The following is a 54,805-nucleotide window of genomic DNA, read 5'->3' on the forward strand; positions in this document are numbered from 1 at the left end:
TCACCAATATGGAGGATTAGCTCAGCTGGGAGAGCACCTGCCTTACAAGCAGGGGGTCGGCGGTTCGATCCCGTCATCCTCCACCATTTTTATTTATTCCATCAAACCTATATATATGCCGGTGTAGCTCAGTTGGTAGAGCATCTGACTTGTAATCAGAGGGTCGAGGGTTCGAATCCTTTCGCCGGCACTCCTCGGGGGGGTAGCGAAGTGGCTAAACGCGGCGGACTGTAAATCCGCTCCTTCGGGTTCGGCGGTTCGAATCCGCCCCCCCCCACCAGGTTTGAGCCATTAGCTCAGTTGGTAGAGCATCTGACTTTTAATCAGAGGGTCGCAGGTTCGAGCCCTGCATGGCTCACCATTTTTTTGCGGAAGTAGTTCAGTGGTAGAATACGACCTTGCCAAGGTCGGGGTCGCGGGTTCGAATCCCGTCTTCCGCTCCATATTTTCTTCCCTTTAAGGGGCCTTAGCTCAGCTGGGAGAGCGCCTGCCTTGCACGCAGGAGGTCAGCGGTTCGATCCCGCTAGGCTCCACCATATGTTTGTTTCTTAAGTTAGTGATGACTTAAGTTTTTTTTTGCCTAAAACCATGAACCATTCAAATGAGAGTACAGAGAAAGGCAGCCTGCCACCATTCAGGCTGCCTTTTTGTATGTTTATTCATTGCGATGCCGAGTTGAACCAAGTGAATGATAGCGTTTACAATTTAGGTATCAAGTGCTTAAAGGGGGAATGGCAATGCAATGGTCATATATTCATGTGCCGCTACGATACGGTCAAGGAAAACTCGGGGTCGACCAAGGTCCGGCGAAATTAAACGAATTAGGAATGGAAAAACTCCTTCCGACTGAAACGGTCAAACATACAATTCGTGTATTACCAGAATCAGAGATTCGTGAAAATGAAGAACATTTAAAGCGAGTCGATGGTGTCTTACACACTGTCACCGAGTTAGCGGAAGTCGTGCATCGCGAAATCACCGCAAATCGGTTCCCGTTGATCGTTGGGGGCGATCATAGTATGGCAATCGGTACACTTGCTGGACTGGCGCAAACGGGACCATACGGCGTCATTTGGGTAGATGCACATGCCGATTTAAATACTGGAGAAACTTCGCCGTCAGGCAACATTCATGGGATGCCACTTGCTGCAGCAATGGGGATGGGCGATGTTCGTCTGACAGAGGTAGGTGGACGTGAGCCGAAATTATCGCCAGAGCATTTAGTGTATATTGCGCTTCGTGATATCGATGAGGGCGAAATGAATGAAATCAATCGTCTTGGGATTAAAGTCATTACGGTAGAAGAAGTACGTACGCGTGGTGTCGACGTCATTATGCAAGAGGCGTTGAGCTATCTCCGTGAACGAGTCAATCGTTTTTACATTAGCTTCGATATGGATAGTTTAGATGCATCGCTTGTTCCAGGAACAGGGACACCAGTTGACGGTGGTTTGACTGAAGTCGAAGCCAAAGCCATTTTAACAGAAGCCATGAAGGCGGATGATCTAATTGCTGTTGAACTCGTTGAATTGAATCCATCATTAGATCGAGACAACATGACAGCAAATTTAGCATACCGTCTATGTGAAACGATTATAAAATCAAAAGAAAACCTGTTATTGGAAGGCGAGACAGTCTGATTTCCTTACAGTTTCCAAACCCGTTTGCTACAATGGGGGTGGAAACTTTTTTTTATTTTCATGAAACCATTTTATAAGTGAGACGTATATAGAAATGACCGCACGTGTAGCGGAGAGGGGAAGTGGATTGATGGAACGGCTGACCACCCGTTTGGTAGATGAATTGAGGGCGGGGAATCACGATTCGTTTGCCGAACTGGTAGAACTATACAAGGATGGCGTCTTTGCAATCGCCTATAAAATTTTGTATGATCGTGGCGAAGCGGAAGACGCTGCCCAGGAAGCGTTCATTCGTGCGTATACACGAATTGATACGTATGACGCACAATATAAGTTCAAAACATGGCTCTATCGAATCACAACGAACGTTGCCATTGATCGATTAAGGAAACGGAAACCGGAGTATTCAATGGATGCTGAAATTGCGGGTACGGACGGTTTGACCTATCAAGACCACTTAGCTGATGAAGCGCCCCAACCCGATGCCCAAGTGGTTCATCGCGAAATTCGAAGTGAGATGCATGAGGCAATCAAGCAACTTCCGGACAAATACCGCATTCCCTTACTGTTAAAGTATGTGGATGATTTGTCACTTAAAGAAATCAGTGTGATGATCGACATGCCGGTCGCAACGGTTAAGACAAGGATCTTCCGGGGAAGAGAAATGTTAAAAACAATCTTTCAAAATAGGGAGGGGTTCAATTGACTCCTGAAGAAAAAGTACAACAATATTTGGAAGATGGCGTTTTGCCCGAAGAATCTGACGAATTGCGTCAGTTGTTAGAGGACGATGAATTATATGAGTCGTATCTACAATATGAACGAATCGACGCAGAACTGAAAGCATTGCCTCGTCCAAAGTTATCAGCAGATTTTACGGCTCGTGTAATGGCGGCCTTGCCTGAAACACCTGCACAAAAAGCACCTGATGCGGTCATTCCGTTATCAAAACCGGTCCGAAAAGAACGAAAACCGCTCTCGAAGCAAATGGTCTGGTTACAACGACATCCAGGTTTGATTGCAGCAGTCCTATTCTTTAGTTTGATGTCTAGTGCGACCCTTGGACTATGGAACAGTGCATCTGAGACGATGACGTATACAAAAGTACCGGGTGTTGTCGTATCAGAGAACGAAGTCATTGTGCCGGCCGGTGTAACGGTCGAGAAAGATATCACGGTCCAAGGTGGCGATTTACGAATCGAAGGAACGGTCAAAGGTGACGCGACCGCTGTAAATGGTCGTGCGTATTTGGCCAGTGCCGGTCAAGTGACAGGTGAGCTTGAACAGATTGACCAAATGTTCGAATGGATTTGGTATTCGATCAAACAGCTTTTCTAAAGACGCTTTTGGCGTCTTTTTTTCGTTTCAATCTGGTTTCGTTTTGATGTGACGCAATGCGAATATACAGAATTGATGATATAATGGAAATTGCACGATTTAGCTAGGTAGTTAAGGAGGGGAGCATTTGCCGCTACTTGAACAAGTATCATTTTTCTCATTTTTAAATCTTTCAGAAAACGTACATTGGTACGATTATTTGAATGATGTTTTAGATATCGTCGTCGTCACGTACGTCATTTATAAATTAATGATGATTGTGCGTGGGACAAAAGCAGTTCAGTTAATTAAAGGGATCTCGATCATCCTGGTCAGTTGGTTCTTGAGCGGTTTCTTCGGGTTGAAGACGCTCCAGTTCTTGCTAAATCAGGTGATTACGTATGGTCTTCTTGGAATCATCATCATCTTTCAACCTGAGTTGAGACGTGGTCTTGAGCATCTCGGGCGCACGAGCAATTTGTTCGGTCGTACGGGAACAAGTGACGAAGAGCAACAACGACAAATGATTGAAGCAATCGTCAGTTCTGCGCAGTACATGTCAAAACGGCGAATCGGTGCATTGATTGCCATCGAGCGCGATACGGGACTCAATGAATATGTGGAGACAGGTATTCGGATGGATTCTCATATTACGTCTCAGTTGATTATTAACTTATTCATTCCAAACACGCCACTTCATGATGGTGCGATGATTATTCAGGATGGAAAGATTGCAGCGGCAGCTTGTTATTTACCGCTCTCAGAAAGTCCACACATCGATAAAGCACTCGGGACGCGTCACCGTGCAGCTATTGGAGTCAGTGAAGTGACAGATAGTGTGACCCTCACCGTTTCAGAAGAAACAGGAGCGGTCTCTCTTGCGATTGCAGGACGTCTGTATCGAGAGTTGGATGAGGAAGCGCTACGCAACAAATTAATTCAAGAACTCGTCATCGAAGAAAAAGAGACGACCCTCTCGTTCTTCGGTAAAAAAGGAGGGGATAAGTAAGTGATTGATCAGTGGTTACAACATAAATGGTTTCTCCGCTTCATCGCACTTGCTTTAGCCGTCCTTTTATACTTAATGGTCGCAGAGACCAGTTCTTCGAACAATGCGTCGAGCGCGCTGCCAATCGTCGGGCAAAGTTCCATGACGCTCGATGTGCCGGTCGAAGTGTTTTTTGATGAGGTGCAGTATGTCGCATATAATGTACCTGAAGAGATGGGTGTTGAGCTCCAAGGTCCGTCAAGTAGTTTGACGATGACCAAATTGGTGAAAGATTATCAAGTATTCGTCGACTTGACGAACCTCGGGACTGGCTTTCACCGTGTCCCTGTGGAAGCACGAGGGTTCGGTGGCGACGTCAACGTCAAGCTAGACCGAGAAACCGTCGAAATCTACATTGACCGGAAGCAAACGATTGAAGTGCCGGTGTCTGTGAATTTATTAAATAAAGATCAGTTACCGGATGGAAAAGTGGCGGGTGATGTTGAGATCGAGCCATCTACTGTGAAAGTCACAGGAGGCGCAAGTCGGATTCAGAACGTCAAAGAAATCACATTGAATGTCGATGTCGCAAGTCAAAGTCAGACGTTTACACGAGAAATTCCCCCGACCATTTTAGATGCGAACGGGAATCCGTTGAACGTGTCGGTCGATCCAAATATCATCAATGTGACCGTACCAATTTATGATGAGAGTGCGATGATTCCAATCGAGGTCGTCACGAGCGGAGAAGTGGCCGATGACTTCCGATTAGTCGATACGTTGTTAGGTGAGACGGAAGTCCGTGTCTTTGCACCAAAAGAGGTGCTCGACGCACTCGAAAAAGTCGAGACGGAACCGATTGAACTGGATGACTTAACGAAGTCGGAGAAGGTATCTGCTACTTTACGCCTTCCGGAAGGCGCCACATCACTTGGTAAAAAAGAAGTGGAAGTCCAAGTGCTCATTCGTCCGAACGATGAATCGAAAGATGACACGGGCGAGTTGACAGAACGGATTCGATTGACGGTCCCGGTCAATGTTCGCGGATATGACCGGACGAATTATACAGTTCAAACACAAGAAGTCGTCAGCGTGACACTTTCAGGGAAACGATCTCTCCTAGAGAACATCTCTTCAAACAGTGTCAACGTGACACTGGATTTGACCGGTTTACCGAGTGGGACACACGCGGTAGATGTAGATTATGAAGTACCAAAAGGCGTGACTGTCGTCTCGCCAAAAACGATCGATGTTCAAGTGACGAGCGTCGATGAAGAAACAGAGACATCTTCCATTCAATAAAGATGTTCAATCATACAAAAGTGAGGATTTAATCTTATGGGTAAATATTTTGGAACAGATGGAGTTCGCGGTGTTGCGAACTCTGAGTTAACTGCGGAATTAGCATATCGTTTAGGTCGTGCGGGTGGCTATGTGCTCTCGAAACATTTGCCAGAAGGCGAACAGCCAAAAGTCTTGATTGGCCGTGACACACGCATCTCAGGACATATGTTAGAGGGTGCATTGATTGCGGGTCTTCTGTCAATCGGCGCAGAAGTGATGCGTCTCGGTGTCATTTCGACACCAGGAGTCGCTTACTTAACAAAGTCATTAGATGCGACAGCGGGAGTCATGATTTCCGCCTCGCATAACCCCGTCGCAGACAACGGCATCAAATTCTTCGGTAGCGATGGTTTCAAATTAGATGACGCGACTGAGCAAGAAATCGAAGACATTTTAGACGCAGCGGAAGATACACTTCCACGTCCGACTGGAAAAGACCTCGGTTTCGTTTCGGATTATTACGAGGGTGCACAAAAATACCTTCAAATGTTGAAACAGACTGTAGAAGAGGACTTCGATGGTCTTCACATCGCTCTTGATTGCGCACATGGCGCAACGAGCGGTCTTGCAGCGCGTCTCTTCGCTGACCTTGAGGCGAACGTATCGACAATCGGCAACTCACCGAACGGGTTGAACATCAATGAAGGTGTCGGCTCGACACACCCTGAGCACTTGGCTGAGTTCGTTCGTGAAAAGGGAGCGGACATGGGTCTTGCCTTTGATGGCGATGGAGACCGTTTGATTGCAATTGATGAGAACGGCGATATCGTGGACGGGGACAAAATCATGTATATTTGCGGGAAATACTTGAGTGAAAAAGGTCGTTTGAAAGACAACACGATTGTCGCAACGGTCATGAGTAACCTCGGTTTCCATAAAGCTGTGGAAGAAGCAGGCATGACGGCGCTTCAGACAGCGGTCGGCGATCGTTACGTTGTGGAAGAGATGAAGAAACATCAATACACACTCGGTGGCGAACAGTCGGGTCACTTGATCTTCCTCGATCACTCGACAACGGGTGACGGGATGTTGTCAGGCGTCCAGTTGGCGGAAATCGTCAAGTCGACGGGCCGTAAACTTTCTGAATTGGCGGCTGAGATGCCAGTTTATCCGCAAAAGCTCGTCAACATTCGTGTAACGAATAAGAACGATGCGATGAACGGCGAGCGTGTCCTCGCAACGATTCAAGAAGCAGAAGCTGAAATGGCTGGGAACGGTCGTATCCTCGTCCGTGCATCTGGAACAGAACCACTCGTCCGTGTCATGGCGGAAGCGCCGACAGCGGAAGAGTGCGACCTCTACGTTGAAAAAATTGCGCAAGTTGTTCGAGAAGATTACGGTGTTGAAGGATAAAAGTTTAAAAACAGGGAATAACACAAGGGAATCCAACGTCGGATTCCCTTTTTGTTTCCGGTTTGTCATTTAGAAGACAATGGATTTTCTTGACGAATGGGGGTGAGATTTGTACTATTAAGAGCGTGACCTTGGAAACGGAAGGACACAAGAGTACGAACAAGCGCCAGAACTCTGCGGAGTTGACGAGGTTGGAGGTTATCGAGATTTCGGCGGATGCCTCCTCGTCGCCTGTCACGACGAAAAGCACGCTTTTAAAACGCCCGGGTGACCGGACGGACAAAGAAGTGTGTGTTGACAGCTCTTAGAAAAAGCCCGTTTCCTTTTTCGAGAAATCGAAGAATAGAGGAGATTTGTTTATGTGTGGAATTGTAGGAATGATTGGGAATACCGGAGCGAAGGAAGTCCTTCTCAAAGGTCTTGAAAAACTCGAGTACCGTGGTTATGACTCGGCAGGTCTTGCGTTGATGCATGAAAATGTCAACGTTCACAAAGAAGTCGGTCGCATCGCTGCGCTACGCGAAATCATCCCAGCAGAATTAGACGGCACGATTGGAATCGGCCACACACGTTGGGCGACACACGGGGTACCGAGCGTACCGAACGCCCACCCGCACCAAAGTACGACAGGACGCTTCACGCTCGTCCACAATGGTGTAATTGAGAATGATGAACAGTTAAAAGCGACACTCGATGTCCCGTTCCTTTCAGAGACGGACACGGAAGTCATCGTACAGCTCATGGAGAAGCACTTCGTCGAGCTCGGTGATGTCGAGGCGGCGTTCCGCAAGACGCTCTCGGACCTCCACGGTTCATACGCGATCGCGATGATCGACTCAGAGGACAAAGAGCGCCTCTATATCGGGAAGAACAAGTCACCACTCCTCGTCGGACTCGGTGACGGCACGTTCAACGTCGTCGCATCGGACGCAATGGCGATGCTCCAGGTGACAGACCAGTACCTCGAGCTCCACGACGGCGAGATCGTCATCCTCACACGTGAGTCGGCGACGATCAAGACGCTCGACGGTGAAGTGCTCGAGCGTGCACCGTACACGGCCGAGATCGATGCGTCAGACATCGAGAAAGGTACGTACGCGCACTACATGTTGAAGGAGATGGACGAGCAACCGGCCGTCATCCGCAACATCATCCAGCACTACCAGAACGAGAACGGCGACATCGAACTCACGGAAGGCGTGCGCGAGCTCGTCTCAGAAGCGGACCGCGTCTATATCGTTGCGTGTGGAACAAGTTACCACGCTGGTCTTGTTGGGAAACAATTGATCGAGCGCGTCGCAGGTGTACCGACTGAAGTACACGTCGCGTCAGAGTTCGGTTACAACATGCCACTTTTGACAGAAAAGCCACTCTTCCTCTTCATCTCACAATCAGGTGAGACAGCGGACAGCCGTGCCGTGCTCGTTGAAGTGAAAAAGCTTGGCCATAAAGCGCTCACGTTAACAAACGTAGCAGGATCGACATTGTCGCGTGAAGCGAACGAGACGATGCTCCTCCATGCCGGACCGGAGATCGCGGTTGCTTCGACGAAAGCGTACACGGCTCAGATTGCCGTCCTCGCGATTCTCGCATACGACATCGCTCGTGCGAACGGGAAGAAACTTCCGTTTGATTTGATGCAAGAGCTCGCACTCGTTGCGACAACGATGGATTCGATCATGGCACAAAAAGAAATCTTTGAAGAGCTTGCTGATAAGTTCTTGAAAGAATCACGTAACGCGTTCTTCCTCGGACGTGGATTGGATTCATATGTTGGTCTTGAAGGCGCATTGAAGCTAAAAGAGATCTCATATATCCAAGCGGAAGGCTACCCAGGCGGGGAGCTCAAACACGGTCCGATCGCGTTGATCGAAGATGGGACACCGGTTATCACGCTCGTGTCTCAACCGAACACACACCTCAACATTCGCGGAAACATCAAAGAAGTTGTGGCGCGTGGTGCAGTAGCATGTACGATTTCAATGGAAGGAATGGAACACGAAAACGACGCATTCGTTCTTCCACGTGTTGAACCACTTCTCACGCCACTCGTGACGGTTCTTCCACTTCAACTCATCTCGTACTATGCGGCACTTGCCCGTGACTGTGATGTCGACAAGCCACGTAACTTGGCGAAGTCTGTAACGGTTGAATAATGTTTAAGACCAAAATCTTTCGGGATTTTGGTCTTTTTTGTTGCAACGCGTTAACAAATCATCGGAATGCTCTCAAAAACGTCTGTCCATTCTTAGGAATGGGTACACTCAACGTGAGTATGAATAAAGGAGAGATTCGATGAAACAGAAAAAATGGATGACGGGTTTAGGTGTCATCGTACTTGCTACATCGTTAGCCGCATGTGGGGATACGGCAGATGATCCATCGATGGAGATGTCAGAAGAACAAAGCATGGACCATTCGGCAATGGATCACTCGGGATCTGGAGAAGTACCAGAAGGTTTGATGGAAGCAAGTGATCCGACGTATCCAGTCGGGTCAACCGCGATGATGACAGCGGATCACATGCCAGGGATGGAAGGTGTGGAGGCCACGATTGTCGGTGCGTATGATACAACCGTCTACGCAGTCAGTTATACACCGACAACAGGCGGTAATCCTGTAGAGAATCACAAATGGGTGATTCATGAAGAACTTGAGAATCCGGGTGACGCACCGTTGGCAGAAGACGAAAAAGTCGTATTGACAGCTGACCATATGGATGGGATGAACGGAGCGGAAGCGACAATCGATACGGCCATCGATGCGACCGTTTATATGGTTGATTACACGACGGAAGATGGAGAAGAGGTCACAAACCATAAATGGGTGACCGAGAGTGAACTAGAAGCGATGAAATAAGTGAAGTAGACCTCAAGAGATACTTGGGGTCTATTTTTTTCGATAAATATTTATTGATAAACGATAAAAAACGACGTATGATGTAGAAAATGAAATGATTGGGGTGTGTGACAAGTGAAACGAGAAACCGTCTTTTTAAAACTATCGGTGATTGTCTTAGCCCTCCCGATTCTTGCGGCATGTATCTTTTTATTGCCATTTCTTTGGCGAGAAGCGACAGAGAGTGGGGGATGGATTGCGAATTCGATGCGTCCGATTATTGGGGGTATGTATGTTGCGGCAATCCCTTACTTCATAGCGTTATTCAAAACGTTCAACTTATTGGGGTTGATTGACCGGAATGAGGCATTCTCTTATCGCGCGGTGAAGTCACTTCGCGTCATCAAATATTGTGCCCTTGTCATCACAATCATCTATATAGCGACGCTTCCATTCTTCTATTGGTTTGCCGAACGTGACGACTCCCCAGGATTTTTGGTCATCGGATTCGTGTTGGTGTTCGCCGCATTTGTCATTGCCGTCTTTGCTGAGCTGTTACAGAAATTATTGAAGCGGGCCATCGACATGAAGCAAGAAATTGATTTGACGGTCTGAGGTGAGAGAGATGACAATCATTGTGAATTTAGACGTGATGTTGGCGAAACGAAAAATGAGCGTGACGGAGCTGTCGGAACGGGTCGGGATCACCATGGCAAACTTGTCGATTTTGAAGAATGGCAAAGCGAAAGCGATTCGTTTCTCGACACTCGAAGCGATTTGTGAAGCACTCGACTGTCAGCCTGGGGACATATTAGAATATCGAGCGGATGAACGAGCAGAGTGAACCCTCTGCTTTTTTCATGAATTTGAAACGTATTCCATCCATGTTGCGTATATAAGGTAAATCATTCAAGGGGAGATTAGAAAATATGGTTCAAACATGGATAGAACGGACGCACGAAGCAATCAATGGGAAGCGGGGTCGACTGTTAGCCTGGTCGCTTCTCTGTGCCGTGATCTTAGAGTTTAGCGCATTGCTCGACCCGACATTGTATGGGGCGAAAGCCGATTCGTTTCAGGCGATTGTATTCCTTTTAGGTACAATCGTCGTATCCTTCATGCTATATCCCATCATCATCGGTTATCACTGGGTCATCCTTTCGATTATTCGTGGACAAGACGCGCAGTTTCGCGATGTGTTTCGACCGATGAAAGAACGATTTGGTAAGCATGTGACGGCTGTCATCCTACTAGCCATCTTCCAGACGTTATGGACACTATTGTTCATTGTTCCGGGAATCATGAAGTTTTTCTCCTACGCGTTCACGTACTTTATTTTGCTAGATGAGCCAGAGCTATCAGTAAGAGAATCAATCACGAAGTCACGCGCGTTGATGCATGGTCAGAAGTGGGAGGCATTCAAACTGATTTTGCCGTTCGTTCCGATTTATTTGATTGGCTTCACGTTATTTATGGTCGTGAATTCGGTTTTACTTGCCGCATTCTCCTTATCAATCGCGACGATTCTCATTCGCCCATTCGTCGTGGCACGTTTCGCTGTCATGTATGAAGACTCGCGTCGGACGTACGACGAACAATGGAAGAAACCAGCCTGAAGCATATCGAATAGAGGTTGAAAGGAAAGGGCATGCTACAATCTTCATGAAGAGAAAGGGGAATGCTGAATGAAGATTGGAATCATTGGGGCTGGTCTGAGCGGAATTATCGCAGCGCGTGAACTCGTACGTCGAGGTCATACCGTTGAATTGATCGAAAAGAGCCAAAGCGTCGGGGGACGTTTGGCGACACGTCGAATCGGTGACGGACAAGCAGATCACGGGGCCGTCTATTTCACTGTACGTGGGGAAGCGCTCGAACGAGAGGTACAGTCATGGATGAGTGCGGACTGGGTGCGTGTCTGGTATGCCGATCCTTATCCGCGATATGTTGCGACAGATGGGATGAACGGACTCGCCAAACATCTTGCTGAAGGGTTGACTGTCCATTTGAATGAATATGTGGAACACGTCCGCATGGAGAAGGATGGCGCCGTTATCGTGAAGACGGACGTGACAGAACGTTCATACGAAAGAATCGTCATGACGGTACCGCTTCCGCAATCATTCGAACGACTCGGAAGTTTGGTTGACCAGATCGAACACTCACTCCGGCGTCTCGTGTATGCGCCGACGTTCGTCGGTCTCTTTGAATGCACAGGTGATGTACAGATTGGGGCAGATGGGATTCTCGATCAAGACCTGACGCCAGGCGTATTGAAAGTAATCAATAATCGCCAAAAAGGAATCTCTGCGACCTCACTCATCAGCGTCTATATGGAAGAGACGTGGAGTGAGGAGTGGTATGAGCGACCGGAAGCGGAGACGCTTGCAGAGATTGAGCGGTTAGTGCGTGAGGAAGTCGGAGACCTCAGCATCGAATCACGGCAGTTGAAACGGTGGCGCTATGCGCAAGCGAAAGACGTGTGGCATGAACCGTTTTACCAGGTAAGCCACCATCCCATCTATTTGGCCGGCGATATTTTTCTTGAAGCGGATGATCCATCCGGACGTACACGATTTGAGAGTGCCTATTTGTCTGGATTACGTGTGGCAGAAGCCATTGAAAAGAATATAGGTCGATGAGGACACTCCTTATCGATCTTTTTATTTGACGTTATTTAGTTTAGGGCATAAACTATAACCATCTAGTTTAGGGGGTAAACTAAAAATGAAAGCATTGATGCGTGAAGCGGTGCAGTTGTTTGAAGAAGTGATGTTCCATGGGACGGAACATGTCATCGAAGCGATGGAAGGGGACGTATGGCGCGAGTATTCGCGCGAACAGCTCCAACTATTGAAGTTACTCGATCAATTTGGGCCCACTCCTGCTGGGCAACTTGCGCAAAAACAAGGCGTCCACAAAAGCGCGGTCTCGAATCGCCTGAAAAAGTTGGTCGAAAAAGGACTTGTCACGAGTCGGCGAGGACAAGACCAACGCGAACGATTGATTGAATTGACCCCGGAAGGAAAGCGGCTCGTCGAAGAAGTGGACGGTGCCGTCTATCGATATGTGGAATCTCTCATCGATGGAGAAGTAGACGAAATTGAAATTGAGCAGTTTGTTCGGACGTTCCGAAAAATAAAACAATTGCTCCGAATTGGGGAGGAATAACACGTGCATAAAATCATTCAATGGCGTTGGGGCATCTTCATTTCCCTCATCGTATTGACGGCAGCCCTGTTTGTCGCGGCGCCGAACTTAACGAAGCAAGCAGAAGAAGCAGGTAGTTTCCAACTTGCAGACGATATGGACTCACAGCGGGCACAAGCGATTTTAGATGAAGCCGGGAAGAGTGACAAAACCATTTCCCTCGTCTACGAGTTCGAGTCGATTGGCGAAGCAGAGCGAACCGATGTCGCTCGTGTCATCGAAGAGCTTAGACAGAGTGAAACGGTCGTGACCGATGTTCTCGATCCGTTTGAAAGTGAGGAGACAGAGGCTCAGCTCGTCTCAGAAGACGGACAGATTGTCCTCGTTCCGATCACGGTCGAAGGTACGACAGAAGAAATCAATGCGTTTGCCGATGACGTGCGGGAAAATGTGCTTCCTCAGGACGAAACGGTATATATCACAGGGGAAGAAATCATTAACAATGATGTGAACTTGAGTGCCCAAGAAGGATTGAAAAAGACGGAGATTATCACGGTCGTGTTGATCTTTGGGTTACTACTCCTCGTGTTCCGTTCAATTGTGACCCCATTCATCCCGCTCATTGCGGTCGGGTTTACGTATTTATTGAGTCAATCGTTCGTCGCGTTCTTCGTGGATTGGTTCGGATTCCCCGTATCGAATTATACACAAATATTCCTCGTGGCCATCTTGTTTGGGATTGGGACAGACTACTGTATCCTGCTTCTTAGCCGATATAAAGAAGAGCTGAGCGCGGGGCATTCGATTGAAGACGCAATCGTCAATACGTACAAGACGGCAGGACGGACGGTCCTCATCAGTGGGCTCGCCGTCTTCGTCGGATTTGCTGCCATCGGATTTGCTGACTTCCCGATCTTTAAATCGGCGGTCGCTGTCGCGGTCGGGATTGCGGTGTTGCTGTTGATTCTCTTCACAGTCGTTCCGTTCTTTATGGCGACACTCAAACAACGGCTGTTTTGGCCATCGAAAAAAGCGGGCGAGCATCATGACAGCAAGCTTTGGGCTGGATTGAGCCGATTGTCGGTTAATCGTCCGTTCGTCTCGATTTTAGTCGTCGGATTGATTACGGTGCCTGTCTTATTCACATATGACGATGCCCGTTCGTTCAATACGGTCGATGAGATTGGAGACGGGTACGATTCGGTACGTGGACTGAATTTGATTTCTGAAGGGTTCGGTCAAGGGGAATCCCTTCCGGTACAAGTCATTTTGAAACAAGATCAAGCCATTACAGAATCAGAAGTTCCATACATTGAAATGTTCGCAAGCGAGCTTGAAAAAGTAGATGGGGTGAGCGGGGTGCGTGCCCTCACACGTCCGACTGGCGAAGTCATCGATGATTTCTATGTAGACACGCAGCTCGGCGAACTCAGTGAAGGCTTGTCTGAAGCACAGACGGGTCTCGGTGATGTACAGGCCGGATTAGACGAAATCGAGCAGGGTCTGAACGCGGTCGTTGGACAGTTGCCAAGCGGTTCAACCAATGCCGGGGCACCGCTTGCAGAAGCAGCAGCGGGGCTAAATCAGTTAAATGGTCAACTTGGTTTGATTGGACAAGGATTGACAGCGACTCAAAACATTCCAGCTGCCGTCGGACAACTCGGTCAAGTATCGGCGGGTCTTACACAAATCGAATCGGGCATCAATGAAGCGGCGTCCGCATTAAATGCACAAGGTTCTCAAGTCGGTGAACTTGGTAACGGGTTATCACAACTCGCGACAGGTGTAGGTGAAGCGAACGATGGGCTAGGGCAAATCGAGTCCGGTCTTGGCGAGGCGGTTTCGTTCTTACAACAGCTGAGTGAAGCAGATTCACTTCGTGAGACGGGTGTCTATCTTCCGGAGGGGACGCTCACGTCAGATGCGTTCTCACCTGCCGTCGAACGCTACGTCTTTGATGAAGAGACAGCGACTCAGCTCGAAGTCGTACTCGAGATGGATCCTTATTCACCAGAAGCGATTGATGTCGTCGAGACAATTAAAGAGACGATGGATCGTGCTGTCACGGGGACGCCGTATGCAGATGCGACCATCGGGTATGCGGGTATCTCAAGCATCAACAGCGATTTGAATGAGACGTCAACGAACGATTTCAATCGAACGGTAGCCATCATGCTCGTGACGTTATTCATCGTCTTGACGGCATTGTTCCGCTCGATGATCATGCCACTTTATATGATTGCTTCGCTTCTCTTGACGTATTATACGTCGGCGGCGATTACGGAGCTGATTTTTGTAGAAGGACTTGGCTATGACGGAATTAGCTGGGCCGTTCCGTTCTTTGGATTTGTCATGTTGATCGCTCTTGGGATCGACTATTCGATTTTCCTTTTAGATCGATTCCGAGAAGAAACAATCAATGGGAAGACGGTACGTGATGCACTCATCTATTCGATGATGAAGATGGGTACCGTGATTATGACCGCCGCGGTCATCCTCGCCGGGACGTTCGGCGCCATGATTCCATCAGGCGTGCTCAGTCTCGTCCAGATTGCGACGATTGTCATCACTGGTTTACTATTGTACGGATTGATTGTGTTACCACTCTTGATTCCAGCCATTACGATTTCATTTGGCGATGGTGTCTGGTGGCCATTCCGACAAAAGAAAAAGTCTTAAGTAGAAGCGGATGTCTCGTATAATGAGATATCCGTTTTTTGGGATAGAATGTGGTGGATTCGGGAACAGAAAGGCAGGTCGATCATCTAAGGAGGAATACTGTATGGAAATCGTCATTACTGCAATCTTGAAAGCCCATCCCGGAAAAGAAGAGGCGTTACGTGATGCGTTGCATCGTGTGATTCCACCATCGAGAGCTGAAGAGGGATGTCTCGCTTACGTTCTTCACGAAGCAATCGATGCACCGGGAACGTTTGTTTTTTATGAGAAGTATAAAGACGAAGAGGCGCTCGATCACCACATCCATTCGTCGCACTATCAGGCATATCGTGATGAGGCCGGGGAGCTTCTTGCTGAGCGTGATGTCTATCGTTTGCATGAAGTCTGAAAGGAGACTTTCTCATGATTACGCAACCCGTGATTCCGTGTATTTGGTTTGAACAGGACGTTGAAGAGATTGCCGAGTGGTATGTATCCATCTTTCCAGATTCATTTGTCGACTATACGACAAGATTTTCAAGTTCACCCGCAGGCGAGACGACGATTGTGACGCTATCGCTCGCTGGACAATTCTTTCAGTTGCTTGGGGGAGGGACGACGAAAGAACGAAATCCGTCCATTTCCTACATGGTGTCGCTTCCGACGACGGAAGAAATCAATGCGTTGTGGGAACGATTATCTGACGGAGCGGATATCTTGATCCCATTAGACACGTACGACTTCAGTCAGCGTTATGGGTGGTTGCAGGACCGCTACGGGGTTTCTTGGCAAATCATGCATGATGGCGGGATGGACATTCAGCTCGTGACGCCATGCTTATTGTTTGTCAAAGAAGCGTTCGGTCGCGCTGAAGCGGCGATGAACGATTGGATTTCCATTTTCAAAGATTCATATGTACTGGACGGACACACCGTACGATACACGGAGGAAGACGGCGACGAGCTCGACGGGAAAATCAACTATGCCCGCTTCGTCTTGTCTGGTCGAGAATTTGTTGTGATGGATAGTAATGAAAATCATATGTTTTCATTTAACGAAACACAGTCGCTCATCGCTTTTTGTGAGACACAAGACGAAGTCGATGCGTATTGGGAACAGTTATCGGCTGTACCGGAAGCAGAGGAGTGTGGGTGGCTGAAAGATCGCTACGGAGTCTCGTGGCAAATCATTCCGTGGGAAATGGAAGAGATGATGACGGTCGGATCGCAAGAGCAGATTGAACAGGTCGTACAGGCATGTCTGCCCATGAAAAAGCTCGATATCGCAATATTGCGTCAAGCATACTAAACAAAGCTCCCGAGACAAATAGCTCGGGAGCTTGTTCATGGGTTCATTTGCGAGAGTGCGTCCTTCTCGATGATGGTATCTGAGAGACGGAGCTGGCTGGCCGCACGATCGATATATGGAGCGCATCGATCGAATGCGACCGGTTTTTCTGTCTCGACGGAGTAGCATGTGCCGCTACCAGAACGTTTGGTCAAGTCTGGTTCATAGTAATGGTCTTCGTATCGGAAAGCGCCCGTCCGAAATACGGTCAGATTCGGCGTATCATTCAAGAGGGAGTCGCCAAGCATATACGCCGGAGAGATCCCAAGTAAATCGAGAATCGTCGGCGCGATATCAATTTGTCCACCGCTTGCCTCAATGACTTCTCCTGTCGTTAATCCAGACGGTTTGATGAAGAGCGGGACAGCACGGTCGAGTTGAAACGCGTCAACCGTCGAATCTACTCCTTCGATGGTGGCCATTTCTTCTCCAGGTGCCGTCAGACCGCTATCGTGGTCACCATACATAACGAGAAGCGTCTCATCCCACAGCCCTTCTTCTTTCAATCGTTCGATGAACTGACCGACCGCCGCATCGACGAAATGGACGGTATGGTAATAGTTTTCGAGAAGCGGGTCGTCAATTTCTGACAGGTCCAATCGTTTCTCGTCCTCCGGAATGTCATACGGCGTATGACTCGTCAATGCGACTAAAAACGCATAGAACGGTTCATTCAACTCTTCCATAAATCCGATTGACGTATTCAAGAAATCTTGATCGTTGAGTGCCATCCCGATGATGCCTTGGTCGGGGTAGTCTTTGTCGCTAAAGAAATGATTGAATCCGATGTTGTCATAAAAATCATCTCGATTCCAAAAGTCTTTACGGAATGAGTGCATCGCTGCCGTATCGTAGCCCGCCTCGTTCAATGATTGAGAGAGCGCACTGAATTGATTTCCCGGGAAACGCGTGTAGACGGAACCGGATTTGACAGGATAGAGTGACGTGTTGACGATGAACTCCGCATCGGATGTCCGCCCCTCATGCGTCTGATGATACACGTTCGGGAAATAGAGCATGTCACGTCGCAATCGGTTCAAATTCGGAGTCAATTCCTGCCCGTTGATTTGTTGATCGATGACAGATGTTTGGAACGATTCGAGTTGTAAGACGATGACATTCGTATCCGGGCTCGGAGCACTTAATTCTTGGTAAGAGAGTGCTTGGATTTGAGAACGCTCCTCGTCGGTCAGTCCCTCGTCCCATCCCATGGCACGTTCAACGCCTCGGGCGACATCCATCGCGTGATAGCCCCAAAAACCGAGATGATAATATTCACGCATGTTGGAGATTGGGTCGTCTGCAATCCATTTTTCCCCGCGCTGATAACTGAGGGTGAGCGGAATCGTGAAAAGTAGAAATCCGAGTGTGAAGCCAACGACCGCCAATCGTCTTCCGTGCCGTTTCCTTTCACGGACAGGATGACGTTTCATATAACGTAAAATCAAACCGTAGATGATGAGATCGATGAAGAAGAAAGCGTCGATTGGACGAATGAGCGTCAAGAAGCCTCCACCGACATCTCCCATCTGTCCAATGTCGGACAGTAAGGCGACGGATAATAAGTCCTCGAAATAGCGATAGTACCAGACGTCCGAGACGAGCAAAGTACTATGTAAAAACAAAGAAACGTATAAAATCCATCGACGAATTGGGTAAGACACGGCGAGTGCCCAACTTGTCAGGAGCAAAATCGTCGCCAAATTGATGAGGAAAAACGAGAAGTCGAACGCCGTCGCGGTCAACCAGCTAAAGAAGAAGAGCTTTGCCAGAGAGAGTGACAAGTAGCTCCAATAATCGAGATATTTGATCATGAACAACACATCCTTTTCATACCCATTCCCGATGAGACGAGTGAGGGAAACGTGAAGATGTGTCCAACAAAAAAGAGGCACATCGGCCTCAGTTGATCAGAAACGTATCACGCAGTTCAATGATGGTTCCTTCAGGTGCTTTTAGTTTACTTAAATGTCCATCGACAACGAAATAGATGTTCCCACCGTGCTTCGGTAAGAACGTGACACCAAGTTGTTCGAGTCGTGCGACTTCCGCTTCGAGGTCATCCACATAGAGGGCGAAATGGACGGGACCGGCCGCGTGTTTCGAATAGTCTTGTAACGTTTCATCGGCTTTGGCGGTCTGGAGCTCGATATAAAAATCGCCGAGCTTGAGCCAACTGTTGAAGTCACGCGTATGGAAGTTTGGCGACTCTTGGACGAGTTCAAAACCGAGTGCTTCGTAAAATGACTTCGATGCGGCATAATCTGGGGTTTGGATACAGATATGGTGAATTTGTTTCATCAGGACTTTCCTTTCGTTTGGAGGTCGTTCACGCGGTCGCGGTGGAACGGGGAAGTCACATCTTCCGAGATGAGACTGATCGTATGTCCATCCGGGTCTCGTACGTCAAAGCAAGACATGCCTCCGAAATCGTGAAGCGGTGTCGCAATCAATCCTGCTTGTTCGAACGTTTGATACGCGAACTGAATGTCTTCACAAATGACGTTGAAATAGACATGGGCTTGTCCTGACGCATTTTTGAACGTTGCGGGTTGCGGTGACGAGGTCTGGATTAATCCGAGCTGAGTCGAACCGTCTGGTAGACACAAACCGATGCCTCCTTCCCAGCGACCAATTTCTTGAGCATCAAAATAAGTTGTATACCAGTGTAGGGACTGTTCTACATCTGATACGGGAATGAAGATACTTCCGATTCGAAACATATGATAACCTCCTTTTCTCTTATTAGTGTAGCGAATGCATGGTCTCGAAGATACGGGGGAAGAAACTTTTTATGGGAACTTGCGTATGGAAGAGAGAGAAAATCAATGAGGTGAATGTATGAAAGTAAATGAATTCACGATTCAATCGATTGATGCAGTCAATCGACAGGCGGTCATCGCCCTGACAGTGGACGAGAAACAATCCCGATTCATCGAGACAAATTCCGAGTCGCTTCAAGAGATGGTCGAGGATACGAAATATAATTGGAAGAGCTATGCATTTTATGAAGATGAGAGACCGGTTGGTTTCATGATGATCGGAGCAGAAAACCAGACAGAACGGTATGTGTGGCTCGATCGTTTCATGATGGATCAAAACGAACAGGGGAAAGGCGTCGGGACGAAGTGTCTACGCATCGCAGTGGAATTTATCCAGACAGAGTACGATGTGGATGATATCATCCTGAGCCTCCATCCAGAGAATGAAGCGGCGAAACGATTTTATGCGAAGAACGGCTTTGTCGACAGCGGCTTAATCGATGAATCGAACGGCGAAGCAATTTGGGTCTATCACACAAGAACCCGACCGTCATGAGTCGGTCGGGTTCTCGGATCAACAATTTGTTATTTGAGGACACTTGGTCGCAACTGTTTGACGCGCGACAAAACGAGCCAACCGAGAAGCGCTCCCGTCAAACTAGAAGCAAGGAACGCCGGCACGAAGAAGAAGGCGCCGAACGTTGAACCCATTAACAGTTTTGCGTACGGAACGGCAATCAACGAGGCGATGACACCAGTTCCGATGATTTCTCCGAGAGCGGCAGCATAGAGATGGTTCGTGCGAACGAAGAAGATGCCGGCAAGACACGCCCCAATCATGCCGCCAGGGAATGCGAGCAGTGACCCGGTCCCGGTCATGACGCGAATGAGTCCTGTGACGAAAGCGACGAGAACGGCTCCGATCGGACCGACGGTGACTGCTGCAATCACGTTCACCATGTGTTGAATCGGATAAGCGCGAGCGACACCTGTGGGAATCGAGATGAACATCGAGCCGACGACGGCGATGGCAACGAGCATTGCCATCCAAGTGAGTTGTTGAATACGCATGAATAGTCTCCTTTCAAAATAAAAACGCCACGTTTCCAGACGGAAAAATGGCGTGGATATACAGAGACGTATCCCAAGCCACTTCCCTACGCTGGTATGAGCCAGATCAGGTTCAAAGGGTCCGGCAAATGCCGTCTCAGCCCGAGGGCTCCCCTAGCGGTCGTTTATTGGTTTGAGTATAACATAGCTATCTGAAATCGGGAGGGTTCATGAAATTATCCTTCATTCTTGGCTAACAGGTTCTCATAGTCCTTCTCGTTCCAAAAGAGCGGTGAAATGGACTCAGGACCTTTTAAAATTTCTCCATCTTGGTCATATATGATGGCATACCCGCCTTCGACATCGAACACGAACAAGTCGGCAGTCACTTCGGTCACGCCATTGCCAGCGATAATCACATCGTCAATTGGTTCTCTTGAAAGTTCGACACCCGCTTCATCGAGTTCAACGAGGAGGGCTGACGTGTAGGCATGCCGGTCATAGACTGATTGAAATTCATCCTGTGTGAGGACGACATCGGTAGGTGGGGCACTTGTGCCGAATTTCCGATTCTCAATCTCTTCAACATATTGAAAGAAGGACTCTTCTTGCCAAAAGAGTGGAGCGACTGATTCGGAACCGTTGATTAATGTTCCATCCTGACTGTCGAATACCGTAGCGTACGTTCCGTCATCGAGTTTGAACGGATAAATATCCGCATATGTGTGTTCGAGACCGTTCCCGGCAATGATGACGCGTTCGAACGTCTCACGGAACGGTTTGATGCCTTGTTGCTCGAGCGCAGCAAGGAGCGGTTTTGTTTGTTCATATTGGTCATAGACGTCTTTAAAGTCTTCGCGTGTCCATTCGGTGATGGGTTCATCGGGTGATTCGATTGGGATCGGATTGTCTGCCACCGTATCCGTACAACCCGTGAGTAAAAGTGCACTTAATCCGAATATCGCCCATCGTCTCATGATTTCATCCCCTTAACTGACATTTTCCACCATTTTATCATTCATGATGAAAAAGCAGAACCTGTGCACATTCTCACTCGGGGTGAGGACGTGTCGCGTAGTGATCGAGTGTGCTCTTGAAGTGGAGCGCATCTTCTTCAGAAATCGTCACGCCTGAGGAGGTACCGTAGCGAACCGCATGATAAACGGACGGGTTCATCGGTAAATCGATGCGTTGGAACCACTCTTGCAGTGTCTCATGAGCACGCAATCGCTTAGCTGGTACGAGAGATTGATTGAATGTGATCAGTGCATCGCGAATCGGGATGTTTGTGAACGCTGTGAGCGTTGAGACGGACGAAGCATTCTCGTGTTGTAAAGATTCGATAAGCGGGTCTGCGTTTGAATCAGCATGATCTCGTGCGCGCGCCAAACGTTGCTTCCGTTTCCGATAGATATAAAAGGACAGGCAACAAAGCGCAAGCAAAGCGACGAATAACCCGAGATTTCGTCGTATGGATTCTCCAGCGCCTGTCAATCTATCGAGTGGTTTTATTTTTCCTTTTTGGGGGTCCAATTTAAACGGGTAATCTTCTTTAGATTCATCCATTAAAAGCTTACTGTCTTCATCTGATATGAAATCCGTCGGAGGACTGTTATTTTCCTCGACCGGTATCGTTTTCGGGTTATAGAGCCACTCGAATACACTCGTCGTGATCACCATCATTGTGAAGGTGATCAGAAGTGTGGTGGCAATCATGAGAAAAAACTTGTTCGTCCAACGCAAGAGGACACCTCCTTTTTGAATGTTCAGACTATTTGTTGTTTATCTTACCATAAAAAGGTAAAGTTTGATTAAGACAAAAAATGGAGGTCGTCATATGGGCATGGAGCAGGTCATCAAACAGTTGAACGAGGTGTATTTAGGAAAAGAGGATGTCGTACGGCTCTGTTGTACGGCGTTACTCGCGGAAGGACACATTTTGTTAGAGGATGTACCCGGTACGGGAAAAACGTTACTTGCCAAGACGATTGCAGCTAGCTTCGACGGAGCGTTTTCTCGGATTCAGTTCACGGCCGACTTGTTACCGTCTGACGTGATTGGCGCAGATTACTTCAACATGCAGACGCAGACGTTCGACCATCGACAAGGACCGATCTTTGCGAATATCGTCTTGATCGATGAAATCAACCGAGCGGTTCCACGGACGCAGTCCGCCTTGCTCGAGGCGATGGAAGAACGACAAGTCTCCATCGGGGGAGAGACGTATCCGATGCCGAAACCATTTTTCGTCATCGCGACGCAAAACCCGATCGAATCGGCCGGGACGTTCCCGCTACCGGATGCCCAGCTCGACCGCTTCTTGATTTCGATTCCAGTCGGTTACCCTGATGTCGCCGAAGAGCGAGAGCTGCTCTTACAAGTCATGCGTCAAACACGGAAAACCGTGGAGGCGGTCGCGACGTTAGAAGAGTTACGCCGCGCACAAGAAGAAGTGAAGCAAGTATCGATTCAAGATGACGTCCTCGATTATTTACTCGGGCTCGTTCATGCGACACGAGAACACCAATCTGTCGAGGTCGGTGTCAGTCCACGAGGAGCCATCGCGCTCATGCGGGCTTCTCAAAGTTACGCCTATCTCCACAATCGATTGTATGTCATTCCGGAAGATGTGAAAGCCGTGGCACCTTATGTATTAGCCCATCGTCTGACGTTGACGCTTGAAGGAGGAATCAAATCGACGAAACAGGATATCATCCGTTATATCTTAGAAACCGTCTCTGTGCCGGTCGAGGGTTGACGATGACGTTCTCGACACATAACGCCCTACAGAAGCAATGGATTCCGGTCTACGGATTTGCCGGAGTGATTCTCGTATTCGTCCCGTATATACAAATCGTCGGGTATGCCCTCTGTTTACTTGCAGGCATCGTCTGGTTCTTCGAACGGACACGGAAACAGTTGGAACAATCCCTTCGGCTTCACATACATAGCCATGAATCCCTTCTCTTCGTCGGGGATGAGACGGAAGTACAGGTGATGTTAGACGGAAGTGAAACCGTCGAGCGACTCGGGCTTCCGATTCGCGTTCGGCTGAAATCCAATACAGCGCTCAGCTTTCCAGACCATGACCGGTCCCCGAATAGTTTGGATTTGACGTTACGGACGGATCAGGCCCGTCACATGCTTCGTGTGCAGGCTGAATTCCGGGGACCGGCCTACATCGAAGAGTGCGTACTCGCTGTGCCGCTCCCATTTCATCTCGGGACGTATCTTCTTGAGTGTCCAATCGAGAAGCGGTGGACGGTGCTGCCTTCCCTCACGCTACACCCTCCGGTCGGCACGAAACGTTTAGCGCTCGGTGATCGCCCTTTGACCGCATCGCCTCTTCGGAACCCCCTGCAGGTTCTAGGGTCGAAGCCTTATGAAGGAGAACCGGTCAAGGAGATTGACTGGGTCGCGACGGCGAAGCTCGGACGTGTTCAGTCGAAAGTCTTTCAAAAGACATCGCTCGATACGTTCACGTTCGCAGTCGATTTGAGTGGACCGTCCGGCTATACGTTGCATCACGACTTCGAGTCGATCATCAGTCAAGTCGCGTACGTGACGACCCGACTCTTAAAAGAAGAGTGTAAAGTCGAGCTGTTCATCAATCGCTTCAATGGGGAAGGGAAGATGGAGCATATCTCCCTTCAGGAAGGGGAACGAGGATCACGCCTCATCCTCATGATGCTGGCCGATCTTCATCCCGGGAATCGTTTCATCTCGACAGACGCGTTCGTCCGCATGGTCGAACGGAAACGCCTGAAGCAAAGTCATCTCGTCTGGTTCAATCAGCATAACCTGTACGACTAACAAGGAACTTTTTTTCTTTTGGCGAACTGTACTATACAGAGATGACCAAAGGGGAGAGATCCATATGGCAAAACGAAAGTATGCGAACCGACGAGACTGGGAACGGATTTTAAAGAACCGCTATGCGCAAGAACGTGTTCAGACGGAACAATTTTCCGGCGTGGTCGCCTTATTCCAAATCGATGAGGTTCGGGCACCATTATATAAAAAGCATAAAGGGGAAGAATTCATTGTGGCGGATGCCGGATTTGCGTGGCTTCAATATTTCCCGGACAATGAACCGTTCGGTGTGACAGCGATGATCAATCCGGAAGGTGAGATCGTCCAATGGTATATCGATCTCGTCGACCGGATCGGCGAAGAAGAGGGTATCCCGTATATGGACGACTTATTGCTTGATATTCTCGTGTTCCCAAACGGGGATATCGTCAAAAAGGATGAAGATGAGTTCGAGGAGGCGACCGAAAGTGGGGAGCTGACGCCTGAACAGGTCGAGCGGGGATGGCGTGAGTTCGAAGCGACGCTCGAACGAATCGAACGCGGAGACTTCGTCTACTTTGATTTGGCAAAAGGACATTATGAACAGTTAAAACAAAAGTTATGAGTAGATCAACTCTCTCTGCTACAGTAAAAGCGTAGGAGGGAGAGTTTTATGAAACAAATTGAAATCGAGACGTGGGCACGACGTAAGCATTTTGAGTTTTTCAAATCGTTTGATGCGCCGCATTTTAACGTGACGGCTAACGTGGATGTCACAAACCTATATACATATGCCAAGGCGAGCGAGCAATCATTTTTCAAACTCTTTTTATACGGTGCGGTGCGAGCGGCGAACGCGATTCCTGAATTGCGGTATCGGATCCGTGGAGAAGCGGTCGTCGAACACGAGGTGGTCCATCCGTCGTTCACGGTCATGTTAGACGAGGATGTCTTTAACTTTTGTGCGGCTACGTTTAGTGAGGATTTACCAACGTTCTTACAGGAAGTGACGACGCGGATGGAACAAGCTGCCGATGAAGTCGTGGTCGGGGATGATGAGCCCGACGACTTACTGTATATCACGAGTGTACCGTGGGTCACGTTCACGAGTATCATGCACCCGACGCATCAGCAACAACATGACAGCGTACCGCGCATCGCCTGGGGCAAGTTTGAACGTCAAGGCGAGCGTCTGATCATGCCGTTATCCGTTCAAGCCCATCACGCACTCGTTGATGGAGTGCATATCGGCAAGTATTACGAAACACTACAAGCTTGGTTAGATGAAGATTTCGCGAAGAAGGTGACTGACGTGCCAGAAGATCATGACTTTGATCGAGCAGTCCGTCTCCGTGAAGAGGGACAACTCGATCAGGCGAAGCAACTGTTCCTGTCGCTCTTACGGAAAGATGAGAAGAATCCGAGGCTACATGCGTACTGTGCGTGGTGCTATGACTCGCTCGGTGAAGAACGTCAAGCGGTACCGCATTATGAACGGGCCATCCGACTCGGGTTGACCGGGGAAGAGTTGGCGGAATCATATCTCGGACTCGGCAGTACGTATCGGGCACTCGGACGATACGCGGAAGCGGAACAGTTATTTGCAGAAGCGATTGAACATTTTCCGAATCATGGGGCGCTCAAAGTGTTTCAGGCGATGACGCACTATAACGTCGGTCGTCATGAAGAAGCGACGGGCGCGTTACTTGAACTGCTCGCGAGCCCGAAACCGGACGAGAGCATCGCGCGATATCGGCGTGCCATCGCGTTCTATGCCAGGAATTTGGACGAAACATATGACTAAAGGAGAATGACATGATTTCATTACGACCAATCGATGCACAAAATTGGTATACATGCTGTCACTTATCATTGAGTGAACACCAGCAATCTTATATGGAGCCGAATGCGATTTCGTTGCTCCAAGCGATGTACGAACCGACGTTACACCCGCGCGCCATTTATGAGAACGAGACGATGGTCGGCTTCCTCATGTACAACACAGAGCCCGAAGAGTTAGATGCATGGTGGATTTACCGCATCATGGTCGATCATGACCATCAAGGTAAAGGGATCGGTCGACAAGCGACAGAGCTGATGCTTGAAGAAATCGGAGAAGGCAAGTCGATCGTTGTTGGCTATCATCCCGAAAACGAGGCGGCGCATCATCTATATGAAAGCCTAGGATTTGTTGATGAAGGCCATCGATTCGGTCGTGAAATGGCAGTGATTCGTCGGAGCGAATAAGGCGGGGGAATCCTGCCTTGTTTTTTTGAATCAAATCGATTGACGGCAAAATCGTCACGTGATATATTTATCTCGAATTAAAGATATTTGAATTTAAGTTAATGCTCTCTTGGACAAAGGAGGGAGACAGATGGAACCGTCTGATGCATTAAAAACGATTACCGTACTGTTGCGCGCCTCTCAGTCGCTTCAAGACCTGGTGAAACAGGAAGTGGCGTCTTACGGATTAAACGCGACCGAGTTTGCGGTACTCGAGTTTTTATATCATAAAGGGGATCAACCGATTCAAGTCATCGGAAAGAAAATCCTTCTCTCGAGCGGGAGCATGACGTACGTCGTGGACCGGTTAGAAGAGAAAGGGTATCTCGTCCGCAAGGCTTGTCCGAGCGATCGCCGCATCACATATGCCGCGTTAACGAATGACGGAGAACACCTGATGCAAGATATTTTTCCGAAGCATACGGAGCATATGAATGCATTGTTTGAAGGATTATCTTTGACAGAGACGATTGAACAGTTGAAACAAATTGGGAAGCGGGCAGAAGCCGCAAAAAAATTTAACCATGTATCTTGAAATCAAGATATAAAAGGAGAGAGAATGATGAATCACGTTAAAGGCATTCACCACGTCACGGCGATTACGAGTAGCGCCGAAAAAAACTATGACTTCTTCACCCATGTTCTAGGCATGCGCTTGGTGAAGAAAACGGTCAACCAGGACGACATTCAAACGTATCACTTATTCTTTGCGGACGATAAAGGAAACGCAGGGACAGACATGACCTTCTTCGATTTCCCGGGCATCCCGAAAGGTAAGCACGGAACAAATGAAATCGCGAAGACGTCATTCCGCGTACCGACAGATGAAGCGTTGACGTATTGGGTCCGTCGATTCGACCGTCTCGGTGTCGAGCACGAAGGGATTCAAGAACAGTTCGGGAAGAAGACGCTCTCGTTCATCGATTTTGACGAGCAGGCGTATCAACTCATCTCGGATGAGTTCAACGAAGGCATCGCGTCGGGCGAGCCATGGAAGAACGGTCCAATCCCGCTTGAGTACGCCATCACAGGACTCGGTCCAATCTTTATTCGGATTGCAGATATCACATATTTCAAACAAGTGATGGAGCAAGTGATGCTATTTAAAGAGATTGGGAGAGAGGGTGATGTTTATCTCTTTGAAGGAGGTGAAGGTGGAAACGGAGCGCAAGTGATCGTCATTCATGACGAGACATCTCCACAAGCGCGTCAAGGGTTCGGTACCGTGCACCATGTCGCATTCCGTGTCGAAGACCGTAGCGTCCTCGATGAATGGACAGCACGTCTCCAACAGTTCGGTTTACCGACTTCTGGCTATGTCGACCGCTTCTTCTTTGAATCGTCTTATGCACGTGTCGCGCCGCAAATCTTGTTTGAGTGGGCGACGGACGGACCTGGATTCATGGGAGATGAGCCGTATGAGACGGTCGGTGAGAAATTGTCACTCCCGCCGTTCCTAGAAGCGAAACGTTCGCAAATCGAGGCGATGGTACGACCAATCGATACGGTCAGAAGCACGAAAACATTTGAGAAAGAATATGAGGGCATGAAATGAGTTTCTTGAATCGTTTGTTTGGAAAATCAGATGCATCACAACATAACCAAGGAGGAACTACTATGTTAAACATCGGAATCGTACTCGGATCAACTCGTGAAGGTCGTGTCAGCCCACAAGTCGGAGAATGGGTGAAGGAGCTCGCCGACAAACGTGGCGATGCCAACTATGAAGTCATCGATATCGCAGACTACAATTTACCGCTCCTCGGTGAGGCTGGACAAGACGCATCAGGCGCAACGGCCTGGTCGGAGAAAATTGCGCAAATGGACGGATTCATCTTCATCGTCCAAGAATACAACCATTCCATCGCAGCATCTCTTAAAAACGCACTCGACTACTTACGTCTTGAGTGGACGAATAAAGCAGCTGGAATCGTCTCATACGGTTCTGTCGGTGGAGCACGGGCGACGGAACATTTACGTGGCATCTTGAGTGAATTGTCAATCGCTCACGTACGTGTCCATCCTGCACTCTCTCTATTCACGGACTTCGAGAACGGCACACATTTCACTCCGAAAGACGTTCAAGCACAATCGGTCAACGATATGCTCGACCAACTTCTTCCGTGGACGGAAGCGATGCAGTCAGTCCGTACGAAAGCCGGAGAAGTTGCAAACAATTAACAAATCGCGCAGCCAGCCTGGATTCAGGCTGGTTTTTGTGCGTTTTCAAGTTGATTGCGCTAAAGTGGAGGAGAATGGAAAAGAAAGGTGGGATTCGATGGTAACACGAAAAATCATCGCAGCTTCCTGGGCCTCACCACTCTATGCGTTTTTGTTAAGTATTGTTGAATTTACGAAACAGACACGTGTGGGAATTTCATTTTTAGAGAGCGTATCGGGATTCCTTTTATTATTTACGATTTATCTGGCATATAGTTTCCCTGTCATTTTGACATATGGCGTCGTGACATCGTGGTTGAGCGATTGGTTAGCGAAGCGATTCAGTTCGGATCGCGTGCAGTGGTTCATTTCGTTCGCTTTACATATTTTATTTGGACTCGTCTTGTCATGGCTGAGTCTTCTCGCAGCCATTCTGTTTTTCTTCATCGATCGTCGACTGATCAATCGGATGGACGTGACGAAACGAGCTGCGATCAGAAGTGTTTTTATCCCAATCGGGTGTCTATTCGTTGCGATGGGAAGTGTATATCTAGTTGGAGTCATTCAAGATCTTTTCGTTCGATTCAGCGCATTTTAGGGAAACGAACAAGGACAAACTGAACTAGGGAGGTTTCAAGATGAAATGGATGATTTACGGGGCGAATGGATATACAGGAGAATTGATTGCCCGTCAGGCGGTCAATGACGGGTTGCGTCCGATTCTTGCCGGTCGGAACGGTCGTCAGATTCATCAACTCGGAGACGAGCTCGGTTGCGAGACATCGATTTTCGCATTAAGTCGTGAGGCGGCAATCGAGGCACTTCGCGATATCGATTTAGTCCTCCACTGCGCCGGTCCTTTTACGGATACGAGTCAAGTGATGATCGAGGCATGTTTGGAGACAGGCACACACTACTTAGATATTACCGGGGAAATTGATGTGTTCGAATATGTTCATTCCAAACAGAGGTCGGCTCAGGCGAAAGCGCGAGGTGTCATACTATGTTCGGGTGTCGGATTTGATGTCATCCCGACTGACTGTGTCGCGCGGAAATTAAAAGAATTGATGCCGGATGCGACATCACTCGCTCTCGGATTCTCGGCTGCAGCTGGCATCTCGCCAGGAACGATGAAGACCGCCATTCGTGGGCTCGGGTCGAGTAGTATGGAGCGTGTGAACGGGAAATTGTCACCATTTTCAATCGGGGCGAAGCGGCGGACGATTGATTTTGGTCGTGGAAGTCGTACCGCGATCGCGATTCCGTGGGGAGACGTTTCGACCGCCTACTATACGACGGATATCCCGAATATTACGACATGGGTGCCCGTACCGACAACAGCCGCCTATGCTGCGCGCGCTTTGTCTTGGTTCAGTCCCGTTCTTGGAAAGGATGCAGTGCAGCAGCGACTGCTTCGTTATGTCGACGAAAACGTATCGGGACCAACTGAAGCCGAACGTGAACAATCATCGACGTATGTATGGGGCGAGGCGACAAATGAAGAAGGACGAAAAGTAGTCGTCCGTATTCAAACCGCGAGCACATACGCCTTTACTGTATACGGTGCACTCGCCGTCGTTAACCGCTTGCTCGGCTCCGGTCGGATGCTTGCAGGAAGTTTCACCCCTGCCATGTTATTTGGGTCACATTTCATCGAGGAGATTCAAGGATCGTCCTCGTTCACGATTGACGAGATACGTCCATGAGTCGGGAAGCGTGGGATTTATTTGACGCACATAGGCAACCGCTTGGACGAACGCATTTTCGAGGTGACGAATTGGAACCGAATACGTTCCATACGGTCATCGAGGTGTTTACCTTCGACAAAGATGGAAAGCTACTCCTTTCTCAGCGGCATTCGGACAAGACGTATCCACTTCTTTGGGAAGGGACAGGCGGCTCGATTTTAGCGGGAGAGTCGAGTCGTCAAGGAGCGGTCCGTGAACTAAAAGAAGAATTAGGACTACACGTCGACCCTGCACAGTTGCGTTTCGTGACGACCGTCAAGCGAGGGACGTACTTCTTGGATTTGTATGTATACGGATGCGAGCAACCGATTGATGTGGAACAACTCTCCTTACAGGCGGATGAAGTTGTCGATGTGAGATTTGTTGATTGGGATACCGTGCTCGATTCTATTGAACTCGTGCCAACTGTCAAAGAGCGATTGATCCGGTTCGGTCACTTGATTCGAACGTGATATGCTACACTCAACATGGAAGAAATAAGGGAGGGAACAGCGTGAACCGTTTAGAATTAGCACGACGCATCGAAGGCATCAAAGCGGAGGGGACGTCTGCTTACATTCGACATCGTAAACAAACCCCTCCCTATGAAGGTGCGGAACTGCACGTAGAAGGTAAAGGGCATGTGTTCAAAATGGGAAACATGAGCTTTGCAGTCGGGTTCGGACTTAATCGACCGACAAGTTTCTATGATTTGCATCAGATGGAAAAATGGGTGCGGGGGAAAAATGTATCCCGTCTACATATCGAAGTTTGTCCACTCGCAGATGACTCCTTACTTCGCTTACTGCAGGAACGTAATTATACACTCGATCATTTCTTAGATGTGTGGATTCTCGATTTAAGGAAACATGAAGGAACCCATGTTTCGAATCAAGTTGAGAAAGTACAAGAGGATACGCTCGATGAGTGGGCGTACGCGATTGCGGCTGGCTTTGCTGAGTCAGGTACGATCCTTCAAGAAACGGTCGATACGGCAAAGGGATTTTATGCACTACCAAGTAATCATGCCTATCTCGTCCGGGAAGAAGATGCTGTCGTAGCGGGAGGGATTCTAGCGACGCAAGACGGGATTGGAGAGCTGTTTCTAACGAGCACCGTACCGTCTTACCGTCAAAAAGGTTACCAGACGCAACTGATTTTGGAACGAATCGCCGAAGCGAAAGCGATTGGATGTGACGTCTTGACGGTGACGACGAAGGTCGACTCCGCCTCGGGACGAAATATGGAGCGACTTGGATTTCAGCCATTTTATCAAAAGGCGGTCATGAAAAGTCCAATCCTTAAATAATCAGGCCACCTCATGTGAGGTGACCTGTTTTTTGAATTAAAGGAGAGATTCAGCACCGTCGACATACACCTCAGAACCGGTGACGTGACTCGACATGTTGCTCGCAAAGAATAAAACGACATCGGCAACTTGTTTCGCAGACCCGGATTTTCCGGCAAGCGGTTGATTTCCGAGCGGATACTCGATGGGGATGACGACCTCTTCAAGCAGCGCATCATCTCGATTGGTCGAATCGTCGATATTCGTATCGATGGCCCCAGGGCAAATCGAATTCACGCGAATTCCGAATTGGGCGAGCTCCGCAGCTGCCATTTTCGCAAAGCCTGTTTGTCCTGCCTTCGTTGTCGCATAGCCACTGAAACCGAAATTTTTGAAGTAGCGATTGCCGTTAATCGAAGAGGTGATGATGATACTTCCACCATTCTCTTTCAAATGAGGAATCGCGTGTTTGACCGTCAAAAAGGTACCTGTCAAGTTCGTCTCGACAACGCCGTTCCAATCTTCTACAGATAGATGTTCAATCGGTGTGATGGTCCCGTTTCGTCCGGCATTGGCGAAGACGATGTCGATTTGTCCGAATCGCTCAACCGTCCGTTCATATGCTTCTTTCATCGCGGCTTCGTCCGAAACATCTGCGCTGATGCCGATGGCCCGTTCCTCTCCGACGAGACTGGCAAGACGCATCGCATCTTCTTCATTCAAGTCGAGAATGGCGACTTTCGCCCCCGCTTGAATGAATCGGATGACAGCGGCACGTCCGATACCGGACGCCGCTCCGGTCACAAGCGCTACTTTTCCAGATAGTAGTTTATTTGAAATCAATCTGATCACTCCTTTGTATGACTCCTTCTCATATTCCACAGTTCTGGAAAAGTTACGCTTCATTTCAAAAAATCATGGTGATGTGACTTCGATTGTACGTGCGATGTTTAAATTGGACTCTGTCGGGATGACCTCGATGATGACAAACTGACCGCTCTGCAATCCTTGTACGCTATTGACGACGCCCGTCACCTCCGTTTGGTCGTTGATTAAGATGACGCGCAACGTGACTTCTTCTGATGATTCGGTGGATTCAATCAATAGCTGGGGGATATCAACTCGTTCAATCTGTCCTTCGACGACATTGTCATTCCACGTACCCATCCAATAAACAACGATTAAAAAAAGGCAGAGAAAGATTAGGGCAAAGGTCAACCGTGAACTCATGTGCAACCCACTCCTTCATTGTCCTGCTTCGCATTATGTCTAATTTACCTTTACCCGGAAATTCTCTCATTACTTGAAAAAATAGTAGGAATCTCAAGAAAAATGGGGAATAGAAAGAAAAACGACAAGGCGAGGTGCAGGCGAATGTGGATGATGGTTGCGGCGTTAGGATTGGTTGCTTGTGTATGGGTCACATTTGGTTGGTTTACAATTGGCAATGCGAAGCGGCGAGTGTGGGGCGGGCTTTTTTCACTGAGTATGACTTGTCTGTTCGCGCCACTCTTACTAGTAAAGCTGGGAGAACAGTATGGATTTATCGGGGTTCAAGTAGGATTGACCGTGTTATTCGGCTTACTTCTAGGTGCCTTTTTCTTTATGGCGCTCGGATGGACGGGACGACCGACAAAAGTTCGAAAAGTAAGAACGTTATCGGAAGACCCTGATTTATTCTAAAGCCTGATTCGCCACTCCTACGGTATAATGCGGACATAAGAATGTTACAGGAAATGGAGTGGAAATGATGATTGCACCGCCACGATTAAGGTACGGAGATACGATTGGGATTATTACGCCTTCTTTTCCGGCACCCGTTCAGTTCACGGAGCGCTATCAACGTGGAGTCGAGCAACTCAAGCGCATGGGGTTCAAGGTGAAAGAGGGCATCTGTACATATGAATCAGAAGGATATCGCTCATCGTCCATTCGGAATCGCGCGGACGAACTGAACGCATTTTTACATGATCCGGAAGTGAAAGCGATCATTAGTACGATTGGTGGAACGAATTCCAATTCGTTGCTCCCGTATATCGATTACGAGCAATTGCAGAATCATCCTAAAATCATCATGGGCTATAGTGATGTCACAGCGATTTTGATGGCGTGTTACGCGAAAACCGGAGTCGTCACGTTTTACGGGCCTGCCGTCGTCCCGTCATTCGGTGAATATGGCGGTATGTTCGACAAAGGAGCGCAATATATGCGAAATATCCTCAGCCTCGAACGGACGGCCCCATTCGATTTAGACGTGCCGGAAGAATGGACCGAAGAGATGCTCGATTGGTCGACGCAACAACGCGTCAAGACGTTCCAACCAAATGAAGGGTGGATCCCGTTAAAGGATGGAAAAGCACAAGGAACATTGATTGGTGGGAATTTGAATACGATGTCAGGTTTTTTCAAATCGGACTATTATCCTGATTTGAAGGGGGCGATTCTATTCTTAGAGGACTCGTTCAAAACGATGGCTGAGGAAGAGCGTTCGCTCAGCATGTTGAAGTTAGCTGGTGTGTTTGATGAGATTTCAGGATTGGTCATCGGAAAGCACGAACACTTCCAAGATCAATCGGCCCCGTTCTCGTTCAACGATTTGTTGCTAGAAGTCATTGGCGACACGGACATCCCGATTTTGACGAACGTCGACATTGGTCATACGTTCCCGTCACATGTCTTCCCGATTGGCATTCAAGTCGAATTGGATGCGACGAATGGGACGATTCGCTTTTTAGAAGATGGAGTATCGACATGAAGGAATACCTCACGATTTTTGACGCGAATCATCAAAAAATAGGTGAGAAAGAGCGGCGGCAGGTTCATTTAGACGGAGATTGGCATGAGACGTTCCACTGCTGGTTCTGGAAAGACCGATTTGTCTATTTACAGCGAAGAAGCACGGAGAAACAAGATTTTCCCGGGAAATATGACATTACCGCGGCGGGACATCTCGCAACAGACGAGACGGTCGCGGATGGCGTTCGTGAAATCGAAGAAGAGCTCGGACTGTCGTTGACGTTCGAACAGCTCACTTCACTTGGAATCTTTGAAGACGTGATTGAGCTAGATGGATTCCTCGATCGCGAGTTTGCACATTTGTATAGCTACGCTTATCAAGACGAGCCGCTCCATTTTGATGACCAAGAAGTGATGGATGTCGTCGCTGTTCAACGAAGTGAACTGATGGCGCTCACGGAAGGACGATTGCGTACGATTGAAGGGAGCTCCCTCATGACGAATCATCATGTTCAAATCACGCAAGCCGATTTAGTGCCGCATCGTCTAGCGTACTGGCAACACGTGTTTGAGAGTTTGGCACGAATCGATACCTTAAATCGATAAGGAAAGAATCCGCTGCTCGCCAATCGGTCCACCGATTCGACGTCCGGTATCGACCCATCCGTTTGTCGCATACAGTGTAAAAGCAGCGTCGTTTTTCAGGTTGACGGACAATACGACTTCCCGAATATGGGGGAATTGCTGACGCACGAACTTCGGAAGTTCTTGGAGTGCCGCTTTTGCATAGCCGTTGCCTTGATCTTCGTAATTGATGGCGAAAGCTGAGAAGAGCAGCGCATGTGATTCGGTCGTGTAGGAAGCGACGCGTTCATTGTCATGTAGTAAAAACATCCCGACCGGTTTCGACTCGACGACGACAATCGGATAAACACCTTTTGGGAGCGGGTCGTCCATGTCTTTTGGAAGGGTCGTGTATTTTTCTTGGTCTGTCGGCAAAGTGAACGTATCGAGAATCGGTCGATGCGCATCGTTTCGATATTCGAGCGTGATGTTCATGAGAAGTCTCCTTCGGGTGTTATTCATTTTATTTAGAAAAGGGGAATTATATGACTACACAACTTACATATCGTCAAAATCCACCGCTACACGATTTATATCGCGCGTTTATGACGGGATTTTCTGATTATATCATTTCATTCCAATTCGATGAGCAGACGTTTGAAGACGTCTTTCTCGTGCGAGATCAAAATCAGCCGTCCCGTTCGATTGTCGCCTATGACGGGGAAGAGCCGGTTGGCGTTGTATTGAGTGGGATTGCATACCTCGATTCAGAATGGGTGACGCGTTGTGGTGGACTTGCTGTCGCGCCGTACGTCCGAAAATTAGGAGTTGCGACCGAATTGATGCAACGATTTGATGAGGACGCAAAAGGTGCTCGTTTGCTCGAAGTGATTCAAGGGAACAATGCGGCGTTGTCTCTCTATCAGCGACTTGGATACAAGACGACCCGTGAAATTTATTACTTTCAAGCGCCATCACTTGAAACGAATGCCCACATGACTTCTGAACCGATTCAAACGCTGTTCGACCAACTGTATCCGACAGCTCAGCATGTTCCGATTTGGCAACGAGACGTACGCGTCACCCAGCAAGAGGCGGAACTTGTGAAAGTGACAGAAGATCAACAAGAAGGATTTTTGTTATACCGCGATCATGTATTGCTCGATGTTTTTGGTCACGCTGAAGATGCAGAATGGTTATTGCGCGCGGCTGCGAGTCGATCTCCGCTTCACCTCACATTGACGTCGGATCGTCCTGAATGGATTGACGCAGCACGACGATTAGGATTTGTACAAGATGACATTTCTCAATTTGAGATGGTGAAAGACAAGTGATAAAGCGATTATTACTCGTTTGTATCATCGGATTGATGTTAGGGAATACTGCGACCATCATCGCGCTGACGACGAATCTTGCGCCCGGAACGGTGAATCTAATGCTGGCAGGTGGACTTGGGCTGACCATCCTGTCAGTCATCGGAATCGTCCTCGTCGGATATTATACGAAAAAACGCAAGTGAAATCCTTGTGAAGTAATGCTTGAACATATCACATTGTCTTGTCATGAATGACATGAAAATGAAAAACTTCATATATTGAAATGTTTAACCCCCAGTGGTATATTCGCACATGTAGCTTTTTTGAAGTTTATGAATGTATCAATTTGGAGGGTTTTATATATATATGTGGAAACAACTGATTATGACAGCAGGTATCGGCGTGCTCTTATTCCAAGGACAAACCGCATCCGCTAACGAAATGACCCCGCAAGACCTCGTTCAAACAGAGAAATCTGTGCAACAAACTACGAAACAAGCGAAAGAAACGAAACAAGCCATTCAAAAAATCCAGGAAAAATTGGATGAAGTCGACCGCAACGCAGAAGTATTGCGTGACAAGATTGAAGGTACTTCTAAAGAATTAGAAGCAGTCGAAGCGGAACTCGTTCCGACAGAGCAGTCACTCTTTGCGAAAGTCGTGTCTTCTGTCCTACCGAGTGCGAAAGCCGAGGCCGCTGAAGCCGAGGAAGCACATCAGGCACTCGTTGAAAAGAAAGAACAAGCGAATGAGACGTTGAAACAACTAAAAGAAGAGCAACAAAAGATTGAAGCGACCCGTCAAGACGTGAAGACGTCATATGACGAACAGTCGAAACAATATAAGAAGCAAACAAATCAGTTAAGTGATTTGAAGAAGCAATATGAAGCGATGGCTCCTGATCGATTCTTGATGCCTGCAGAAGGACGCCTCTCACAAGGGTTCGGTTCGGCTAGCGGACAGTTCGGATACACATTCCACAACGGTCTGGACATCGCTGCTAAAACAGGCACACCGATTTACGCCGCTGAAGCTGGAAAAGTCACAAAAGTCAGCTCAAGCGGACCTTATGGGAACCATGTTCAAATCGAGCACAACGTGGATGGTCAAAAATGGACGACGGTCTATGCCCATATGCACAAGGTTGATGTGAAAAAGGGACAGACGGTGCGCCAAGGTGAAACGATTGGTCAAATCGGAAACACGGGTAACTCGTCGGGTCCGCACTTACACTTTGAAATTCATAAAGGGGACTACCGTTTTTCGGCCAGTTCAGCCGGAAATGCCGTCAATCCGATGAAAGTGGCAGAACGCCTCGGTGGTGCTTCTCCAGTGAAAGCAACGTTTTAAGCAGACAGATGCCCTGAGCCTCTCAAACGAGGTCAGGGCATTTTTTTATCAAAATTAGGCGAGAATGTTCCCACTTCTATACGTTAAGGACAGGGCTTGCGTGAAAATGGGAGATGAATCGCCCGTTAGAGAGGATAACTCAGGAATCCTCCACCTCTAAGCGAAGCGTAAGTGGGGGTAGTTCAATGTTCGCGTGTCGGGTCGTGGTTGCCTTCACTATCGGCAATCGTATCCGAACTGCCGTAATCTTCGACTTGCGAGAAGGCATCTGTTTTTTGACCGGGTTCATCCGTTCCGTCTAGTTCCTTACGACGAGCCGTCTCGTTCGGGTTCAAGACGTCTTCTTCGACCGGGCGATCGAGTTCATGCTCGTGCTCTTCTTCTTCCTGTGCGCGAGCGTGTTCGATGCATAGCGTGGCTTCCGGGATGACTTCAAGTCGGTCGAGTTCAATGTCTTTCCCGCACACTTCACATTTGCCATACGTCCCGTTCTGGATGGCGAGTAACGCCTTATCGACATCGCTTAAGAACTCCTCATCGAGCTCATTGAGCGCTTGGTCACGTTCCCGTAAAAAGAGTTCCTCCCCTGAGTCGGCCGGGTGATTATCGTAATGAGAGAGTTCGCCTTCATCGTACGTCTCTTCTCGGCTATCCATATAACCTTCTGTTTTGGCTTTCTCTTTCAATAGACGTTTCTTAAACGTTTCGATTTGTTCTGCAGTCAACATATTGATTCACTCTCCAGTTCTCAAGTCATTAATATAAGGTTTCCCATTTTGTTTGCGGACAAACCTTTTGACGTGGAATCCATCATGTCGAAAGAGGAAAAGGGTATGATAAACATAAAGTGTATGGATTTCAGTAAGGAGGGACGAAGCATGAGGAAAGTCGAAGTGGTTGCATACAACCCGGAATGGCAACGTCGATTTGAAGACGAGGCCGGAAAATTGAGTCGATTATTTGAAGGAGAGCTCATCGCGATTCATCACATCGGGAGCACGTCGGTCGAGGGACTCGCGGCGAAACCGATCATCGACATGATGCCAGTCGTACGAAACATCGAGCGAGTCGATGCGTACACGGAACGAATGGAAGCACTCGGTTATCGAGGGCTTGGTGAATACGGGATTCCGAAGCGTCGTTATTTCCGAAAAGGGGAGGAAGAGCGGACGGTTCACGTGCATGTATTCGAAGAAGGAAACCCAGACATCGTGAGGCACCTCGCTTTCCGAGATTACTTACGCACCTATCCTGACGTTCGTGACGCGTATGGCGAATTGAAGCTGCAACTCGCAGCGCAGCACCCGGAAGATATGGAAGGTTACATTCAAGGAAAACATGATTGGATCATCGAGACGGAACGACTGGCGACGAAGTGGTATAAAGAAAGTCATGGAGATGTGAAACCTTTTTAGGGGAACCGTCGTAGAATACATCAAAACCTTGAAGGGGGAATCTCATATGAAACGGTTTCTTGGAAAATGCGTGGAATATTCCTTGGCTGCACTCGTTTTTGTCGGATTATTCTTTGTTCTCCGAATAATCGCCGGAGATACAGATAAAGGGTATATGTTGACGCTATTCGGTTCGTTCTTTCTTGTATTACCGATTTCGCTTCTGATAGGTTACTTTTTGGCTCGTCCGCTTCAACGTCGCCTAGAAGGGAAAGGGACTTCCTCTTCGAAAGAGCATACTTTGCAAGGGACTGAAAAACCACACGGTGTGCTCGAAGATCGGAACCACACAGGATTTAACGGATAATGGACGGCGTGTTTATCTCGACGACAGATGCCCGACTCATCGCTCGATTGAATCGTTCCATTCATGAGCATCACGTACGCATGAATGCAAATTACTTTGCGGAGTATAAGGAAGAGAAGATGTATGAGGCCTTTTTGACGCTGATGGGGAGACCGGGTCATCATTTCGTAGTGATGGAAATAGGAGCAACCCCAATCGGCTACATATGGTTCGAGGAGAAGGTGAGCGAAGCGACTGCTTTCCGTCAAGCCGTTCGGACGGTGTACGTGCACCACATCAGTATCGACACGATGTATCAGCGGAAAGGATACGGGCGACGTGTGATGGAGTGGATGGAGCAATGGGCGCTTGACCACCAGTTCAAGTCGATCGAGTTGGATTATTGGATGATCAACAGTGAAGCCGGCTCTTTTTACGAAGATCTCGGATTCGCTCCGAAACGTCAAATTGTCATCAAAACATTGGGGGAATGAGAAAATGGAATTGTTCGCAATTGGATTGGGAATTCTCGGGGTACTTTCATTAGGTTGGTTCTTTTATAGTTATTGGCTCGGATATAAAGGGGGAAATATCGTCATGACCCTCGATGAGCATTACACGAAGTTAGAAGAATACGTGCCTGCCATTTTGGCGAAGCTATATGAAGATGGAAAGGCCGCTCATTACCTTGGGGACCGCAAGTTCGAAGTCGAAGGAAAACGTTACGTCCTCGTGGAGCGTACTGTACCAATCGGTCATGTTCCGACACAGCAGACGGTATTACAACCTGAAAAATAAACGAAAGGGAGCTCTCGAAAGAGAAGCTCCCTTTCGTTTATTTGACGGCTGGAGGGCCGAAGTCGCCGCTGTGATAGTCGCGGAAGGCTTGACGAATCTCCTCTTCCGTATTCATGACGAAAGGACCGTGCGCAATATACTCTTCTCGAATCGGTTTTCCTGAATAAACGAGGAGGCGCGTACGGCTTGTCGCTTTGAGGTGAAGGGTACTCATCGCATCAGACGTCTCGTCGAACGTCAATGTCGCGACGTCCGTTTTGCTGAGTGGCGTAATGGAAGATCCAACTTCAATCGAACCAGCGAGTACATACAAGAAGCTGTTGTGGTTCGCAGGCAGGACATGTTCGTATTCGCCGCCCTCCTTCAACAATATCTCTGTCATCGTGATTGGAACGAGACTTTCCATCGGCCCTTTCACACCGGCGATTTCACCAGAGTAGACGCGAAGTTGTCCACCATCAATCGGTACGACCGGTGCGTCTTCGATATATACATTTTGATAAGAAGTCTTCGTCGTCTTTAGAGACTTCGGTAAATTCAACCACAATTGAAGCGTATGGATGAGGTCATCGTCGACCGCCTCTTCCGCGTGACGGGCGGCCCACCCGGCATTCATATATTGAACATCACCGGCGTCTAAAATCGAATGTCCCCCATGGTTGTCAATGTGTTCGAGGCGACCGTCGATGACATATGTGATCGTCTGGAACCCACGATGAGGATGATCCGAAAATGTTCCTCGTTTGAACCAGTCTTCTGCCATCAAAATAAAGGGGTCGAATGCCTCTTTTTGTTCAGGGGGTAATACCCAACCTTGTTGGACGTGCGGATATCCGTTTTGGCGATAATTGACGCGCCAATGTTTGTCGACATCTCTTATAAATGAATGGGTCATAGCATGTCACTCCTTTCCCTTCTTATCTTCCCAAAAAATGTTTCGGATAAGGTCTAATTTGCCTCATGGATATGCAAAAAAGACAGATGCGCTCGGCATCTGTCGATTCAACTGTTTCCTTCAAATAGGTTATGCCACTTGATGGCGTCCTCACGTAACAGTTTAAAGTGGGCCCCGGTCTTCGAATTCGTGACGTAAACATCATTCCCGTCATAACTCACGTCAAACGTTTGGGCACATACACCTTGAAACAGTGTCAAATAAGGGACAGGTGCAGGTGTTCCTGCACGAGATGTCGCATTCGCCTGTTCAATCGCATGGAAGAGAAAGTCTACTTCTTCTGTTCCGACGTGCTGTAAAAACGAATCGTCTTTCGACTCTGTACCGAGAAGCGCTAACTCATGAAACAGAGCATGGCGTTCACTGCTCAATGTTGCATGGATTTGTTTCGTCAATTCCTCTCCATGCAACAAATCCGGTTGATGGTAGGTGAGGGAAACGAGCTGACGATTCGCTGTTCCATCTTTCATATAAGTAAAACTATAAAGCGGATAGCGTTGTCCGGGTACAAGGACAGATGGCAATTGTGAGGCTGCTTTCGCTCCAAACATTTGTGACATGTGCGCTTGTTTCGGACGAAGGACCGTTTGATAATCATTTTGATCCGGGCTTGTGTAAATCGCATATTGCGACGTATCGTCTGATTTCTCTGTCCCGAGTCCGATTGAAAGATAAGGATGACGCGATGCATCAATCGGAATCATTAGACGTTCTTCTCCTTCTGACGAGTTCAAGGTCAATTCAAACTGTCCATTGAATGGCATGGTGATATGGAAAAGGGTATGTTCGATGCCTTTTCGTTCTGGATAGGGCTCATTGCCTATCGGCTTTTTCATCTCTTCCGCAAAGTGTTCATATTCATGTGGTTCGGCAAAGCGAATCTTGGCGGTGTCTGGATACGTATCTGCTGCATATTGTACGTCGCTCAAACTCTCGGGCAAGCTAGTGGTTTTTGTGACATACGTAATCGAGTCTAGCTGACATTGTACATATGACTCGTTATGGATTGTAAATAAAGTGGCCGTCGGAAATGTGGATGACGTAGCGACATCTGTCAATGGTTGTGTCAGTGTGACCGTCCCGAGCCAGCGTCTCTCGCCATTCGGAATTGTCGAAATCGCATTGTCAGGTTGACACAGTTCGATCATCAACGCACGGTCGGATTCTGGCATTTCGATTTGTTGTCCATTCGGTAACAAGGCACGTCCTTGATAAAATTCTGGGGCGGGCTGGAGTCGGAGTGCGCGTTCTTCCTCGCATCCGAATAAGAATAATAGGATGACGAGGGTACTGAAAATCAGGTACTTTTTCACATCGGTACTCTCCTTCGATGAATCACTTTCACCATTCTAGCACCATTTTTTTGTGACTTTAGTCTTAGGAAAATTAATGTGTTATTTTAAAAAAAAATTAAAAAAACCGTCCAACTTGAACTGGACGGGTAATGAAACCATTTATGCTTTATTTTTACTTTTTAACTTTTTTAGCGTGTCGATTTTTGACGAAAAAGTATTGATATAAAGCGATTTTGAAAACAAGTAAATTTTCTTATACATAATCAAATTAGAATCGAGTGGAATTTATTTGATGAAGTTCCCTTCAATCGACATCTCGACCGCGTGCCGCCTTCAAAATTTCGAACCATTCTTCACGTGTGAGATCGATTTGAAGTGCATCGACACCTGTTTGAACGCGCTCAATTTTTCCTGATCCGATGATTGGCATGATGTTCGCAGGATGTTTGATGAGCCATGCGTAGACGATCGAATCAATCCCACTTGCGTTGTGACGTGCACGAATCTCCTCAAGCTTTTCACGGAGCGGTGCATATTGGTCATCTTTAAAGAGTTGGCCTCCGGCTAATGGGCTCCAAGCCATAAGTGGCATCCGTTTTTCGTGACAAAGGTCAACCGCACCGTCTTCGAAATGCTTCAATTGCATCGGAGAGAGTTCAAGCTGGTTCGTCACGAGCTGGAACGGAAGACGTGATTGTAGCAAGTTCTGTGTAGATGGGACGTGGTTGGAAACGCCGAATTCACGTACTTTACCGCTATCACGTAACGTAATGAACGCTTCAGCCACATCATCTGGGTTCATAAGCGGGTCTGGACGATGAATCAATAATGTATCAATGTGATCAATCGCGAGCTCTTTCAACGAACGCTCCGCTTGCGCAATGATATGTTCTTTCGTCGTGTCATAATAGTTGAGCGTTTGACCCGGATTGAACGATCCTGTCAGTTTGATGCCCGTTTTTGTGACAATCTCCATTTGATCACGGAGTTCAGGTTTTAGTTTTAACGCTTCCCCAAATAATCCTTCACATGTATAACCACCATAAATATCGGCATGGTCGAACGTCGTGATCCCAAGCTCGAGACATTGCTCGATGAATGTGAGACGCTCCTGCGGGGTCATGTCCCAATCAGCGAGGCGCCACATTCCATGGACGACACGTGAGAATGATAATTCTTCTGTCAAAGCGATACGTTGCATAATAACTCCTCCTTGGTTGTCAGTCGCTCTTCATTATACGTCTTCAAAGAGTAGACGTCACTTGTCACCCTCTCGAGCAATTTTGGCGTCAAATGAGCTTGTATGCGCTATGATGATAAAGAAGAGAAACAGGAAAGAGGCGTGACAGATGGGTAATTATACACAATATGCGGACGTCACCTTCGAACGGGTGGGCGACTCGTTTCAAGTAACGGCGATGCATCCAGACCTTCACTTGCACGGAATCGGACGAAGTGCGGCCGTGTTTCGTTTAAAAGAAAAGGATCGTGTCATCAAAGTGTTCTTTCCAGGTTATGAACAAATCGCAATCGAAGAGGCAGTCATCTATGAAAAGTTAAAAGGACTTCCTTATTTTCCGACTTGTTACGAAGCGGGGGAGTCGTATCTTGTCATGGATTACATCGAAGGGAAGACGCTTTTTGAGTGTCTAACAGAAGGCATTTGGATTGACCCGTCTTATATCGAGGTAGTAGATGAGGCGCTTCGCCAAGCACGATTGTTGGGGCTGACCCCATCGGACGTCCACTTACGAAACATTATTTTGACCCCGAACGGACAGATTTTTTTGATTGACTTGGCGCGCTTTCGACAAGGACAACACATTGACCATCAGTGGGAAGACTTGAAGCGAATGTATCGACTGTATCGCTATCGTTTCATGCCGAAACAATATAATGAGACATTACTTAATCGAATCGCTTATTTGTATCGTAAGTTCGTGAACGACCCGGATTCTTGATCTGGGTCGTTTTTCTTTTATCGATTAGGGAACAAGAGTAACGTGTCCAAAACTGAAGAAGAAGAGAAAGGAGAATCACAGATGGCTCATCGAATTTATGCGAATGAACTCGAAACACTCCATGAGTGTGTGGAGACATGTAATTATTGCTTGGAATCCTGTTTAGAGGAAAAAGACGTACAGATGATGGTCGATTGTATCCGACTCGACCGGGAGTGTGCCGCTGCCTGTGCGTTTCTCGCCGAAGCGATGACACGTGACTCTGCGTTTGTTCCAGAACTCGCTCGCGCTTGCGCGGTCATTTGTAAAGCCTGTGCGCAAGAATGTGAGAAACATAAACACGCGCATTGTCAGGAATGTGCGCGTGTCTGTACAGAATGTGCTTCAATGTGTGACCGTTTGGCCGCATGAAACGAGTGACTGGTCGATTGGACCGGTCACTTTTTTCGTGTCTTTTAAAGAGGGGATTCGTATAATGAAAAAAACGAGAAGTAGGTGTTGGTATGATTCGCAACTGTCGACGAGATGATCTTCAAATGATTTTACATATTTATAATGACGCCATCGTGAATAGTACGGCCGTCTATCATTACGAACCGGTGACGCTCGAGAATCGAGTGACCTGGTATGAAGAGAAGAAAGCCCAGGATTGTCCGATTATCGTATGGGTCGAGGATGATGTCGTGATGGGGTTCGCGACGTTCGGACCGTTCCGTCCGTGGCCGGCGTATCATTACACGGTCGAGCATTCCGTCTATGTACATCCTGGATATCGCGGGAAAGGAATCGGCAACAAACTATTGAAGGAAATCATTCGTATCGCAGAAGCGAGAGGGATGAAGACCGTGATTGGTGGAATTGACGAATCGAACGTGACGAGTATTCGTGCCCATGAAAAAGTCGGGTTTGTTCATTCAGGTACGATCCGAAATGCTGGCTACAAGTTCGGGAAATGGTTGGACTTATCGTTTTATCAACTCGATTTAGAAGGTCCTGCGTCACCAAAAGAGGGATGAATAGGATAGAAAATCTGCCTCCCCATACGATATACTGAAACGAGTGAATCGAATGGAGGAAATCGTATGAGTGAGTACCCGAATTGCCCGAAATGCCAATCATCTTATGTGTATGAGGACGGTCCGCTTCTTGTCTGCCCGGAATGTGCCTATGAATGGTCACCGATCGAGATGGCAGAAGCAGAAGCGGCATCCCGAATCAAAGATGCGAACGGAAATCCGCTACAGGACGGGGACACGGTCACCGTGATTAAGGACTTAAAAGTAAAAGGCACTTCGCTTGTCGTCAAACAAGGGACGAAAGTGAAAGGGATTCGACTTGTGGAAGGCGATCATGACATCGATTGTAAAATCGAAGGTCTTGGTGCGATGAAATTGAAGTCGGAATTTGTGAAGAAAATCTAAAAAAAAAGTGTTTCGGCGAATTGCCGAAACACTTTTTTGTATTATGAGAAGAACGGTTTATACTCGCGACGTTCATGCATGATGGACACCCATTGAAGTGTCGTGAACTCTTCGAGCACCCATTCGCCGTTGAATCGTCCGAGACCAGAGTTCTTCTCGCCCCCGAACGGCATATGCGGTTCATCGTTGACCGACTGGTCGTTGACGTGAATCATGCCGGTTTCGACTTTTCGTGCGAAATTGGTCGCGCGGTAAACCGAACCGTGGACGGCACCGCTCAATCCATACGGCAATTCATTCGAGAGACGAATAGCCTCTTCGTCATCTTTGAACGAAAGGATGACCGCAACCGGACCGAAGATTTCATTTTTCGCAAGTGGCATGTCATTCGTGACGCCACTGAGGACGGTCGGTTCGAGGACGTTGCCGTCTGCTGTTCCGCCGGTATGGACGGTCGCACCCGCATCGACGGTTTTTTCGATCTGTTCTAAGATGCGATCGATTTGGTCGTGATCGATGAGTGGACCGACTTGCGTGTCTTTTTCGTTCGGATCGCCTGCTTTCAACTGTTTAACGCGCTCGACGTAACGTTCCACGAATTCATCATGAATCGATTCGGCGACGAGGATTCGGTTCGTCGACATACAAATTTGTCCCTGATGGAAGAACTTGCTGTAGACTGCTGATTCGACGGCACGATCGAGATCGGCATCGTCGAGCACGACGAACACGTTATTTCCGCCGAGTTCAAGAGCGGTTTTCTTCAAGAGACGTCCCGCCTTCTCTGCGATTCCTTGTCCGACTTCGGTCGAGCCCGTGAACGAGATGAGACGTGGAATCGGATGTTCGACGATCGCATCGCCGATTTCAGACCCTCGTCCGACGACGACATTGAGTACGCCTTTTGGAAGTCCTGCTTCTTCGAAGAGGGATGCGAACAGGAGACCACCTGTGACCGGTGTCGCTGTGGCCGGTTTGACGACGACCGAGTTTCCGGTCGCAAGCGCCGTCACGATTGAGCGTACGGCCAAATGGAGCGGGAAGTTCCATGGGCTGATGATGCCGATGACTCCGAGTGGTTTGCGATATACGCGGTTCTCTTTATTCGGAACGATCGAAGGTTTGATGAGTCCGTCCATACGGAACGGGAACGTCGAGGCTTCTTTAATGATGGCCATCGATGCGGCGAACTCACTTTCTGCCTTGATGCGTGTGCTCCCAGACTCTTTCACGAGCCAATCGACGATGAAGTCTTTGTTGTCCATCGTCAGCTGGGCAAACTTCTCAATCAATTCCCGTCGTGCTTGCGGAAGCATATCGGCCCAGTCAGTCTGAGACGCTTTGGCTGCTTCATACGCGCGATTCAAGTCATCTTCGTCTGCCGATTGAATCGAGAAGAGTGTCTCGTTTGAGAACGGATTGACGTTGTCGATCGATTTTTCACTTGATCCGCTTACCCATTCACCATTGATGTACATTTTCGTAAAATCTGTATGCATATTTGAACACTCCTTTATTTTTCTTCACCATAAGAAGTATTCACTTGTTTTAGAAAAATAAACATCTCGATGGGTCGAACGATCAGAGTTGAAGCATGACGTTCGAGATAGTGGAGGAAAGCATAGGTCTGTTGGTCAAAGTAGAAACGCTGAGGTCAATACAATCAGTAGAGCTCACGTGTGATTTATTCGTCATCACTCTTTTTGAAGTTCCTGAATACTTCCTGTACAGTTAGACGTAGAGAGGGGTTAGAAAGAAATATGAAACGTTATGAAGCGATTTTATTTGATATTGACGATACGTTGTTAGATTTTAAGCAAAGTGAACACGTCGCCTTGGAGCAATTGCTCGCATCCTATAACGTCCGGATGACAGAAGAGGTAAAGGCGCGATATGTCGACATTAATAGCGGTTTATGGCGTGCTTTTGAACGCGGCGAAGTGGACCGGGAAGAAGTGCTGGTCGGTCGTCACACGAAACTGTTCGATTCACTCGGTCTCACCGTCGACGGTCCACATGTCGAACAACAATATCGGGACTATTTACATGCGGGCGTGCACATGATTGACGGTGCGTTAGAGATTGTCCAAACGCTGAGCGTTGATTATCCACTCTATATCGTCACGAACGGCGTGACGGAGACGCAATTCAAACGGTTAGAGTCATCTGGACTATTGCCGTACTTCCAAGACGTGTTCGTATCGGATGCGACGGGCTCGCAAAAACCGATGAAGCCGTTCTTTGACTACGTCTTCGACCGAATTCCAAACGTGACGCCAGAGAAGGGCTTGATTATCGGTGACTCGGTCACGGCAGATATCGCCGGCGGACGGATGTATGGTCTAGATACATGTTGGTTCAACCCGAACGAAGTGGCCGCGACGATGGAGTCGACGTATGAGATTCGACATTTACATGAGTTGAAATCGCTTCTCTAAATTCAAGCCGGATTGAGTGAATGGGCTGGCAAACGGTTCGGTAGTTGAGCGAGTACTTCCGGATAAAGCGTGACGTCTTGTAGACGGTCGAGCTTTTGCCAACGATAAATCAGGTGATCTCCTTCAGGTCCGTAAAAATCTCCGTCTTGGAGCGGGAGGTCACCGTCTACATAAAAGTACAGTCCAATCTCATGAAATGGTTGATCGTTGTACGTAAACAAGTTCTCGTGCACAAAGGCGAATGAAGTATCGGTCACCTGCATGTTCAGCTCTTCATGTAGCTCGCGTGCGAGTGCGGTTGCAGCTTCTTCACCGAGCGTCACGCGACCACCGGGTAATGCCCAAAAGTCATCCCGGATGTTTCGGTGAATCAATACGTGTCCGTCTTTCAAAAAAATACCGGCGACGCGATAATTGAAGACGCCTTGTTCAGTCGGAAATACGAGGTCCATCTGTATCACTTCCAATCTTTGTAATCTGTTCTAGTATACCTGAAGGAGGGATATGATGTTTCAACCACATACACAATATCGAGATGAAGATTTCCGTGACGTGACACTCCGCGATGAAGTGTTGTCACACGTCACGTTCGAGAACTGTCGCTTTACGTACGTCGATGCGACTGAGCTACAAACGGAGTGCTGTCAGTTCATCAACTGTGATTTCACGGACTCGAAATGGAATGCGTCCCGTCATGTCGGGAGCTCGTTTCTGAACTGTCAATTCCATGGTGCCAACTTGTTCACGAGCGAATTTGAACAATGTAAAATGACCGGATCTTCTTTTGAAGAAAGTCAGTTTGAAGGTGTTCGTGTCACGGAAGGGGACTGGTCGTTCGTCAACCTACGTCACGTGTCGCTCAAGAAAATGGACTGGTCCCACGTTCGATTGGTTGAGGCCGATCTGTATGGATCTGACTTGACCGAGACAGTCTGGCAACAGACGGACTTGACTCGGGCGACGCTTCAACACGCGGTGTGTCGTGGTGCCGACTTTAGAGGCGCGCTCGTCGACGGGGTTGATTTTTCGAACGTAACATTGCAACAAACAAAACTAGACGCGATGCAGGCAATTCAAGTCGCGCGTTCATTGGGGGCGATTGTAGAATGAAACCAGAACAAATTATCGAGCAGTTGATTGCGTTCGCGAAAGAACGTGAACACATTCGAACGGTCGTCTTGAACGGCTCACTCGTCAATCCGAATATCCAGCCAGACGCATATCAGGATGTCGACCTTGCTTTTTATGTGGAAGATGTCCAAGCGGTTGCGGCCGATTCCTCATGGATGGACACGTTTGGGGATATTTTGATTATGCAGACGCCTGAAACGACTGACCCGAAACGACATGTGACGTTCTTGGTGCAGTATGTGGACGGACATCGGATCGATTTGACGATTCGGAGTGTAGATCAAGTAGAAGCCATGCTCGAAACGGACTCGCTCAGTCAAATCGTATTCGACCGAGATCATCATCCGGACGTTACGCCTTCGGACACCACGTATCGCGTAACACGTCCATCTGCTGACGAGTATGCGGCTTGCTGGAATGAATTTTGGTGGGTGTCGCTCTATGTCGTCAAAGGCATCAAACGACATCGAGTGCTATATGCGCTCGATCACCTCGACATCATGCGGAATATGCTTCGTCAGATGATGGAATGGAATATCGGTTATGCGACGGAGTTCTCCGTGAATCTCGGGAAGTCAGGTGATGGGATGCGCGACCACTTGCCGGAAGAGTTGTGGGAGATGCTTACGGCAACATATGCTTCCGCTGAGCTGAGTGCGATTGAAGATACGCATGACCGCTTGCAATCGCTCTTCTTCTTTTGCGCGCAACGCGTCGCCGAACAAGGCGATTTCGTGTTCCGAGAAGAAGAAGCGAGACGCGTTCGTGCCGCATGTGCAACACTTCGACATTCGAACGATTAATGAGGCCGAGAGCCGGGAAACGCTCCTTATAGAGAAAGGAGCGTTTTTTCATGAACCCATATACGACATTTATTGCCCTTTTAGTCGGAAGTCTTGTCCTCTTTGTCGGTATTCGTTTAAAGAAATGGCCAATTATTTTGGTGGCGATGTTGCCTCTTGGTCTCGTCGCATTTAATATGTTTTTACTGATCACGGGACGCTAGAAACAGCTTAAATTGTTGACCGCCCAAATAGGAAAAGGTTTTCAATTGGTAAAAAGATTGATAGAATGTGGTCGAAGACGACTGAATTTCATAATGTTTGCCACTAGGGGAGTCGCGCCACGCGGCTGAGATGGACATGGTCCAGACCCTTCGAACCTGATCTAGTTCAAGCTAGCGTAGGGAAGTGGGCGAGACGAATCATATGGCTTCACCTAGATATGACTGTTCGAGACGCCGCTTCCGTTATGGGAGGCGGCGTCTTTTTATCTGTTATAAGGGGGAGTTACTATGAAATTTACAGATCACTTACGTCAGGAAGCAGATGGATTGTTTGAAGCAAGCTTCCATCATCCGTTCGTCCGTTCACTCGGGGAAGGGACGCTCGACGAGAAGAAGTTCAGACATTACGTCATGCAAGACTCTTACTATTTGAATCAGTTTTCGAAAGTGCAGGCGAAAGGAGCGACGCTCGCACCAACGATGGAACTATCGAGCCGCTTTTTGACGCATGCGTTGCACACGATTGAGGCGGAACTCTCACTTCATCGTGAGTTCTTTACGATGCTCAACGTGACAGACGTGGAACTTGCGACATTTGAGCCGGCACCGACCGCTTATGCGTATGCCCTTCACATGCAACAGGCAGGACCGACACTCGGTGATGTATTGGCGTCAATCCTTCCATGTTACTGGGTATATTACGAGATTGGTGAACGCTTGAAAGATAAGCGACCCGATCATCCGATTTATTCGGCTTGGATTGCGACGTACGGTTCGGAATGGTTCCGTGAGCTGGTAGAAGAACAGATTGATCGATTGGATGAATTAGCCGGACAAGCGACAGAAGAAGAGCGGCTTCGTTATACGAAACTCTTCTTGAAGAGTTGTTACTACGAAGTCGCCTTCTGGGAAATGGCATGGACACTAGAGTCATGGACGTTGTCACAGGAGGTCAACCAATGAGACATGAGATTTGGAGTGAGATTCGAAAGCAGGCGCCGTTAATTCACAACATCACAAACACGGTCGTCGCCAATTTTTCGGCGAATGGACTGCTCGCCATCGGTGCCTCCCCGGTGATGGCAGACGCGATTGAGGAAGTGGCAGAGATGACATTCGTGAGCGATGCGCTCGTACTCAACATCGGGACACTTGGAACGATGACGGAAGCGACGATGATTCGTGCAGGGCAAGCTGCAAATGAAGCGGGATGTCCGATCGTGCTCGATCCGGTCGGTGTCGGGGCAACGTCATTTCGTCGAGATGTCGTCGAGCGTATCCTTCGTCACGTCCGCGTGTCGGTCATTCGTGGGAATGCAGGAGAAATTGCCACATTGATCGGCGTTGATTGGGCAGCACGTGGTGTCGATGCGGGGGACGGTGCATGTGAACCACGCCAATTGGCGCTCGAAGCGGCGAAACGCTATGGATGTGTCGTGGCGGTGACCGGAAAAGAAGATCTGGTCAGTGATGGAAGTGTCGTCATAGAAGTCCACGGCGGAACAAAACGAATGACCGAGTCGACCGGTACAGGCTGTCTACTCAGTGCGGTCGTCGGAGCATGTCTAGCGGTCGAGAAGAAAGCCCTAAAGGCGACGGTGACAGCCGTGTCGGGATATGCCTATTGCGGGGAGTTGGCGAGTGAACGGGCAGAAGGACCAGGAGATTTTCCGATTCACTTCTTAAATGCCCTTCATCAATTGACGCAACATACGATCCCGACGAATCGAATCGAGGTGTCGACATCATGAGACCGCAAGTATTGACGATTGCCGGATCTGACTCAGGGGGAGGCGCCGGGATTCAAGCTGATTTAAAAACGTTTCAAGAGCTCGGTGCGTTCGGGACGAGTGTGCTGACTGCGATCACGGCTCAAAACACACTTGGTGTTCATGGGATTGAAGCGATTTCCACGGAAATGATCATTGGGCAAATCGATGCGGTAACTGACGATTTTAACATTACGGCATGTAAGACGGGAATGTTGGTAGATGCGGAGCGAATTGAAGCGGTGGCAAAAGCGCTTGAACGCCATCGGTTCGAGCATGTCGTCGTCGATCCTGTCATGGTGGCTAAAGGGGGCGCTTCTTTGTTGCAGGAGAATGCAATCGAAGCACTTCGTACGAAACTGTTGCCACATGCGACGGTCGTGACCCCGAATATTCCTGAGGCAGAAGTATTGGCCGGAATTAAGATTCGGACGGAGTCCGATCGAATGAAAGCCGCTCATTCGATTCGTGGACTCGGTGTCGATGTCGTCATCATCAAAGGTGGGCATACGGAAGGTGTGGAGGCAGTCGATTTGATTGTGACTGAATCTGAAGCATTTCAAGTGAGCGCACCTCGCATAAAGACGAAAGATACACATGGAACGGGATGTACGTTCTCTGCAGCCTTGACGGCCGAATTGGCATATGGAAAGACGCTACGCCAAGCCGTCGTAGATGCGAAGCAGTTTATTCATCAGGCGATTACACATGGATTATCGATTGGACAGGGGCATGGACCGACGAATCATTGGGGACATCGTTTAGCGAAAGAAGAGGTGATTACCGTTGACGTTCTGTACGAAACAAGCGCTCGCTAAGCAACTTCGTCTTTATTTTGTGTGCGGGACAATCGATGCTTTTGATTTGGTGTCGACCGTCGAAACGGCACTTCGATGTGGTGTGACATGTTTTCAATTTCGCGAAAAAGGTAAAGATGCATTGTATGGAGATGAAAAAGAAGCAATGGCTAGGACGCTCCAACAGGTATGTCGCCAAGCGGAAGTGCCGTTTATCATCAATGATGATGTAGAGTTGGCACTTACGATTGATGCAGATGGAGTACATGTCGGACAAGACGATTTACCAGCCGAATGGGTTCGTGAACAATTAGGACCTGATAAATGGTTAGGAGTGTCTGTCCATACAATGGAAGAAGTGCGTGCAGCGCTTCCGTTCGCAGATTATGTCGGAATCGGTCCGATTCATGAGACGAAAAGCAAATTGGATGCGGGACATGTGCGTGGGACGGAACTGATTCGACAGGTCCGTCTGCAATATCCACAGCTTCCGATTGTGGGGATCGGAGGTATTCGTCCAGAGCATGTTCCTTCAATCATTCATGACGGGGCAGACGGCGTTGCCGTTATCTCTGCCATTGCTTCTGCACCGGATGTAGCAACGGCTACCCGGCGTTTCGCTTGTCTCTGAATTCATTTTTGAGGAGGAAGACAGATGAACGTATTTGTAATCGGTGCAAACGGTCAGATTGGCCACCAATTGGTGGAGAAGTTACACAAGGAAGGGAAACATCACGTCACGGCGATGGTACGTAAGGAAGAACAACTCGAGGACTTTAAGTCAAAAGGGTATAATGCGGTACTCGGTGACCTCGAGGGTTCAGTAGAAGATTTGCAAAAGGCGATTGATGGGATGGATGTCATCGTGTTCGCGGCAGGTTCTGGTGGAAGCACTGGGGCAGACAAGACACTTTTGATTGACCTAGATGGTGCGGCGAAGAGTATCGAAGCGGCACAAGCGAATGGGAACATCAAACACTTCGTCATGGTCAGCGCCTTAAAAGCAGAAGATCGCTCGTCTTGGCCAGATTCGATGAAGCCCTACTACGTAGCGAAGTATCACGCAGATCGCTTGCTCGAACAGAGTGGACTCACATACACGATTGTACGTCCTGGTGCTTTGACAGACGATGCAGGAACGGGCAAAGTGAACACGAAATTCGAAGGAAGTGGAGAGATTCCACGCGAAGACGTGGCGTCGTTCTTGGTGCACGTGCTGCATAACCATTCGAATGCACAGAACAAAGCGATTGATTTGATTAAAGGGGATACCCCAATCGAAGAAACGTTATAAGCGTGTGATATTAGGAGCGGGATGTAAATCATCCCGTTTTTTGTCGCTTTAAAGAGGGAAAAGGGTGCAACATAGCGAAATAATCGAATACGAATCAATAAGGAGGTTCTGCATGACCGAGATGTTCATTTATCTGGTGGTTTACTTATTGCCGTCATTTTTGCTCGGCTTTTTAGCACTCGATGTCTTTCAACGAAATCCGAATAAAGTCGAGCATCGGTTGCTGAGCCTGTTTGTATTCGGCTATTCGATGCTTTTCTTGGCGGAGTTCGTTCGCCATCTTTCTCCGATTGAGTATAGTCCGGCACTCATTGCGTATTGGTTTGGGAATGCCGGGATTTTCATCTTTATTTTTTCCGTGCACTTCATATTAAGTATTACGGGCGTTGGAGCGAAAGCACCTCGTTGGCTTTATCCATGGGTCGTCTATTTACCGTTGATTCCTGTCATATTGACATACATTCGGAGAGAGAACATCATCAACAGCCAGCAATTTGAACAAGTGGGCATTTGGATTTATCCCGAATTCAATTC

At 48.2% G+C, this 54,805-nt stretch carries 68 protein-coding genes, 6 tRNA genes and 2 riboswitches (1 of these 76 cut by a window edge); of the genes, 59 read left to right on the forward strand and 15 right to left on the reverse strand.

Features of this window, described 5'->3' with window-relative positions; all coding sequences use genetic code 11:
* Positions 1 to 10 precede the first annotated feature (10 nt).
* From KNO85_RS00005 to KNO85_RS00110, 22 genes are all read left to right on the forward strand, one after another.
* Positions 11 to 86 (forward strand) — tRNA-Val (locus KNO85_RS00005).
* A gap of 31 nt (positions 87 to 117) precedes the next feature.
* Positions 118 to 190: transfer RNA gene (locus KNO85_RS00010), tRNA-Thr, on the forward strand.
* A gap of 6 nt (positions 191 to 196) precedes the next feature.
* Positions 197 to 280: transfer RNA gene (locus KNO85_RS00015), tRNA-Tyr, on the forward strand.
* A gap of 5 nt (positions 281 to 285) precedes the next feature.
* Positions 286 to 361: transfer RNA gene (locus KNO85_RS00020), tRNA-Lys, on the forward strand.
* A 7-nt stretch (positions 362 to 368) separates the two neighbouring features.
* Positions 369 to 443 (forward strand) — tRNA-Gly (locus KNO85_RS00025).
* Positions 444 to 460: 17 nt separating this feature from the next.
* Positions 461 to 536, forward strand: a tRNA-Ala gene (locus tag KNO85_RS00030).
* Between the two features lie 201 nt (positions 537 to 737).
* Positions 738 to 1,640 carry an arginase gene (gene rocF, locus KNO85_RS00035; protein ID WP_214785817.1) on the forward strand — a complete coding sequence of 301 codons (903 nt, stop codon included), beginning with the start codon at positions 738 to 740 and terminating at the stop codon, positions 1,638 to 1,640.
* Positions 1,641 to 1,770: 130 nt separating this feature from the next.
* Complete coding sequence (gene sigW / locus KNO85_RS00040) at positions 1,771 to 2,346, forward strand: RNA polymerase sigma factor SigW (protein ID WP_012727640.1); 576 nt, start codon at positions 1,771 to 1,773, stop codon at positions 2,344 to 2,346.
* Positions 2,343 to 2,978 (forward strand): RseA family anti-sigma factor, encoded by a 636-nt coding sequence (locus KNO85_RS00045; RefSeq protein WP_214785819.1) that lies wholly within the window; start codon positions 2,343 to 2,345, stop codon positions 2,976 to 2,978. Before sigW ends, KNO85_RS00045 begins: the two co-directional genes overlap by 4 nt.
* Positions 2,979 to 3,105: 127 nt before the next feature.
* The gene (cdaA, locus tag KNO85_RS00050; RefSeq protein ID WP_214785821.1) at positions 3,106 to 3,966 is read left to right on the forward strand and encodes a diadenylate cyclase CdaA; all 861 of its coding nucleotides are present in this window, start codon (positions 3,106 to 3,108) and stop codon (positions 3,964 to 3,966) included.
* Complete coding sequence (locus tag KNO85_RS00055) at positions 3,967 to 5,247, forward strand: CdaR family protein (RefSeq protein WP_214785823.1); 1,281 nt, start codon at positions 3,967 to 3,969, stop codon at positions 5,245 to 5,247. It begins immediately after the preceding gene.
* Positions 5,248 to 5,283: 36 nt separating this feature from the next.
* Complete coding sequence (gene glmM / locus KNO85_RS00060) at positions 5,284 to 6,642, forward strand: phosphoglucosamine mutase (RefSeq protein WP_214697357.1); 1,359 nt, start codon at positions 5,284 to 5,286, stop codon at positions 6,640 to 6,642.
* Between the two features lie 359 nt (positions 6,643 to 7,001).
* A complete protein-coding gene (gene glmS / locus KNO85_RS00065) occupies positions 7,002 to 8,798 on the forward strand; it encodes a glutamine--fructose-6-phosphate transaminase (isomerizing) (protein ID WP_214785825.1) in 1,797 nt (598 codons plus the stop codon).
* Positions 8,799 to 8,937: 139 nt separating this feature from the next.
* Positions 8,938 to 9,501, forward strand: coding sequence for a YdhK family protein (locus KNO85_RS00070; protein ID WP_214785827.1), 564 nt, complete (start codon positions 8,938 to 8,940; stop codon positions 9,499 to 9,501).
* Positions 9,502 to 9,615: 114 nt separating this feature from the next.
* Positions 9,616 to 10,095, forward strand: a complete 480-nt coding sequence (locus tag KNO85_RS00075; protein WP_214785829.1) for a DUF2975 domain-containing protein — start codon at positions 9,616 to 9,618, stop codon at positions 10,093 to 10,095.
* 10 nt (positions 10,096 to 10,105) lie between these two features.
* On the forward strand, positions 10,106 to 10,324 hold the full coding sequence (locus KNO85_RS00080; RefSeq protein WP_214785831.1) for a helix-turn-helix domain-containing protein: 219 nt from the start codon (positions 10,106 to 10,108) through the stop codon (positions 10,322 to 10,324).
* An 85-nt stretch (positions 10,325 to 10,409) separates the two neighbouring features.
* Positions 10,410 to 11,096, forward strand: a complete 687-nt coding sequence (locus tag KNO85_RS00085) for a DUF975 family protein (RefSeq protein ID WP_214785833.1) — start codon at positions 10,410 to 10,412, stop codon at positions 11,094 to 11,096.
* A gap of 69 nt (positions 11,097 to 11,165) precedes the next feature.
* Positions 11,166 to 12,122 (forward strand): NAD(P)/FAD-dependent oxidoreductase, encoded by a 957-nt coding sequence (locus KNO85_RS00090; RefSeq protein ID WP_214785835.1) that lies wholly within the window; start codon positions 11,166 to 11,168, stop codon positions 12,120 to 12,122.
* 85 nt (positions 12,123 to 12,207) lie between these two features.
* A complete protein-coding gene (locus KNO85_RS00095; protein WP_078147853.1) occupies positions 12,208 to 12,651 on the forward strand; it encodes a MarR family winged helix-turn-helix transcriptional regulator in 444 nt (147 codons plus the stop codon).
* Positions 12,652 to 12,654: 3 nt separating this feature from the next.
* Positions 12,655 to 15,309: an MMPL family transporter gene (locus KNO85_RS00100; RefSeq protein WP_214785837.1), complete on the forward strand. Its 2,655-nt coding sequence runs from the start codon at positions 12,655 to 12,657 to the stop codon at positions 15,307 to 15,309.
* A 103-nt stretch (positions 15,310 to 15,412) separates the two neighbouring features.
* Positions 15,413 to 15,697: a putative quinol monooxygenase gene (locus KNO85_RS00105; protein ID WP_214785839.1), complete on the forward strand. Its 285-nt coding sequence runs from the start codon at positions 15,413 to 15,415 to the stop codon at positions 15,695 to 15,697.
* 14 nt (positions 15,698 to 15,711) lie between these two features.
* Positions 15,712 to 16,596, forward strand: a complete 885-nt coding sequence (locus KNO85_RS00110) for a VOC family protein (RefSeq protein ID WP_214785842.1) — start codon at positions 15,712 to 15,714, stop codon at positions 16,594 to 16,596.
* A 35-nt stretch (positions 16,597 to 16,631) separates the two neighbouring features.
* On the opposite strand, the gene KNO85_RS00115 is transcribed toward KNO85_RS00110, so the two are convergent.
* From KNO85_RS00115 to KNO85_RS00125, 3 genes are all read right to left on the reverse strand, one after another.
* Complete coding sequence (locus KNO85_RS00115; protein WP_214785844.1) at positions 16,632 to 18,449, reverse strand: LTA synthase family protein; 1,818 nt, start codon at positions 18,447 to 18,449, stop codon at positions 16,632 to 16,634.
* A gap of 88 nt (positions 18,450 to 18,537) precedes the next feature.
* On the reverse strand, positions 18,538 to 18,936 hold the full coding sequence (locus KNO85_RS00120) for a VOC family protein (protein WP_214785846.1): 399 nt from the start codon (positions 18,934 to 18,936) through the stop codon (positions 18,538 to 18,540).
* A complete protein-coding gene (locus tag KNO85_RS00125; protein WP_214785848.1) occupies positions 18,936 to 19,358 on the reverse strand; it encodes a VOC family protein in 423 nt (140 codons plus the stop codon). Before KNO85_RS00125 ends, KNO85_RS00120 begins: the two co-directional genes overlap by 1 nt.
* Positions 19,359 to 19,476: 118 nt before the next feature.
* Here KNO85_RS00125 and KNO85_RS00130 point away from each other — a divergent pair, with 118 nt between their 5' ends.
* A complete protein-coding gene (locus KNO85_RS00130) occupies positions 19,477 to 19,953 on the forward strand; it encodes a GNAT family N-acetyltransferase (protein WP_214785850.1) in 477 nt (158 codons plus the stop codon).
* Between the two features lie 29 nt (positions 19,954 to 19,982).
* Here the strand turns inward: KNO85_RS00130 and thiW are convergent, their stop codons facing one another.
* From thiW to KNO85_RS00145, 3 genes are all read right to left on the reverse strand, one after another.
* Positions 19,983 to 20,468 (reverse strand): energy coupling factor transporter S component ThiW, encoded by a 486-nt coding sequence (thiW, locus tag KNO85_RS00135; protein WP_214785852.1) that lies wholly within the window; start codon positions 20,466 to 20,468, stop codon positions 19,983 to 19,985.
* A gap of 66 nt (positions 20,469 to 20,534) precedes the next feature.
* Positions 20,535 to 20,633: riboswitch (TPP riboswitch) on the reverse strand.
* Between the two features lie 50 nt (positions 20,634 to 20,683).
* The gene (locus KNO85_RS00140) at positions 20,684 to 21,424 is read right to left on the reverse strand and encodes a hypothetical protein (RefSeq protein ID WP_214785854.1); all 741 of its coding nucleotides are present in this window, start codon (positions 21,422 to 21,424) and stop codon (positions 20,684 to 20,686) included.
* 73 nt (positions 21,425 to 21,497) lie between these two features.
* Positions 21,498 to 22,190 carry a hypothetical protein gene (locus tag KNO85_RS00145; RefSeq protein ID WP_214785856.1) on the reverse strand — a complete coding sequence of 231 codons (693 nt, stop codon included), beginning with the start codon at positions 22,188 to 22,190 and terminating at the stop codon, positions 21,498 to 21,500.
* 94 nt (positions 22,191 to 22,284) lie between these two features.
* Here KNO85_RS00145 and KNO85_RS00150 point away from each other — a divergent pair, with 94 nt between their 5' ends.
* The 12 genes from KNO85_RS00150 (at position 22,285) to KNO85_RS00205 (ending at position 31,721) form a co-directional block, all read left to right on the forward strand.
* On the forward strand, positions 22,285 to 23,205 hold the full coding sequence (locus KNO85_RS00150) for an AAA family ATPase (protein WP_214785858.1): 921 nt from the start codon (positions 22,285 to 22,287) through the stop codon (positions 23,203 to 23,205).
* Positions 23,206 to 23,207: 2 nt separating this feature from the next.
* On the forward strand, positions 23,208 to 24,260 hold the full coding sequence (locus KNO85_RS00155) for a DUF58 domain-containing protein (RefSeq protein ID WP_214785860.1): 1,053 nt from the start codon (positions 23,208 to 23,210) through the stop codon (positions 24,258 to 24,260).
* Positions 24,261 to 24,324: 64 nt separating this feature from the next.
* A complete protein-coding gene (locus KNO85_RS00160) occupies positions 24,325 to 24,864 on the forward strand; it encodes a ribonuclease FAU-1 family protein (RefSeq protein ID WP_214785862.1) in 540 nt (179 codons plus the stop codon).
* 48 nt (positions 24,865 to 24,912) lie between these two features.
* Positions 24,913 to 26,043, forward strand: a complete 1,131-nt coding sequence (locus tag KNO85_RS00165) for a tetratricopeptide repeat protein (protein WP_214785864.1) — start codon at positions 24,913 to 24,915, stop codon at positions 26,041 to 26,043.
* An 11-nt stretch (positions 26,044 to 26,054) separates the two neighbouring features.
* On the forward strand, positions 26,055 to 26,486 hold the full coding sequence (locus KNO85_RS00170) for a GNAT family N-acetyltransferase (RefSeq protein WP_214785866.1): 432 nt from the start codon (positions 26,055 to 26,057) through the stop codon (positions 26,484 to 26,486).
* Between the two features lie 130 nt (positions 26,487 to 26,616).
* The gene (locus tag KNO85_RS00175) at positions 26,617 to 27,060 is read left to right on the forward strand and encodes a MarR family winged helix-turn-helix transcriptional regulator (protein ID WP_214744998.1); all 444 of its coding nucleotides are present in this window, start codon (positions 26,617 to 26,619) and stop codon (positions 27,058 to 27,060) included.
* A 27-nt stretch (positions 27,061 to 27,087) separates the two neighbouring features.
* Entirely contained in the window at positions 27,088 to 28,080 is a 993-nt protein-coding gene (locus tag KNO85_RS00180; RefSeq protein WP_041917956.1) for a ring-cleaving dioxygenase, read from the forward strand.
* Entirely contained in the window at positions 28,077 to 28,706 is a 630-nt protein-coding gene (locus tag KNO85_RS00185; RefSeq protein ID WP_376777990.1) for an NADPH-dependent FMN reductase, read from the forward strand. Before KNO85_RS00180 ends, KNO85_RS00185 begins: the two co-directional genes overlap by 4 nt.
* A 97-nt stretch (positions 28,707 to 28,803) precedes the next feature.
* The gene (locus KNO85_RS00190; RefSeq protein ID WP_214785870.1) at positions 28,804 to 29,283 is read left to right on the forward strand and encodes a hypothetical protein; all 480 of its coding nucleotides are present in this window, start codon (positions 28,804 to 28,806) and stop codon (positions 29,281 to 29,283) included.
* Positions 29,284 to 29,323: 40 nt separating this feature from the next.
* Positions 29,324 to 30,391, forward strand: coding sequence for a saccharopine dehydrogenase family protein (locus KNO85_RS00195; RefSeq protein ID WP_214785872.1), 1,068 nt, complete (start codon positions 29,324 to 29,326; stop codon positions 30,389 to 30,391).
* Positions 30,388 to 30,885, forward strand: a complete 498-nt coding sequence (locus KNO85_RS00200; RefSeq protein ID WP_214785874.1) for an NUDIX hydrolase — start codon at positions 30,388 to 30,390, stop codon at positions 30,883 to 30,885. The genes KNO85_RS00195 and KNO85_RS00200 overlap by 4 nt, the downstream gene beginning before the upstream one ends.
* 41 nt (positions 30,886 to 30,926) lie before the next feature.
* A complete protein-coding gene (locus KNO85_RS00205) occupies positions 30,927 to 31,721 on the forward strand; it encodes a GNAT family N-acetyltransferase (protein WP_214785876.1) in 795 nt (264 codons plus the stop codon).
* Positions 31,722 to 31,757: 36 nt separating this feature from the next.
* Here the strand turns inward: KNO85_RS00205 and KNO85_RS00210 are convergent, their stop codons facing one another.
* Together KNO85_RS00210 and KNO85_RS00215 are read right to left on the reverse strand one after the other, a co-directional pair.
* A complete protein-coding gene (locus tag KNO85_RS00210) occupies positions 31,758 to 32,543 on the reverse strand; it encodes an SDR family oxidoreductase (RefSeq protein WP_214785878.1) in 786 nt (261 codons plus the stop codon).
* A 72-nt stretch (positions 32,544 to 32,615) separates the two neighbouring features.
* Positions 32,616 to 32,930 (reverse strand): hypothetical protein, encoded by a 315-nt coding sequence (locus KNO85_RS00215; RefSeq protein ID WP_214785880.1) that lies wholly within the window; start codon positions 32,928 to 32,930, stop codon positions 32,616 to 32,618.
* Positions 32,931 to 33,074: 144 nt separating this feature from the next.
* Between KNO85_RS00215 and KNO85_RS00220 the strand changes: the two genes are divergently transcribed.
* The 3 genes from KNO85_RS00220 to KNO85_RS00230 all read left to right on the forward strand — a co-directional run bounded on the left by KNO85_RS00220 (position 33,075) and on the right by KNO85_RS00230 (position 35,042).
* A complete protein-coding gene (locus tag KNO85_RS00220) occupies positions 33,075 to 33,383 on the forward strand; it encodes a hypothetical protein (protein ID WP_214785882.1) in 309 nt (102 codons plus the stop codon).
* Positions 33,384 to 33,450: 67 nt separating this feature from the next.
* Positions 33,451 to 34,455 (forward strand): S66 family peptidase, encoded by a 1,005-nt coding sequence (locus KNO85_RS00225; RefSeq protein WP_214785884.1) that lies wholly within the window; start codon positions 33,451 to 33,453, stop codon positions 34,453 to 34,455.
* On the forward strand, positions 34,452 to 35,042 hold the full coding sequence (locus tag KNO85_RS00230; protein ID WP_214785886.1) for an NUDIX hydrolase: 591 nt from the start codon (positions 34,452 to 34,454) through the stop codon (positions 35,040 to 35,042). The genes KNO85_RS00225 and KNO85_RS00230 overlap by 4 nt, the downstream gene beginning before the upstream one ends.
* On the opposite strand, the gene KNO85_RS00235 is transcribed toward KNO85_RS00230, so the two are convergent.
* Positions 35,031 to 35,495 (reverse strand): GNAT family N-acetyltransferase, encoded by a 465-nt coding sequence (locus KNO85_RS00235; RefSeq protein WP_214785888.1) that lies wholly within the window; start codon positions 35,493 to 35,495, stop codon positions 35,031 to 35,033. The genes KNO85_RS00230 and KNO85_RS00235 overlap by 12 nt on opposite strands.
* A gap of 50 nt (positions 35,496 to 35,545) precedes the next feature.
* Here KNO85_RS00235 and KNO85_RS00240 point away from each other — a divergent pair, with 50 nt between their 5' ends.
* From KNO85_RS00240 to KNO85_RS00250, 3 genes are all read left to right on the forward strand, one after another.
* On the forward strand, positions 35,546 to 36,334 hold the full coding sequence (locus KNO85_RS00240; protein WP_214785890.1) for a GNAT family N-acetyltransferase: 789 nt from the start codon (positions 35,546 to 35,548) through the stop codon (positions 36,332 to 36,334).
* Entirely contained in the window at positions 36,331 to 36,519 is a 189-nt protein-coding gene (locus tag KNO85_RS00245) for a hypothetical protein (protein WP_214785892.1), read from the forward strand. Before KNO85_RS00240 ends, KNO85_RS00245 begins: the two co-directional genes overlap by 4 nt.
* A gap of 163 nt (positions 36,520 to 36,682) precedes the next feature.
* Positions 36,683 to 37,666 (forward strand): M23 family metallopeptidase, encoded by a 984-nt coding sequence (locus KNO85_RS00250; RefSeq protein ID WP_214785895.1) that lies wholly within the window; start codon positions 36,683 to 36,685, stop codon positions 37,664 to 37,666.
* Positions 37,667 to 37,848: 182 nt separating this feature from the next.
* On the opposite strand, the gene KNO85_RS00255 is transcribed toward KNO85_RS00250, so the two are convergent.
* Positions 37,849 to 38,394, reverse strand: coding sequence for a TraR/DksA C4-type zinc finger protein (locus KNO85_RS00255; RefSeq protein WP_214785897.1), 546 nt, complete (start codon positions 38,392 to 38,394; stop codon positions 37,849 to 37,851).
* Between the two features lie 150 nt (positions 38,395 to 38,544).
* Here KNO85_RS00255 and KNO85_RS00260 point away from each other — a divergent pair, with 150 nt between their 5' ends.
* From KNO85_RS00260 to KNO85_RS00275, 4 genes are read left to right on the forward strand one after another with little or no spacing between them, the layout of a single operon-like run.
* Positions 38,545 to 39,081, forward strand: a complete 537-nt coding sequence (locus tag KNO85_RS00260) for a GrpB family protein (RefSeq protein WP_214785899.1) — start codon at positions 38,545 to 38,547, stop codon at positions 39,079 to 39,081.
* 46 nt (positions 39,082 to 39,127) lie between these two features.
* A complete protein-coding gene (locus tag KNO85_RS00265; RefSeq protein WP_214785901.1) occupies positions 39,128 to 39,427 on the forward strand; it encodes a hypothetical protein in 300 nt (99 codons plus the stop codon).
* A complete protein-coding gene (locus KNO85_RS00270; protein ID WP_214785903.1) occupies positions 39,427 to 39,900 on the forward strand; it encodes a GNAT family N-acetyltransferase in 474 nt (157 codons plus the stop codon). Before KNO85_RS00265 ends, KNO85_RS00270 begins: the two co-directional genes overlap by 1 nt.
* Positions 39,901 to 39,904: 4 nt before the next feature.
* Positions 39,905 to 40,204, forward strand: a complete 300-nt coding sequence (locus KNO85_RS00275; RefSeq protein ID WP_214695003.1) for a hypothetical protein — start codon at positions 39,905 to 39,907, stop codon at positions 40,202 to 40,204.
* Positions 40,205 to 40,241: 37 nt separating this feature from the next.
* Here the strand turns inward: KNO85_RS00275 and KNO85_RS00280 are convergent, their stop codons facing one another.
* From KNO85_RS00280 to KNO85_RS00290, 3 genes are all read right to left on the reverse strand, one after another.
* The gene (locus tag KNO85_RS00280) at positions 40,242 to 41,099 is read right to left on the reverse strand and encodes a pirin family protein (RefSeq protein WP_214785905.1); all 858 of its coding nucleotides are present in this window, start codon (positions 41,097 to 41,099) and stop codon (positions 40,242 to 40,244) included.
* 107 nt (positions 41,100 to 41,206) lie between these two features.
* On the reverse strand, positions 41,207 to 42,472 hold the full coding sequence (locus tag KNO85_RS00285) for a hypothetical protein (protein WP_214785906.1): 1,266 nt from the start codon (positions 42,470 to 42,472) through the stop codon (positions 41,207 to 41,209).
* Positions 42,473 to 42,758: 286 nt separating this feature from the next.
* A complete protein-coding gene (locus KNO85_RS00290) occupies positions 42,759 to 43,655 on the reverse strand; it encodes an aldo/keto reductase (protein ID WP_214785908.1) in 897 nt (298 codons plus the stop codon).
* Between the two features lie 148 nt (positions 43,656 to 43,803).
* Here KNO85_RS00290 and KNO85_RS00295 point away from each other — a divergent pair, with 148 nt between their 5' ends.
* The 4 genes from KNO85_RS00295 (at position 43,804) to KNO85_RS00310 (ending at position 45,836) form a co-directional block, all read left to right on the forward strand.
* Entirely contained in the window at positions 43,804 to 44,415 is a 612-nt protein-coding gene (locus KNO85_RS00295; protein WP_214785910.1) for a protein kinase family protein, read from the forward strand.
* 81 nt (positions 44,416 to 44,496) lie between these two features.
* Complete coding sequence (locus tag KNO85_RS00300) at positions 44,497 to 44,826, forward strand: four-helix bundle copper-binding protein (RefSeq protein WP_214785912.1); 330 nt, start codon at positions 44,497 to 44,499, stop codon at positions 44,824 to 44,826.
* A gap of 92 nt (positions 44,827 to 44,918) precedes the next feature.
* Positions 44,919 to 45,431 (forward strand): GNAT family N-acetyltransferase, encoded by a 513-nt coding sequence (locus tag KNO85_RS00305; protein WP_214785914.1) that lies wholly within the window; start codon positions 44,919 to 44,921, stop codon positions 45,429 to 45,431.
* Between the two features lie 66 nt (positions 45,432 to 45,497).
* Positions 45,498 to 45,836 (forward strand): zinc ribbon domain-containing protein YjdM, encoded by a 339-nt coding sequence (locus tag KNO85_RS00310; RefSeq protein WP_214785916.1) that lies wholly within the window; start codon positions 45,498 to 45,500, stop codon positions 45,834 to 45,836.
* Between the two features lie 41 nt (positions 45,837 to 45,877).
* Here the strand turns inward: KNO85_RS00310 and KNO85_RS00315 are convergent, their stop codons facing one another.
* On the reverse strand, positions 45,878 to 47,335 hold the full coding sequence (locus KNO85_RS00315) for an aldehyde dehydrogenase family protein (protein ID WP_214785918.1): 1,458 nt from the start codon (positions 47,333 to 47,335) through the stop codon (positions 45,878 to 45,880).
* Positions 47,336 to 47,596: 261 nt separating this feature from the next.
* Here KNO85_RS00315 and KNO85_RS00320 point away from each other — a divergent pair, with 261 nt between their 5' ends.
* On the forward strand, positions 47,597 to 48,274 hold the full coding sequence (locus tag KNO85_RS00320; protein WP_214785920.1) for a YjjG family noncanonical pyrimidine nucleotidase: 678 nt from the start codon (positions 47,597 to 47,599) through the stop codon (positions 48,272 to 48,274).
* Between the two features lie 2 nt (positions 48,275 to 48,276).
* On the opposite strand, the gene KNO85_RS00325 is transcribed toward KNO85_RS00320, so the two are convergent.
* Positions 48,277 to 48,726, reverse strand: a complete 450-nt coding sequence (locus KNO85_RS00325; protein ID WP_214785922.1) for an NUDIX hydrolase — start codon at positions 48,724 to 48,726, stop codon at positions 48,277 to 48,279.
* A 55-nt stretch (positions 48,727 to 48,781) separates the two neighbouring features.
* Here KNO85_RS00325 and KNO85_RS00330 point away from each other — a divergent pair, with 55 nt between their 5' ends.
* From KNO85_RS00330 to KNO85_RS00370, 9 genes are all read left to right on the forward strand, one after another.
* Complete coding sequence (locus KNO85_RS00330; protein WP_214785924.1) at positions 48,782 to 49,384, forward strand: pentapeptide repeat-containing protein; 603 nt, start codon at positions 48,782 to 48,784, stop codon at positions 49,382 to 49,384.
* On the forward strand, positions 49,381 to 50,208 hold the full coding sequence (locus KNO85_RS00335; protein ID WP_214785926.1) for an aminoglycoside 6-adenylyltransferase: 828 nt from the start codon (positions 49,381 to 49,383) through the stop codon (positions 50,206 to 50,208). Before KNO85_RS00330 ends, KNO85_RS00335 begins: the two co-directional genes overlap by 4 nt.
* A 50-nt stretch (positions 50,209 to 50,258) precedes the next feature.
* Positions 50,259 to 50,411 (forward strand): hypothetical protein, encoded by a 153-nt coding sequence (locus tag KNO85_RS00340; protein WP_012727577.1) that lies wholly within the window; start codon positions 50,259 to 50,261, stop codon positions 50,409 to 50,411.
* 95 nt (positions 50,412 to 50,506) lie between these two features.
* Positions 50,507 to 50,611, forward strand: a riboswitch (TPP riboswitch).
* An 88-nt stretch (positions 50,612 to 50,699) separates the two neighbouring features.
* A complete protein-coding gene (gene tenA / locus KNO85_RS00345; RefSeq protein ID WP_012727575.1) occupies positions 50,700 to 51,374 on the forward strand; it encodes a thiaminase II in 675 nt (224 codons plus the stop codon).
* Entirely contained in the window at positions 51,371 to 52,162 is a 792-nt protein-coding gene (gene thiM, locus KNO85_RS00350; RefSeq protein ID WP_214785928.1) for a hydroxyethylthiazole kinase, read from the forward strand. The genes tenA and thiM overlap by 4 nt, the downstream gene beginning before the upstream one ends.
* Positions 52,159 to 52,998 carry a bifunctional hydroxymethylpyrimidine kinase/phosphomethylpyrimidine kinase gene (gene thiD / locus KNO85_RS00355; RefSeq protein WP_214785930.1) on the forward strand — a complete coding sequence of 280 codons (840 nt, stop codon included), beginning with the start codon at positions 52,159 to 52,161 and terminating at the stop codon, positions 52,996 to 52,998. Before thiM ends, thiD begins: the two co-directional genes overlap by 4 nt.
* Positions 52,967 to 53,608 (forward strand): thiamine phosphate synthase, encoded by a 642-nt coding sequence (gene thiE, locus KNO85_RS00360; protein ID WP_214785932.1) that lies wholly within the window; start codon positions 52,967 to 52,969, stop codon positions 53,606 to 53,608. The genes thiD and thiE overlap by 32 nt, the downstream gene beginning before the upstream one ends.
* Positions 53,609 to 53,632: 24 nt before the next feature.
* Positions 53,633 to 54,271 carry an SDR family oxidoreductase gene (locus KNO85_RS00365; RefSeq protein WP_214785934.1) on the forward strand — a complete coding sequence of 213 codons (639 nt, stop codon included), beginning with the start codon at positions 53,633 to 53,635 and terminating at the stop codon, positions 54,269 to 54,271.
* Between the two features lie 112 nt (positions 54,272 to 54,383).
* Positions 54,384 to 54,805, forward strand: the 5' end (the start) of a protein-coding gene (locus KNO85_RS00370) for a GGDEF domain-containing protein (protein WP_214785936.1). Its footprint extends 1,144 nt past the window's final position; only the first 422 of its 1,566 coding nucleotides appear in the window; it begins with the start codon at positions 54,384 to 54,386; the stop codon falls past the right edge of the window.

It is taken from the genome of Exiguobacterium sp. s124, assembly GCF_018617485.1.
Lineage (GTDB): Bacteria > Bacillota > Bacilli > Exiguobacteriales > Exiguobacteriaceae > Exiguobacterium > Exiguobacterium aestuarii.

Coding starts and splice junctions, on each gene's coding strand:
- rocF (WP_214785817.1), top strand. CDS start 738: ATGCAATGGTCATATATTCATGTGCCGCTACGATACGGTCAAGGAAAA.
- sigW (WP_012727640.1), top strand. CDS start 1,771: ATGGAACGGCTGACCACCCGTTTGGTAGATGAATTGAGGGCGGGGAAT.
- glmM (WP_214697357.1), top strand. CDS start 5,284: ATGGGTAAATATTTTGGAACAGATGGAGTTCGCGGTGTTGCGAACTCT.
- glmS (WP_214785825.1), top strand. CDS start 7,002: ATGTGTGGAATTGTAGGAATGATTGGGAATACCGGAGCGAAGGAAGTC.
- KNO85_RS00070 (WP_214785827.1), top strand. CDS start 8,938: ATGAAACAGAAAAAATGGATGACGGGTTTAGGTGTCATCGTACTTGCT.
- KNO85_RS00080 (WP_214785831.1), top strand. CDS start 10,106: ATGACAATCATTGTGAATTTAGACGTGATGTTGGCGAAACGAAAAATG.
- KNO85_RS00085 (WP_214785833.1), top strand. CDS start 10,410: ATGGTTCAAACATGGATAGAACGGACGCACGAAGCAATCAATGGGAAG.
- KNO85_RS00090 (WP_214785835.1), top strand. CDS start 11,166: ATGAAGATTGGAATCATTGGGGCTGGTCTGAGCGGAATTATCGCAGCG.
- KNO85_RS00095 (WP_078147853.1), top strand. CDS start 12,208: ATGAAAGCATTGATGCGTGAAGCGGTGCAGTTGTTTGAAGAAGTGATG.
- KNO85_RS00105 (WP_214785839.1), top strand. CDS start 15,413: ATGGAAATCGTCATTACTGCAATCTTGAAAGCCCATCCCGGAAAAGAA.
- KNO85_RS00110 (WP_214785842.1), top strand. CDS start 15,712: ATGATTACGCAACCCGTGATTCCGTGTATTTGGTTTGAACAGGACGTT.
- KNO85_RS00115 (WP_214785844.1), bottom strand. CDS start 18,449: ATGATCAAATATCTCGATTATTGGAGCTACTTGTCACTCTCTCTGGCA.
- KNO85_RS00120 (WP_214785846.1), bottom strand. CDS start 18,936: ATGAAACAAATTCACCATATCTGTATCCAAACCCCAGATTATGCCGCA.
- KNO85_RS00125 (WP_214785848.1), bottom strand. CDS start 19,358: ATGTTTCGAATCGGAAGTATCTTCATTCCCGTATCAGATGTAGAACAG.
- KNO85_RS00130 (WP_214785850.1), top strand. CDS start 19,477: ATGAAAGTAAATGAATTCACGATTCAATCGATTGATGCAGTCAATCGA.
- thiW (WP_214785852.1), bottom strand. CDS start 20,468: ATGCGTATTCAACAACTCACTTGGATGGCAATGCTCGTTGCCATCGCC.
- KNO85_RS00140 (WP_214785854.1), bottom strand. CDS start 21,424: ATGAGACGATGGGCGATATTCGGATTAAGTGCACTTTTACTCACGGGT.
- KNO85_RS00150 (WP_214785858.1), top strand. CDS start 22,285: ATGGGCATGGAGCAGGTCATCAAACAGTTGAACGAGGTGTATTTAGGA.
- KNO85_RS00155 (WP_214785860.1), top strand. CDS start 23,208: ATGACGTTCTCGACACATAACGCCCTACAGAAGCAATGGATTCCGGTC.
- KNO85_RS00160 (WP_214785862.1), top strand. CDS start 24,325: ATGGCAAAACGAAAGTATGCGAACCGACGAGACTGGGAACGGATTTTA.
- KNO85_RS00165 (WP_214785864.1), top strand. CDS start 24,913: ATGAAACAAATTGAAATCGAGACGTGGGCACGACGTAAGCATTTTGAG.
- KNO85_RS00170 (WP_214785866.1), top strand. CDS start 26,055: ATGATTTCATTACGACCAATCGATGCACAAAATTGGTATACATGCTGT.
- KNO85_RS00175 (WP_214744998.1), top strand. CDS start 26,617: ATGGAACCGTCTGATGCATTAAAAACGATTACCGTACTGTTGCGCGCC.
- KNO85_RS00180 (WP_041917956.1), top strand. CDS start 27,088: ATGAATCACGTTAAAGGCATTCACCACGTCACGGCGATTACGAGTAGC.
- KNO85_RS00185 (WP_376777990.1), top strand. CDS start 28,077: ATGAGTTTCTTGAATCGTTTGTTTGGAAAATCAGATGCATCACAACAT.
- KNO85_RS00190 (WP_214785870.1), top strand. CDS start 28,804: ATGGTAACACGAAAAATCATCGCAGCTTCCTGGGCCTCACCACTCTAT.
- KNO85_RS00195 (WP_214785872.1), top strand. CDS start 29,324: ATGAAATGGATGATTTACGGGGCGAATGGATATACAGGAGAATTGATT.
- KNO85_RS00200 (WP_214785874.1), top strand. CDS start 30,388: ATGAGTCGGGAAGCGTGGGATTTATTTGACGCACATAGGCAACCGCTT.
- KNO85_RS00215 (WP_214785880.1), bottom strand. CDS start 32,930: ATGAGTTCACGGTTGACCTTTGCCCTAATCTTTCTCTGCCTTTTTTTA.
- KNO85_RS00220 (WP_214785882.1), top strand. CDS start 33,075: ATGTGGATGATGGTTGCGGCGTTAGGATTGGTTGCTTGTGTATGGGTC.
- KNO85_RS00225 (WP_214785884.1), top strand. CDS start 33,451: ATGATTGCACCGCCACGATTAAGGTACGGAGATACGATTGGGATTATT.
- KNO85_RS00230 (WP_214785886.1), top strand. CDS start 34,452: ATGAAGGAATACCTCACGATTTTTGACGCGAATCATCAAAAAATAGGT.
- KNO85_RS00235 (WP_214785888.1), bottom strand. CDS start 35,495: ATGAACATCACGCTCGAATATCGAAACGATGCGCATCGACCGATTCTC.
- KNO85_RS00240 (WP_214785890.1), top strand. CDS start 35,546: ATGACTACACAACTTACATATCGTCAAAATCCACCGCTACACGATTTA.
- KNO85_RS00250 (WP_214785895.1), top strand. CDS start 36,683: ATGTGGAAACAACTGATTATGACAGCAGGTATCGGCGTGCTCTTATTC.
- KNO85_RS00255 (WP_214785897.1), bottom strand. CDS start 38,394: ATGTTGACTGCAGAACAAATCGAAACGTTTAAGAAACGTCTATTGAAA.
- KNO85_RS00260 (WP_214785899.1), top strand. CDS start 38,545: ATGAGGAAAGTCGAAGTGGTTGCATACAACCCGGAATGGCAACGTCGA.
- KNO85_RS00265 (WP_214785901.1), top strand. CDS start 39,128: ATGAAACGGTTTCTTGGAAAATGCGTGGAATATTCCTTGGCTGCACTC.
- KNO85_RS00270 (WP_214785903.1), top strand. CDS start 39,427: ATGGACGGCGTGTTTATCTCGACGACAGATGCCCGACTCATCGCTCGA.
- KNO85_RS00275 (WP_214695003.1), top strand. CDS start 39,905: ATGGAATTGTTCGCAATTGGATTGGGAATTCTCGGGGTACTTTCATTA.
- KNO85_RS00280 (WP_214785905.1), bottom strand. CDS start 41,099: ATGACCCATTCATTTATAAGAGATGTCGACAAACATTGGCGCGTCAAT.
- KNO85_RS00290 (WP_214785908.1), bottom strand. CDS start 43,655: ATGCAACGTATCGCTTTGACAGAAGAATTATCATTCTCACGTGTCGTC.
- KNO85_RS00295 (WP_214785910.1), top strand. CDS start 43,804: ATGGGTAATTATACACAATATGCGGACGTCACCTTCGAACGGGTGGGC.
- KNO85_RS00300 (WP_214785912.1), top strand. CDS start 44,497: ATGGCTCATCGAATTTATGCGAATGAACTCGAAACACTCCATGAGTGT.
- KNO85_RS00305 (WP_214785914.1), top strand. CDS start 44,919: ATGATTCGCAACTGTCGACGAGATGATCTTCAAATGATTTTACATATT.
- KNO85_RS00310 (WP_214785916.1), top strand. CDS start 45,498: ATGAGTGAGTACCCGAATTGCCCGAAATGCCAATCATCTTATGTGTAT.
- KNO85_RS00315 (WP_214785918.1), bottom strand. CDS start 47,335: ATGCATACAGATTTTACGAAAATGTACATCAATGGTGAATGGGTAAGC.
- KNO85_RS00320 (WP_214785920.1), top strand. CDS start 47,597: ATGAAACGTTATGAAGCGATTTTATTTGATATTGACGATACGTTGTTA.
- KNO85_RS00325 (WP_214785922.1), bottom strand. CDS start 48,726: ATGGACCTCGTATTTCCGACTGAACAAGGCGTCTTCAATTATCGCGTC.
- KNO85_RS00330 (WP_214785924.1), top strand. CDS start 48,782: ATGTTTCAACCACATACACAATATCGAGATGAAGATTTCCGTGACGTG.
- KNO85_RS00335 (WP_214785926.1), top strand. CDS start 49,381: ATGAAACCAGAACAAATTATCGAGCAGTTGATTGCGTTCGCGAAAGAA.
- KNO85_RS00340 (WP_012727577.1), top strand. CDS start 50,259: ATGAACCCATATACGACATTTATTGCCCTTTTAGTCGGAAGTCTTGTC.
- tenA (WP_012727575.1), top strand. CDS start 50,700: ATGAAATTTACAGATCACTTACGTCAGGAAGCAGATGGATTGTTTGAA.
- thiM (WP_214785928.1), top strand. CDS start 51,371: ATGAGACATGAGATTTGGAGTGAGATTCGAAAGCAGGCGCCGTTAATT.
- thiD (WP_214785930.1), top strand. CDS start 52,159: ATGAGACCGCAAGTATTGACGATTGCCGGATCTGACTCAGGGGGAGGC.
- KNO85_RS00365 (WP_214785934.1), top strand. CDS start 53,633: ATGAACGTATTTGTAATCGGTGCAAACGGTCAGATTGGCCACCAATTG.